Source organism: Halomonas heilongjiangensis (assembly GCF_002879645.1).
In the GTDB taxonomy this organism is placed as follows: domain Bacteria; phylum Pseudomonadota; class Gammaproteobacteria; order Pseudomonadales; family Halomonadaceae; genus Halomonas; species Halomonas heilongjiangensis.
Window position 1 is genome coordinate 1 of sequence record NZ_PNRE01000075.1, and the last position, 54142, is coordinate 54142.

Annotated in this window: 57 protein-coding genes and 1 pseudogene (1 of these 58 cut by a window edge); 30 read left to right on the forward strand and 28 right to left on the reverse strand. The window is 67.3% G+C overall.

All coding sequences use genetic code 11. The annotated features are described in order from the left end of the window. The 4 genes from C1H66_RS16520 to C1H66_RS23280 all read left to right on the forward strand — a co-directional run. Positions 1–636, forward strand: a 636-nt coding sequence (locus C1H66_RS16520; protein WP_423133104.1) for a bacteriophage T4 gp5 trimerisation domain-containing protein, incomplete at its 5' end; no start/stop codon positions are given. A 5-nt stretch (positions 637–641) separates the two neighbouring features. Next, a complete protein-coding gene (locus C1H66_RS16525; protein WP_102628978.1) occupies positions 642–1553 on the forward strand; it encodes a DUF4123 domain-containing protein in 912 nt (303 codons plus the stop codon). Between the two features lie 12 nt (positions 1554–1565). Then, positions 1566–5147: a toxin VasX gene (locus tag C1H66_RS16530; protein ID WP_102628979.1), complete on the forward strand. Its 3582-nt coding sequence runs from the start codon at positions 1566–1568 to the stop codon at positions 5145–5147. A 7-nt stretch (positions 5148–5154) separates the two neighbouring features. After that, complete coding sequence (locus tag C1H66_RS23280) at positions 5155–6276, forward strand: hypothetical protein (RefSeq protein WP_240618368.1); 1122 nt, start codon at positions 5155–5157, stop codon at positions 6274–6276. 117 nt (positions 6277–6393) lie between these two features. Here C1H66_RS23280 and C1H66_RS16540 read toward each other — a convergent pair whose 3' ends face one another. Further along, positions 6394–7773, reverse strand: a complete 1380-nt coding sequence (locus C1H66_RS16540) for an acyltransferase family protein (RefSeq protein WP_102628980.1) — start codon at positions 7771–7773, stop codon at positions 6394–6396. 131 nt (positions 7774–7904) lie between these two features. Between C1H66_RS16540 and C1H66_RS16545 the strand changes: the two genes are divergently transcribed. From C1H66_RS16545 to C1H66_RS16565, 5 genes are all read left to right on the forward strand, one after another. Then, positions 7905–8474 (forward strand): diguanylate cyclase, encoded by a 570-nt coding sequence (locus C1H66_RS16545; RefSeq protein WP_102628981.1) that lies wholly within the window; start codon positions 7905–7907, stop codon positions 8472–8474. Further along, complete coding sequence (locus C1H66_RS16550; protein WP_102628982.1) at positions 8471–9577, forward strand: beta-ketoacyl-ACP synthase III; 1107 nt, start codon at positions 8471–8473, stop codon at positions 9575–9577. The genes C1H66_RS16545 and C1H66_RS16550 overlap by 4 nt, the downstream gene beginning before the upstream one ends. A 2-nt stretch (positions 9578–9579) precedes the next feature. Further along, positions 9580–10263 (forward strand): iron-containing redox enzyme family protein, encoded by a 684-nt coding sequence (locus C1H66_RS16555; RefSeq protein WP_102628983.1) that lies wholly within the window; start codon positions 9580–9582, stop codon positions 10261–10263. Continuing rightward, entirely contained in the window at positions 10256–11098 is an 843-nt protein-coding gene (locus C1H66_RS16560; RefSeq protein WP_102628984.1) for a DUF6999 family protein, read from the forward strand. Before C1H66_RS16555 ends, C1H66_RS16560 begins: the two co-directional genes overlap by 8 nt. 91 nt (positions 11099–11189) lie before the next feature. Next, positions 11190–11819 (forward strand): glutathione S-transferase family protein, encoded by a 630-nt coding sequence (locus tag C1H66_RS16565; RefSeq protein ID WP_102628985.1) that lies wholly within the window; start codon positions 11190–11192, stop codon positions 11817–11819. A gap of 11 nt (positions 11820–11830) precedes the next feature. Here the strand turns inward: C1H66_RS16565 and trhA are convergent, their stop codons facing one another. Beyond that, the gene (gene trhA / locus C1H66_RS16570; RefSeq protein WP_102628986.1) at positions 11831–12502 is read right to left on the reverse strand and encodes a PAQR family membrane homeostasis protein TrhA; all 672 of its coding nucleotides are present in this window, start codon (positions 12500–12502) and stop codon (positions 11831–11833) included. 47 nt (positions 12503–12549) lie between these two features. Continuing rightward, positions 12550–13185, reverse strand: a complete 636-nt coding sequence (gene ribA, locus C1H66_RS16575; protein ID WP_102628987.1) for a GTP cyclohydrolase II — start codon at positions 13183–13185, stop codon at positions 12550–12552. Positions 13186–13341: 156 nt separating this feature from the next. Between ribA and hemE the strand changes: the two genes are divergently transcribed. From hemE to C1H66_RS16610, 7 genes are all read left to right on the forward strand, one after another. After that, a complete protein-coding gene (gene hemE / locus C1H66_RS16580; RefSeq protein ID WP_102628988.1) occupies positions 13342–14418 on the forward strand; it encodes a uroporphyrinogen decarboxylase in 1077 nt (358 codons plus the stop codon). Beyond that, complete coding sequence (locus C1H66_RS16585) at positions 14411–14800, forward strand: VanZ family protein (protein ID WP_102628989.1); 390 nt, start codon at positions 14411–14413, stop codon at positions 14798–14800. Before hemE ends, C1H66_RS16585 begins: the two co-directional genes overlap by 8 nt. A 156-nt stretch (positions 14801–14956) precedes the next feature. Beyond that, the gene (locus C1H66_RS16590; RefSeq protein ID WP_102628990.1) at positions 14957–15970 is read left to right on the forward strand and encodes an amino acid ABC transporter substrate-binding protein; all 1014 of its coding nucleotides are present in this window, start codon (positions 14957–14959) and stop codon (positions 15968–15970) included. Positions 15971–16149: 179 nt separating this feature from the next. Further along, on the forward strand, positions 16150–17178 hold the full coding sequence (locus C1H66_RS16595; protein WP_102628991.1) for an amino acid ABC transporter substrate-binding protein: 1029 nt from the start codon (positions 16150–16152) through the stop codon (positions 17176–17178). Positions 17179–17292: 114 nt separating this feature from the next. Continuing rightward, positions 17293–18483, forward strand: coding sequence for an amino acid ABC transporter permease (locus tag C1H66_RS16600; RefSeq protein WP_102628992.1), 1191 nt, complete (start codon positions 17293–17295; stop codon positions 18481–18483). Positions 18484–18493: 10 nt separating this feature from the next. Further along, complete coding sequence (locus C1H66_RS16605) at positions 18494–19594, forward strand: amino acid ABC transporter permease (RefSeq protein WP_102628993.1); 1101 nt, start codon at positions 18494–18496, stop codon at positions 19592–19594. Between the two features lie 82 nt (positions 19595–19676). Continuing rightward, positions 19677–20405: an amino acid ABC transporter ATP-binding protein gene (locus C1H66_RS16610; RefSeq protein WP_102628994.1), complete on the forward strand. Its 729-nt coding sequence runs from the start codon at positions 19677–19679 to the stop codon at positions 20403–20405. Positions 20406–20473: 68 nt separating this feature from the next. Here the strand turns inward: C1H66_RS16610 and C1H66_RS16615 are convergent, their stop codons facing one another. After that, positions 20474–20974: a hypothetical protein gene (locus tag C1H66_RS16615; RefSeq protein WP_102628995.1), complete on the reverse strand. Its 501-nt coding sequence runs from the start codon at positions 20972–20974 to the stop codon at positions 20474–20476. 224 nt (positions 20975–21198) lie between these two features. On the opposite strand from C1H66_RS16615, the gene C1H66_RS16620 reads away from it, so the two are divergent. Beyond that, a complete protein-coding gene (locus C1H66_RS16620) occupies positions 21199–21627 on the forward strand; it encodes a host attachment protein (RefSeq protein ID WP_102628996.1) in 429 nt (142 codons plus the stop codon). Between the two features lie 27 nt (positions 21628–21654). On the opposite strand, the gene C1H66_RS16625 is transcribed toward C1H66_RS16620, so the two are convergent. After that, on the reverse strand, positions 21655–22581 hold the full coding sequence (locus tag C1H66_RS16625; RefSeq protein WP_102628997.1) for a LysR family transcriptional regulator: 927 nt from the start codon (positions 22579–22581) through the stop codon (positions 21655–21657). A gap of 145 nt (positions 22582–22726) precedes the next feature. Between C1H66_RS16625 and C1H66_RS16630 the strand changes: the two genes are divergently transcribed. Next, positions 22727–23503 carry a ferredoxin--NADP reductase gene (locus C1H66_RS16630; protein WP_102628998.1) on the forward strand — a complete coding sequence of 259 codons (777 nt, stop codon included), beginning with the start codon at positions 22727–22729 and terminating at the stop codon, positions 23501–23503. A gap of 86 nt (positions 23504–23589) precedes the next feature. Here C1H66_RS16630 and glnK read toward each other — a convergent pair whose 3' ends face one another. The 3 genes from glnK to C1H66_RS16645 form a co-directional block, all read right to left on the reverse strand. Further along, positions 23590–23928, reverse strand: a complete 339-nt coding sequence (gene glnK, locus C1H66_RS16635) for a P-II family nitrogen regulator (RefSeq protein ID WP_102628999.1) — start codon at positions 23926–23928, stop codon at positions 23590–23592. 135 nt (positions 23929–24063) lie between these two features. Continuing rightward, positions 24064–25392, reverse strand: a complete 1329-nt coding sequence (locus tag C1H66_RS16640) for an ammonium transporter (RefSeq protein ID WP_370741229.1) — start codon at positions 25390–25392, stop codon at positions 24064–24066. 33 nt (positions 25393–25425) lie between these two features. Continuing rightward, positions 25426–25764: a P-II family nitrogen regulator gene (locus C1H66_RS16645; protein WP_102629000.1), complete on the reverse strand. Its 339-nt coding sequence runs from the start codon at positions 25762–25764 to the stop codon at positions 25426–25428. Positions 25765–26054: 290 nt separating this feature from the next. Between C1H66_RS16645 and C1H66_RS16650 the strand changes: the two genes are divergently transcribed. Further along, entirely contained in the window at positions 26055–26399 is a 345-nt protein-coding gene (locus C1H66_RS16650; RefSeq protein WP_240618370.1) for an accessory factor UbiK family protein, read from the forward strand. A 65-nt stretch (positions 26400–26464) separates the two neighbouring features. Then, positions 26465–27970: a YifB family Mg chelatase-like AAA ATPase gene (locus tag C1H66_RS16655; protein WP_102629001.1), complete on the forward strand. Its 1506-nt coding sequence runs from the start codon at positions 26465–26467 to the stop codon at positions 27968–27970. Between the two features lie 23 nt (positions 27971–27993). Here the strand turns inward: C1H66_RS16655 and C1H66_RS16660 are convergent, their stop codons facing one another. Together C1H66_RS16660 and C1H66_RS16665 are read right to left on the reverse strand one after the other, a co-directional pair. Continuing rightward, a complete protein-coding gene (locus C1H66_RS16660) occupies positions 27994–28479 on the reverse strand; it encodes a hypothetical protein (RefSeq protein ID WP_102629002.1) in 486 nt (161 codons plus the stop codon). Continuing rightward, positions 28476–29459 (reverse strand): alpha/beta hydrolase, encoded by a 984-nt coding sequence (locus C1H66_RS16665; protein ID WP_102629003.1) that lies wholly within the window; start codon positions 29457–29459, stop codon positions 28476–28478. Before C1H66_RS16665 ends, C1H66_RS16660 begins: the two co-directional genes overlap by 4 nt. Positions 29460–29703: 244 nt before the next feature. Here C1H66_RS16665 and C1H66_RS16670 point away from each other — a divergent pair, with 244 nt between their 5' ends. Continuing rightward, positions 29704–31878, forward strand: a complete 2175-nt coding sequence (locus tag C1H66_RS16670; protein ID WP_102629004.1) for a malate synthase G — start codon at positions 29704–29706, stop codon at positions 31876–31878. A gap of 110 nt (positions 31879–31988) precedes the next feature. After that, entirely contained in the window at positions 31989–32402 is a 414-nt protein-coding gene (locus tag C1H66_RS16675) for a PaaI family thioesterase (protein ID WP_102629005.1), read from the forward strand. Here the strand turns inward: C1H66_RS16675 and C1H66_RS16680 are convergent. Then, positions 32378–32770, reverse strand: a complete 393-nt coding sequence (locus C1H66_RS16680) for a DUF423 domain-containing protein (protein WP_102629006.1) — start codon at positions 32768–32770, stop codon at positions 32378–32380. The two genes, C1H66_RS16675 and C1H66_RS16680, sit on opposite strands and share 25 nt — an antisense overlap. Positions 32771–32888: 118 nt before the next feature. Between C1H66_RS16680 and thiS the strand changes: the two genes are divergently transcribed. Genes thiS through trmB form a run of 3 tightly spaced genes read left to right on the forward strand, consistent with a single transcriptional unit; the run spans position 32889 to position 34725 of the window. Further along, entirely contained in the window at positions 32889–33089 is a 201-nt protein-coding gene (gene thiS / locus C1H66_RS16685; protein WP_102629007.1) for a sulfur carrier protein ThiS, read from the forward strand. 50 nt (positions 33090–33139) lie between these two features. Then, on the forward strand, positions 33140–33937 hold the full coding sequence (locus C1H66_RS16690; RefSeq protein ID WP_102629008.1) for a thiazole synthase: 798 nt from the start codon (positions 33140–33142) through the stop codon (positions 33935–33937). A gap of 41 nt (positions 33938–33978) precedes the next feature. After that, entirely contained in the window at positions 33979–34725 is a 747-nt protein-coding gene (gene trmB / locus C1H66_RS23285) for a tRNA (guanosine(46)-N7)-methyltransferase TrmB (protein WP_102629009.1), read from the forward strand. A gap of 10 nt (positions 34726–34735) precedes the next feature. Here the strand turns inward: trmB and C1H66_RS16700 are convergent. Continuing rightward, positions 34736–35632: pseudogene (locus C1H66_RS16700) on the reverse strand (DMT family transporter); the annotation flags it as partial. 45 nt (positions 35633–35677) lie between these two features. On the opposite strand from C1H66_RS16700, the gene C1H66_RS16705 reads away from it, so the two are divergent. Continuing rightward, a complete protein-coding gene (locus C1H66_RS16705) occupies positions 35678–36589 on the forward strand; it encodes a LysR substrate-binding domain-containing protein (protein WP_102629011.1) in 912 nt (303 codons plus the stop codon). 205 nt (positions 36590–36794) lie between these two features. On the opposite strand, the gene C1H66_RS16710 is transcribed toward C1H66_RS16705, so the two are convergent. Then, positions 36795–37709, reverse strand: coding sequence for an AEC family transporter (locus tag C1H66_RS16710; protein WP_102629012.1), 915 nt, complete (start codon positions 37707–37709; stop codon positions 36795–36797). 111 nt (positions 37710–37820) lie between these two features. Between C1H66_RS16710 and C1H66_RS16715 the strand changes: the two genes are divergently transcribed. Both C1H66_RS16715 and C1H66_RS16720 read left to right on the forward strand, forming a co-directional pair. Further along, a complete protein-coding gene (locus C1H66_RS16715) occupies positions 37821–38333 on the forward strand; it encodes a hypothetical protein (protein WP_240618371.1) in 513 nt (170 codons plus the stop codon). Next, a complete protein-coding gene (locus C1H66_RS16720; protein ID WP_102629013.1) occupies positions 38330–38926 on the forward strand; it encodes an SCO family protein in 597 nt (198 codons plus the stop codon). Before C1H66_RS16715 ends, C1H66_RS16720 begins: the two co-directional genes overlap by 4 nt. Before the next feature lie 13 nt (positions 38927–38939). Here the strand turns inward: C1H66_RS16720 and C1H66_RS16725 are convergent, their stop codons facing one another. From C1H66_RS16725 to C1H66_RS16755, 7 genes are all read right to left on the reverse strand, one after another. Then, positions 38940–39989 carry an alpha/beta hydrolase family protein gene (locus tag C1H66_RS16725; RefSeq protein ID WP_102629014.1) on the reverse strand — a complete coding sequence of 350 codons (1050 nt, stop codon included), beginning with the start codon at positions 39987–39989 and terminating at the stop codon, positions 38940–38942. A gap of 9 nt (positions 39990–39998) precedes the next feature. After that, complete coding sequence (bamJ, locus tag C1H66_RS16730) at positions 39999–40685, reverse strand: BamJ family beta-barrel-assembly machinery protein (RefSeq protein ID WP_102629015.1); 687 nt, start codon at positions 40683–40685, stop codon at positions 39999–40001. 131 nt (positions 40686–40816) lie between these two features. After that, complete coding sequence (locus tag C1H66_RS16735; protein WP_102629016.1) at positions 40817–41260, reverse strand: universal stress protein; 444 nt, start codon at positions 41258–41260, stop codon at positions 40817–40819. A 39-nt stretch (positions 41261–41299) separates the two neighbouring features. Next, the gene (locus C1H66_RS16740) at positions 41300–42583 is read right to left on the reverse strand and encodes a TRAP transporter large permease (protein WP_102629017.1); all 1284 of its coding nucleotides are present in this window, start codon (positions 42581–42583) and stop codon (positions 41300–41302) included. Between the two features lie 24 nt (positions 42584–42607). Continuing rightward, positions 42608–43186, reverse strand: a complete 579-nt coding sequence (locus C1H66_RS16745; protein WP_102629018.1) for a TRAP transporter small permease — start codon at positions 43184–43186, stop codon at positions 42608–42610. Between the two features lie 182 nt (positions 43187–43368). Next, a complete protein-coding gene (locus tag C1H66_RS16750; protein ID WP_102629019.1) occupies positions 43369–44385 on the reverse strand; it encodes a TRAP transporter substrate-binding protein in 1017 nt (338 codons plus the stop codon). A gap of 90 nt (positions 44386–44475) precedes the next feature. Further along, positions 44476–45009, reverse strand: a complete 534-nt coding sequence (locus C1H66_RS16755; RefSeq protein ID WP_102629020.1) for a TIGR02444 family protein — start codon at positions 45007–45009, stop codon at positions 44476–44478. Between the two features lie 57 nt (positions 45010–45066). Here C1H66_RS16755 and C1H66_RS16760 point away from each other — a divergent pair, with 57 nt between their 5' ends. Beyond that, the gene (locus C1H66_RS16760) at positions 45067–47016 is read left to right on the forward strand and encodes an ATP-binding cassette domain-containing protein (RefSeq protein ID WP_102629021.1); all 1950 of its coding nucleotides are present in this window, start codon (positions 45067–45069) and stop codon (positions 47014–47016) included. 166 nt (positions 47017–47182) lie between these two features. Here the strand turns inward: C1H66_RS16760 and dtd are convergent, their stop codons facing one another. The 3 genes from dtd to thiD all read right to left on the reverse strand — a co-directional run bounded on the left by dtd (position 47183) and on the right by thiD (position 49443). Then, positions 47183–47620, reverse strand: coding sequence for a D-aminoacyl-tRNA deacylase (dtd, locus tag C1H66_RS16765; RefSeq protein WP_102629022.1), 438 nt, complete (start codon positions 47618–47620; stop codon positions 47183–47185). Positions 47621–47675: 55 nt separating this feature from the next. Then, complete coding sequence (locus C1H66_RS16770; RefSeq protein WP_102629023.1) at positions 47676–48521, reverse strand: universal stress protein; 846 nt, start codon at positions 48519–48521, stop codon at positions 47676–47678. 109 nt (positions 48522–48630) lie between these two features. After that, positions 48631–49443, reverse strand: a complete 813-nt coding sequence (gene thiD / locus C1H66_RS16775) for a bifunctional hydroxymethylpyrimidine kinase/phosphomethylpyrimidine kinase (protein ID WP_102629024.1) — start codon at positions 49441–49443, stop codon at positions 48631–48633. Between the two features lie 45 nt (positions 49444–49488). Between thiD and C1H66_RS16780 the strand changes: the two genes are divergently transcribed. Then, positions 49489–49920: a YqaA family protein gene (locus C1H66_RS16780; RefSeq protein ID WP_102629025.1), complete on the forward strand. Its 432-nt coding sequence runs from the start codon at positions 49489–49491 to the stop codon at positions 49918–49920. Positions 49921–49951: 31 nt separating this feature from the next. Here C1H66_RS16780 and C1H66_RS16785 read toward each other — a convergent pair whose 3' ends face one another. The 5 genes from C1H66_RS16785 to C1H66_RS16805 all read right to left on the reverse strand — a co-directional run. Continuing rightward, entirely contained in the window at positions 49952–51367 is a 1416-nt protein-coding gene (locus C1H66_RS16785; RefSeq protein WP_102629026.1) for a TRAP transporter large permease, read from the reverse strand. Continuing rightward, positions 51367–51915: a TRAP transporter small permease subunit gene (locus C1H66_RS16790; protein WP_102629027.1), complete on the reverse strand. Its 549-nt coding sequence runs from the start codon at positions 51913–51915 to the stop codon at positions 51367–51369. Before C1H66_RS16790 ends, C1H66_RS16785 begins: the two co-directional genes overlap by 1 nt. 84 nt (positions 51916–51999) lie before the next feature. Next, positions 52000–52824 carry an endonuclease/exonuclease/phosphatase family protein gene (locus tag C1H66_RS16795; protein WP_102629028.1) on the reverse strand — a complete coding sequence of 275 codons (825 nt, stop codon included), beginning with the start codon at positions 52822–52824 and terminating at the stop codon, positions 52000–52002. Position 52825: 1 nt separating this feature from the next. Further along, positions 52826–53458, reverse strand: a complete 633-nt coding sequence (locus tag C1H66_RS16800; protein WP_102629029.1) for a thiol:disulfide interchange protein DsbA/DsbL — start codon at positions 53456–53458, stop codon at positions 52826–52828. Between the two features lie 153 nt (positions 53459–53611). Continuing rightward, positions 53612–54142, reverse strand: the 3' portion of a protein-coding gene (locus C1H66_RS16805; RefSeq protein WP_102629030.1) for a c-type cytochrome. Its footprint extends 90 nt past the window's final position; the window shows 531 of its 621 coding nt (coding positions 91–621); its start codon lies off the right edge, out of view — the gene reads right to left on this strand; it ends in the stop codon at positions 53612–53614.

A 54142-nucleotide genomic window follows, 5' to 3' on the forward strand; every position in this document is an offset into this window, starting at 1 on the left:
CTGCCCGAGCACAAGACCCGCACGGTGCTGCGCACCCAGAGCCACCAGGGCGACGGCTTCAACGAACTGCGCTTCGAGGACCAGGCCGAGCGGGAACAGATCTGGCTGCACGCCCAGAAGGACCTCGAACTTCTCACCAACAACGACCGCACCGAGGAGATCGGCAACGACAGCCACCTTACCGTGCATCACGATCGCGTGAGCGAGATCCACAGCGACGACCACCTGACCGTGCATGGGCAGCGCCACACCCAGGTCGACGGCGACGACCACCTGATCGTCGACGCCACCCGCCACGAGAAGACCGGCCGCGCCCAGCTCGTCGAGGCCGGCCAGGAGATCCACCACCAGGCGGGCATGAAGGTCGTGATCGAAGCCGGCGCCGAGATCACCCTCCAGGCCGGCGGCAGCTTCATCAAGCTCGACCCCAGCGGCGTGACCATCGTCGGCGCCAGCGTCAAGATCAACTCTGGCGGCAGCCCAGGCTCCGGCTCCGGCCAGGCGGCCCAGGGGCCGGTGTTGCCGAGGGAGGTGGAGGCGGCGCCCCAGTTCACCCCGGTGCAGGCGCCACAGCACGCGGCACTGTTGCAGCAGCAGGCCTTGTGTCCAGTGTGTGAATCGGGCAACAGCGGTTGAAGACCATGATGGAACACTGGCCGTTGACGTCGGGACTATCGGGGGGTGGATGGGCCTGGCCCGTCGAGAAGCAGGTTTATCTGCTCCTCGATGGCATACGAGTGCAGGAACTGCCTCGCCGGCTCTATGAATGGTCCGAAGGCAGGCTGGTGGCAGACCTGCTCTACGCCGGCACCCCTTGGGCCGAGGTGAAAGACGTATCCCCCTGGTTGGTGCAGCTGAAAGGATTGGATGATCCGGTGCTCCAGGCTTTCCTCGCCGATGGCCTGGAGCCGGAGTGGGGCTATCTGGTCGAGAGCGGAGCCAGCCTCACCGAGGTCGCAGACCATTTGCGCAGCCTGATCCTGGTGCGCCATCCGCTCGACGTGCCCATGCTGCTTCGGCTTGCCGACCCGGCGGTCATCGCTGCTCTGTTGCAGGAGGGTAGTACGCCGGCCTTGGTGCCGTGGGGGCCCATCGAGCGCCTGGTGCTGCCGGATGCCGTGGCCGAGGCGTGGCAGAGCTGGGTGCCGGCTGAGGACGAAGCGCCCCCACTGGCGCCTACCTCGGCAGGCTATCGCCTATCCGAGGCTCAACTTCAACGGCTGCAGGCCTGCGACCTGCGCCGGCATGCCCGGCAGTTAATGGGTTTTGTCGACCAGCACTGCGCTGGCTGGCTGATGGAGACGAGCCGGCCGCAGCGTCATGTCCAACTCCTCGAGATCGTGCGTGAAGCCCGTGACATGGGCTTCACCTCGCCGCGAGAATGGGCGCTGCTATGCGCCCTGATGGCCCGTCTCGGCTTCACCACCTGGAGCGATCGCGCCACCGATACCCCCGCCTACCGCTGGCTCACGGCGAAGCATATCAGCAGCCTCGAGCGTCTCGAGGCCGCCCTGAAAGCGGCCAACACTCATCAATCCCCCGTCATGACATAGGGAGCATGTCATATGTCCGCATTCGAGCGACCCAATAATGACCGCGGTGATGGAGCACTGGCGGCGTATGAACTGCCGTGCCGCGACAGCGACGAGGGCGCCACCTGCCCGTTGATCAACGGCAAGGTTCAACTGCTGCCTCTACGCTATGGCCTGGTCGAGGAGCTGGTGCCCGGGTGCTCGACTCCCTACACCTTGAGTGCGCGGCCTCTTGGCATTCGCCTGCTGCGTAACGGCTATCTCTATGTGCTCGATGGTGAAACCAACGACCTCGCCGAATACGAGTTTCGTGACCAAGGCGATAAGATCACCGGCGGCAAGCTCGAGTACGAGACGGATCGGACCCTCTACGTCTGCTTCTCCGAAGTGCAGTGGACCGACGCCAAGCGTGCCCAGGTGCAGCAGAGCGAAGCGGATCGCGACGCCTTCATGCAGGCCGTGGATCTCTCGGGAGCCAATCCCGTTTCCGGTGGCGGGGAACACCTGATCACCACTGTCCAGGCAGAAGAGTGGGTGGCCGAATTCGCCGAAGATGCCGAGCTGGAACAACCCGAAGGCGGCCACGAGCAGGAAGGCGAGGCCTACCACTGGGAAAACGATCACTACTACCACAAGTCCCGTCTTGGAAAACTGCTCAAGCAGCACAAGGTCGAGGATCGCGACGAGTGCCTGTGCCTGGTCGTGCGCGATGATATCGGTGTCATGCGCGACCTGGCTATGTTCCAAGACAACGTAGTGGGGTGGATCGAGGAATGGACGGAGGAGAAAGGCAATAAGACCAGGCGCGATTATGTGTTAGGCAGTTATATTGAGTCGGTTCCCGAGCTCTCCCCAGAGGCGCTGGATGCTCTGGCTGAGTTGGATCAGGAGACGGAGCGCGAAGACCTATGGAACGACCTCGACGAACTAGACGATGCGGTGACCCGTCAGGAGGTCACCGATTACCTCAACCATGAGGGTCCATTGCCTGGGGTGGACGAGACCAGTCTATCCAGAGAGCAACAGGATGAATTGAGTTCGTTGGACAGCCAGGTTGCAGCTATACGGCCTAGCGTGGGCCATGGAGTCTCGTCCGACTTGGCACGTCTAAGGTTACAATCCCAGCGCCAGGCCATGCTCCACAGAGAGAGTACCCGCCGCATGCTGAGCGGGGCGGATCCCGAGTTCGTGGAGAACCACCTTGACAGCCTGATCGGGCTCCGACTGGAGCAGCGTCAACGGGTCAGAGACATGCTCCACGGTGCCAAATTAGGCCAACGAGGTATCAATGACCTGGTTCGACGGGAAGAGATGGACGCCTTCCTAGCCGAACAGCGCGTGAAACTGTCACGGTGGAACGGACTGCTAGAGCGCATTACCGCTGATCGCGCCGACATGTTGTGCAACACCCGTTTCCAAAAAGCCGCCTGGTACTTCGATCCCCAGGACGAGGCCCAGGTGAAAGCGGCCTTTTGTGCCGAATACGCGGTAACTCGTGATATAGGGCGCAGCGACGAGGCCAACGAGCGAATCTTCGCCTGGCTGCAAGCCCACCCCTACTTCGATCGACCAATGTTTTACTCCCTGTCGGTGGCCGAGGGCACGGCGCTGAGGCGCGACTATGTCAGCCTCTATGGAATCGGCCACGGGATGCTGTCGAAAATGGCCGAATGGATCGGCCAATTGGTTGCCATGGAAGAGGGAAAGCTGCCGGATGTGGATGCCTTGGGGGGAGACTCCAAGTCCGCTGCCGATGGGGTTCGCGCTAACCTGACCCCAGCCATCAGCGTGGGTATCGACCGGGCCATGACAGCGGTCTCCGAGGCATTGGAAGGTCGCGGACAGATGCCTAGTGTCGAGGCGTTGTTTCGCAGCAGCGAGATACCCAAGGTGCTGGGACCCCGTTTGATTGATGCCGCGCGTCGGGGCAACCTGACCTTCCACTTGGCCAGTGTCGAAGAGCTGGATGCCTTCAAGCGCGCCCTGAACCGTGTTTTGAGCTTGCGCGAGAACTTGCGCGCGCTCAACAACCAGATCCGCCAGTCGCAGCGGGCGAGTGGGCACAACTCTCGGCAAGTACTGGCCCTGAAGCATGAAAAGAACGGCATCCAGGTCGCGCTGAACCGCTATGAGCAGCTCCTGGCCGAGTCGCTGAGTCCGGTCGAGATGCCTTCCGAGGAAAGAGCCCAATTGATGGCAGCGGTGGAGGACCCCTCCCTGGACAGGGCCCGCGCCGGCATCACCTTGGTGCTGCCGGCCGCCCAGCAGCGTGAAGTGAGCCGATTGGTTCGCAACTTCCGCATGGGCATTTCGAGCACGGCCAACGTAATGAATGTCACTGGAGATGGCTTGAGCCTGGCAATCTTCGTGGCCCAGGCGGTGAACCTCGTGCAGGCTTTCCGAGTTTTAAACGAACTCCCCAGTCATGCCCCCTCGGAGGTGCGTAGGCAAGCCTGGTTGAATGTTTTTAATTCTGTTTTTGCGACCGGAGCGGCTGGATTTCTTACCGCACAAGGTATCGGGCATACAGTACTGGAACGTCAGGCCAGGGCCTTGGGGGAAGTCCTGGGCACCGGCACGATCAGCGCCCGTTTAGGGATGATGCATCTTGGTCTGGGCGGCACCGGCTACCTCTTTGGCTTTGCCGCTGCGGGACTGGGTCTGATAAGCAATAGCGGCAACCTTGCTGACTCGGTACGTAGTGGCCAATCACAAGCCACGCTGGGCGCGGTGACAGCCATAAGCGGGAATCTCGGTATGATGGGCGCCCATGGCCATGGTTTCCTTACTACCATAGGCACTCTCCGTGACGTGCGCAACGGCGTCACGACTTGGGCCGCCGCTGGAAAGCATCTAGGCAAGCTGTTCTGGCGTATCAATTTGTTCGGCCTTGCATTTACCGCCTTGGAGCTGGCCGGGACCTGGATGTACAACCGCTACAATCTTGGCAAGCATGACCAATGGCTACTCGACTCAACCTGGGGGAACGAGTTCGAAGGCCCCGATGGCCAGCCGCTGGAGCACTATCTGCAATCCCTCGAGAACGTGCTGCAACCTACGCATGCCATGGTAGAAGCACACTACGGCGAGACTTTTCTGCCGGCCTGGTTCGATAGCCTGACTGAGGGCATTCGTAATCCGACGAAGTATATGATTGCCCTGCATATGCCCAATGTGTCGCCGGCCCTGCTAGATGTTCTGGGTGGCGAGCCTCCGCTGCGCCTGTCGCTGAAGGTTTGGCGCCTCACACCCGCTGGTCCACGTGGACGCTGGACATCGACCCATTGGGAGGAGATCACTGAGGCGTGGGCTAATGGGCTTGTGGTTTCCACCGCCCCGCAAGAACATCCCGGCTTGGTTGTTGTTGGTGAGACGCCCCCTGAGGAGCGCGGTAAGGTGCGCTATATGGTGGGGGTACGCTACTCTCGGCCGGATGCCCAGGGCGGTCACCGTTCCGACGAGCAGTTTATTCTGATTCGTCCCCGCCATGGGCGGGGTACTGGCACCAAGCATCGCTATGTTCCGGAAAGCGGGCTTAGTCCCGGCTCCGCCCGCAGCGAATGGTTTGAAATCGATGGCCGGGTCATCGCGGCTCCAGCCACAAGAAACGATTGAGCAGCTAATGGCGAAAAAGACACAAACCGAACCGCTTCCCGAGCCGACGCCAGGCCAGCCCCACCGAGCTGGCGATATCGAGCGCATCGGTACCAGCAAGATCACTTATCTGGCACCGCTGCCACTGCCCACCGACCTGTCGCCGGTGGACTTCAGTCGAGTTGTCGGCGAGATGAACGATGCCTGGCTCGATTATGGGGTCGGTTCACCTAATGTTTTTGGCTATCAATTCGCCATTGGTGTGCCCCTGTTCTTTATCTTTTTTAGTCTTGTAATGGTTCCCTTGTTGCTGATTTCCATTATGGATTGGCAAGGGTATCAGATCCTGCTCGGAGTGGCTGTTATGGGGGGGGGGGCAGGATTCCTGATGTCGTGGTTCTCTATTCGTAGAACGCATCGAAATTATTTGAAGGCCGTGCCAATACGCTTCCACCGCCAGCGCCGCGAGGTGTGCTTTATAGTCAAGGAACAGCGCCTGGGGCATGAGGTCGAGGAGCCGGTAATCGTACCTTGGGAGTCGCTGATGGCCTGGGCCGTGGAGGGGTATGGGGCGACCCAGTACGGCACCACTCAACAGTACGGGCTGGGAATCGGCTATGCTCATCCCGAGACGGGCAAGTGGCTCAAGACGGAAGGTCGCATGGCAGGCATGGCCCTGTCCCTCGGGGAATGGGAGGTGTTGCGCGCCTATATGGAGCACGAGCTGCACAGCCTGGATGAGGTGCAGGATCCTCTGGGGCTGAGGGAACCCGGCGATCCGCCTTATCTGGGTGTGCATACCATCCGCAATGCCCAGCGTAAGCTTCACGAGAGTCTGCGTGAGAGCCCCTCTCTCTGGCGCTATTTCTATGCGGCGGGGTGGTATTTCTACCATGCGCTTACCCTTTGGACCCTGCCCGGGTATCTTGCCGAGCGGGAGCACAAGGCTATCCAACGGCAGCAGTCTCAACAGAGACTGCCTGAGGTGGAGGAGTGGTCCAAACCACTGCCCAAGGAACAGTGGGCCAAGCCCAGCGAGGAGCTGGTGCGACTGTCAGCCGAGGTGCGCAGACTGCGCGAGGAAACCCCACATCGTTCCATCGAAGAGATCTTCGCCGAGGCTTATCGTCGCCAGGGAGTCGAGGCGTAGCGCTCCCGGGTGTGGATAACCCAAGTGTCACGTTATCCACACCCATTGGCGTCGCCCCGTTTCGGTGGAGCCAACCCTTGGAGGGGGGTCGACCATGCCCGCGCCCCGTGCCTCCTGTCAGGGCTCCTGCCGGCTCGGTGGGGGCCATGACCCCCGCGCCGGTTGCGGATGGGCGCGCAGCAGCCAGGAGGCGGCGGCCACGCCGGCCAGGCCGACGATGGCGCCGGGCAGGGCACCGAGCGCCAGGCTGACGATGATGCCGCCCAGTAGTGCCGCGCCCCCGGCCAGAATCACCGGGGTGCCGGTGGCCGAGACCACGTCGCGCTTGCGGCTCATCTCGAAGGTCACCACCGCGACCATCACCGGGGCGACGGACACGATGCACAGCAGGATCCACCACAGGCGGCCGAGCCAGAAGCCCACTTCGCCCGGTATGCCGGCGTCGATGGGCAGGCCGAGGCGCTCGCCCAGCCAGGCCGCCGGCAGCTCGGCGAGCTTGTGCCAGAGGTAGAGCGGCATGCCCAGGGCGCCGAGGATCGTCACCACCCTGTCGACCCGGCGGCGCTCCAGCAGGCGCCGTACCGGGCCTTCGCAGGCGAGCACCGCGCCCACCTGCACCCACATCACGCCCACCAGGGCCAGGGTGGGCGGGAGCAGGTTGCTGGGGGCGCCGAACGCGCCATCGACCATGGCGACGGGGTAGCCGGAGGCCACCGCGGCGGCCAGCCACAGCAGCCCCAGCAGCAGCAGGGCGAGGCCGGTGCCCAGGCCGGAGAAGCGGCCGCGCTTCCAGGCGATGCCGAGCTGCTGCGGCAGCAGCCAGACGACGGCGGCGTTGAGCCAACCGATGCCGCCGCCGTTGCCGGTGACCCGTGTGCCCAGCTCCAGCAGGTCGGCGGGTGCTGCGAGGCCGGCGCGCAGGACGTCGACCGTGGCGGCGATCAGCAGCAGGCCCGCCACGGCCTTGAGCCCCCAGCGGCGATCGGCCCAGACGCTGAGCGGCAGCAGCGCCTGCACCCCCAGCAGCATCATCAGGAACCACAGATGAACGGTCAGCGAGTGGTTGAGGGGGCCGAGCAGCCGGCCCCCGGTATAGGCGGCGAGGACGACGAAGGCCACCAGCACCGCCAGGTAGGTGACGGTGGGACGAGCGAGCCCCAGCGCCCGGCCCGCCCACCAGTGCAGTTGGCGATGGCCCTGCTCCAGCCGGCGCCGGGCGCCGTCCGCGCTCACCGCGGCCGAGACGAACACGAACAGCGGGACGACCTGCAGTACCCAGGTGAGCACGCCGGCGCCCGTCCACACCAGCAGCAGGTGGTCGGTCGTGGTCATCAGGCCGTTTTCGAGCCGGGGCAGGGTGGCGATCCAGTGGCCGAACACCACCACCAGCAACGCGCCGGCGCGCAGCGCATCGGGGTAGCGGTCCCTGGCGCGCGTGTCGCTGCCGGCCCTGTCCTGGCGTGTCTGGCGGCTGGCGTTCCGGGGTGCACTGTTCATTTTCGATCGGCCCTTGCAAAAGCCCGGTGCTTGGCTAAGATGGTTTTCGAACACCGTTTCCTAACATCTTCCATGAAACCCCGGCGCCATGCAAGACCCCCCTCCATCGTGCCGAACCCGAGGAACTTCCCATGGATACCCAGGTACTGCTGATCCATGTGCTGCTGTACGTCTTCCTGCCCCTGTGGGGGCTCGCCGGCTTCGCCGACTGGTGCTGTCACCGGGCCACCCGCATCGAGGAGACGTCGGGCCTGAAGGAGTCGCTGATGCATTCGTTGATGGGCCTTCAGGTCGGTATCCCCATCATTGTCTGCCTGCTCTTCCGCATCAATGTCCTGGTCCTGCTGATCTGCCTGCTGGCCTGGGTGCTGCATGAGGCGGTGGCCCACTGGGACGTTCACTATGCGGCGCCACGCCGGCGTATCAGCATCTGGGAAATGCACGCCCACAGCTACCTGGCCAGCCTGCCGCTCTACATGCTGGCGATGATCATGGTCATCAACTGGCCGGTGGTGGTGGATCTGGTGACCTTCGCCTGGCAGGGCCAGCTGCGGCTGGTGCCCCTGGACGTGCCCCATGGCGGGGAGCGCTACCTGCCCTACTACCTGACGTTCATGGCGCTGCTGTGCGTCTTTCCCTACCTGGAAGAGAACCTGCGCTGTCTGCGCCACGCCCTGAAGCACGGGAGCCAACCCTCGTGAGCGTCTATATCACCAGCACCGGGCACTACCTGCCGGGCGACCCCGTGGACAACGAACGGATCGAGGCGGTGCTCGGCCTGGTCAACGGCAAGCCGAGCCGCCTGAAGCGCCGGATCCTGCAGTCCAACGGCATCCGGCAGCGCCACTACGCCATCGATGCCGACCACAACACCACCATCAGCAATAGCGAAATGGCGGCGCGGGCCGGTCAGGCGTGTCTCGACGAGGGTTACCTGGGCAAGTCGCGGCTCGGCATGCTGAGCGTGGCCACCAGCCAGGGCGACCTGGTGCTGCCCGGTTTCGGCAGCATGGTGCAGGCGGAGCTGGGCGTGTCCGGCGTGGAGCTGCACAGCAGCCACGGCATCTGCTCGAGCAGCATGATGGCGCTGAAGGCCGCCTTCACCGGCCTCAAGGCCGGGGAGCACGCCAACGCCCTGGTGGTCGCCAGCGAGCTGGCGTCGCGCCTGTTCAAGGCCAGCCGCTACGAGGCGGTGGCGGAGGAGGTCGATTTCAATGCCGAGTTCCTGCGCTGGATGCTGTCGGACGGCGCGGGTGCCCTGCTGCTGGAAAACGTCCCGCGCCAGCGCTGCTTTCGCATCGACTGGATTCGCGGGTTCTCCCACGCCGACGCCTATCCGGTGTGCATGAGCGTCGGCCAGGCGGCCGCCGCCGGCGAGGCCAGGAGCTGGCAGGACTTCCCCACCTACGCCGAGGCGGAGGCCGCCGGGGCCCTGCTGATCCGCCAGGACGTCCGCCTGCTCGACAACATCGTCAAGCTCGGCGTCGACGGGCTGCTGCGGCTGATCGACGAGGGGCGGGTCGCGGTGGACAGGGTCGATCACGTGCTCTGCCATTATTCATCGCACTATTTCCGCGGCAGGATCTTCGACATGTTGACCCAGGCCGGGGCGGCCATTCCCGAAGCGAAGTGGTACACCAACCTCTATACCCGGGGAAATACCGGCTGCGCCTCGCTGTTCATCATGCTCGACGAGTTCCGCCGCACCCAGCACTACCGGGCCGGCGATACCCTCCTGTGCATGGTGCCGGAGAGCGGCCGGTTCAATAACGTCTACATGCAACTGACGGTCGTGGAGGAGTAGCCATGGAAAGCAAGGTCACCACCCGGGTGGGTCAGGAGTGTCTTCAGGGCCTGATGCGCGTCTGGTTCGATTTCGAGCGCCAGCTGGGCCGGGTGCCGGTCATCCAGCGTCTGGAACGCGGCAGGTTCACCCGGGCGGACTACCGTACGCTGTTGCTGCATCTGCGCCAGCAGGTGATCGAAGGGGCACGCTGGATCACCCGCGGGGCCTCGAGTTTCGACCGCGACTTCGCCGATGTGCGCTCGATGGTCATCGGCCACGCCCGGGAGGAGCACCGCGACTACGAGATGCTGGAAGCCGACTTCGTCGCCGCGGGCGGTGAGCCGGACGAGATCCGGGAGGCGCAGCGCAATGCCGGCAGCGAGGCGTTGCACGCCTTCATGATGTACCGCGCCAGCCAGCCCAACCCCGTCGACCTGATCGGTGCCATGTGGATCATCGAGGGGCTGGGCCAGAAGATGGCCGGTGACTGGGCCCGACGGATCGACGAGGCCACCGACGGCGACGGCCGCGATACCACCTTCATGCGCTACCACGGCGAGAACGACGACGCCCACCTGGACAAGCTCTACGCGTTGATCGACCGGGTGTGCCGCACGCAGCGCGACCTGCAGTCGATCCTGCGCACCGCACGGGTGGTGGCGCGGCTCTATGCCCTGCAGCTGGAGGAGATCGACCATGGCTGATACCGGGAACAGGCCCCGCAGTCCCTTCCTGCGGGCCCTGGCAGTCGACGACTCCCTGCCCATCGAGCCCGAGGCGGTGCGGCTGTGGCTGAACGATATCGAGACCCCGACGCGCTGGTCGCTGCGCCCGCTGCTGCAGTTCCTGCTGGCGATGCTGCTGCACCTGATCTGGTTCGTGAAGCGCCTGCCGCTGCCCCAGTTCCGCGCCCATGGGCTGCTGCAGCGGCTGATCTGCGCCTTCTGCACCCACTTCGTCAGCCCGCACGCCAACCGGCTGATCCTTCGTCACTTCGCCACCGAATCCAATGTCCTCAACTTCCTCATCGACAACAGCGAGGAACTCGGGGTCGAGCCCCTGACGCTCTACCCCCGCCGTATCGACGACATGCTCGACGCCAGCTTCGTCAAGCACGACCAGGAGCTGTTCCGGGTCATCGAGGAACTGGGCCCCTGGCGGCCTCCCGCGGCGCCGCTGTCGACGCACGCCATCAGCTGGCGGCACTGGCGCCCGCTGGAGGGGGCGGTTGGCGAGGCGCCGTGCAAGCGCACCCAGGTGCTGGACTTCGAGAGCGCCCACGCGCTGTTCATGTGCCTGTTCTGCCTGCTGCTGACCCGCGAGGAGTACCGTGACGCCATCAACGGCTTCAACCTCGACCAGTCGATCGCGATCCGCATCGGCCAGTTGATCGGCGACCCGAGCCTGGCCGAGATGGCCTACAACAAGCACCCGCACTATCTGGTCGGCCCGTGGAACCTGAGCCAGCGCTTCCTGATGCACGGTTTCTTCACCGAGTACCTCTACGCGCGACTGGAGCGGTTGCGGTGTCGAGGCTAGCCGGCCGGGGAACGGTTCCCGTGCGTCCGGTACGCTGTTAGCGTATCGGAAGCGGTTTGTTGCCCCCCTTCACGTCGAAGGAGTGACCAGGATGATCACGCTGTACGGCTTTCCCTCGTCCCGCTCGCTGCGGGTGGCCTGGACCCTCGAGGAGCTGGGGCTCGAGTATGACTACCGGCATGTCGACATGCGGGCCGGCGAGGGGCGGGGCGAGGCCCACCTGGCGCGCCATCCCGACGGCAAGGTGCCGGTGCTTCGGGATGGCGAGCTGACGCTGTTCGAGTCCTCGGCGATCTGTCGCTACCTGGCCGAACGTTATGGCGAGCCGGGCGGCTTGCTGCCGGCGTCGGTCGAGGACCGGGCCCGGGTCGATCAGTGGCTGAGCTTCGTGATCGGCGAGCTCGAACAACCGCTCTGGACCCAGGGCAAGCACACGTTCGCCCTGCCGAGCGAGCGGCGGGTGCCGGCGGTGCTGCCCTCCGCGGCCTGGGAGTTCCAGAGGGCCCTGGCGGCGCTGGAGCGGCGCTTCGACGGCGAGGGCTGGCTGGTGGGGGAGCGCTTCACCGTGGCGGACCTGCTGATGGGCCATACCCTGAGCTGGGGCGTGAAGTTCAAGCACCGCCTGCCGGAGTCACTGGAGGCCTATCGCCAGCGCTGCGTGTCGCGGCCTGCGCTGGGCAGGGCCGTCGAGCGCGAGCAGCAGGCCGCCGAGCCGACCTGAGCGGTGAATCCTCAGGCCCCGAAGGGCAGTACGGCGGCATAGACCGCGAAGTAGTGGCAGGTGCTGCCGCCGAGGACGAACAGGTGCCAGATGGCGTGGTTGAAGGGGATCGCCTGGATCGCATAGAAGACCACGCCGAGGGTATAGGTGATGCCGCCGGCGACCAGCAGGGCGATGCCGGTCGACGGGAGGCTCGCCGCCAGCTCGTCGCCGGCGAAGACGACCAGCCAGCCCATCACCAGATAGATCGTCACGCGCAGCACGGCGAAGCGATGGGGCCAGAGCAGCTTGCAGGCGATGCCGCCCAGCGCCAGGGACCAGACGATGGTGAACAGGGTCCAGCCGGTGGCGCCGCGCATGTTGACCAGCAGGAAGGGGGTGTAGGTGCCGGCGATCAACAGGTAGATGGCGCAGTGGTCGAGCAGCTGGAACAGGCGCTTCAGCCGAGGGTGGCGGACGCCGTGGTAGAGGGTCGAGGAGGTATAGAGCAGCACCAGGGTGGTGCCATAGAGGCTGATGCCGACGATCTTCCAGGGGTCGATCTGGGTGGCCAGGCTGGCCAGGACGATCAGCACCGTGCCCCCGGCCAGGCTGAGGACGGCGCCGATGCCGTGGCTGATGCTGTGCAGCAACTCCTCGATGACGCTGTAGTGGTGTTCGCCTTCCGGTGCCGAGTGAGTCATGGGGGACTCCTCCATGATCCGGAGTGGCCCCGACACCGGCCATCGGTTCAGGGCTTGCGTTCGATATCCACGTCACTGGCCTGGGTGAAGTCGCCCAGCGCCATCATGTGGCCGAGCTTGCCGGCCTTGGTGGACAGATAGTGCTCGTTATGAGGATTGAGACCCGTGGTCAGCGGCACTCGTTCCGCCACGGTGACCCCGGCCTTGGTCAGGGCATCGACCTTGCGCGGGTTGTTGGTCATCAGCCGGAGGCCGCTGACGCCCAGGTGGTCGAGCATCGGGACGCAGAGGTCGTAGCGGCGCAGGTCGGCGCCGAAGCCCAGCTGCTCGTTGGCCTCGACGGTGTCGGCACCCTGGTCCTGCAGGTGGTAGGCACGGATCTTGTTGAGCAGGCCGATGCCGCGGCCCTCCTGGCGCAGGTAGAGCAGCACGCCGCGCCCTTCGTCGGCGATGCGCTTGAGCGCCTCCTGCAACTGGTAGCCGCAATCGCAGCGCATCGAGAACAGCGCGTCTCCCGTCAGGCACTCGGAGTGCACCCGTCCCAGTACCGGCTCGCCATCGGCCACGTCACCCAGCGTCAGGGCGATATGATCCTTGCCGGTGGCCTCGTCCTCGAAGCCATGCATGGTGAAGGTGGCCCAGGGGGTGGGCAGCCGGGAGGCGGCGATGAATCGGATCGTCACGGGTAACCTCGGTGTCAGACCACGGCAGTGCCGGCAGGTGGAGCGCCATTCTAGCAGGAAGGCGCGACGGGCTCACGGGTGTCGCCCCGGTCGCGATGTCCGGGGGCCGATGTTCGGGTACAATGACGCCCACATTTTCCGTGGATGACCGCCCGCATGGAACTCAACAACGATCGCTTTCTGCGCGCCCTGGCGCGTCAGCCGGTGGACCGCACCCCGGTGTGGATGATGCGTCAGGCCGGCCGTTACCTGCCGGAGTATCGCGCGACCCGCGCCGCGGCCGGCGACTTCATGGACCTCTGCCGCAACCACGAGCTCGCCTGCGAGGTCACCCTGCAGCCCCTGGAGCGCTATCCGCTGGATGCGGCGATCCTGTTCTCGGACATCCTGACCATCCCCGATGCCATGGGGCTGGGGCTCTACTTCGAAACCGGCGAGGGGCCGAAATTCCGCAAGCCGGTGCGCACCACCGCGGACGTCGAGGCGCTGGCCGTTCCCGATGCCGAGCGTGACCTGGACTACGTGATGCGGGCGGTCGCCACCATCCGTCGCGAGCTGAACGGTCGCGTGCCGCTCATCGGCTTCTCCGGCAGCCCCTGGACGCTGGCCACCTACATGGTCGAGGGCAGCTCCAGCAAGGACTTCCGCCACGTCAAGGCGATGCTCTACGACGCCCCGGACACCATGCACCGGCTGCTCGATACGCTGGCCGCCGCGGTCACCGACTACCTGAATGCCCAGATCCGTGCCGGTGCCCAGGCGGTGCAGATCTTCGACACCTGGGGCGGCGTGCTCTCCACGCCGGCCTACCTGGAGTTCTCGCTGCGCTACATGGAGCAGATCGTCGCCGGCCTGATCCGCGAGCACGAGGGCAGGCGCGTGCCGGTGATCCTGTTCACCAAGAACGGCGGCCAGTGGCTCGAGGACATGGCCACGGCCGGTGCCGACGCCCTGGGGCTGGACTGGACCACGGAGCTCTCCGAGGCGCGGGCCCGGGTCGGGCATCGTGTCGCCCTGCAGGGCAACCTGGACCCCAACGTGCTGTTCGCCCGCCCCACGGCCATCCGTGCCGAGGTGGCGCGCACCCTCGACAGCTTCGGGACGGGGCCGGGGCACGTCTTCAACCTGGGCCACGGCATCAGCCAGTTCACCGACCCGGACCGTGTCACGGCCTTCATGGAGGCCCTGCACGAGCTGAGCCCGGCCTACCATCGCCAGATCCAGCATGGCTGAGGGGTGGCGACGGCTGGCCCGGGGTGAGGATAGAAAGTGGCGCCGCCTGTGGGCGGCGCTGGCCGTTCTGGCTGCGGTCGCCATCGCGGTGGGCAGCCTGACGCCGGGCAGCGAGATGCCCGAGCGCCTGCCCTGGGACAAGGCCAACCACTTCGTCGGTTACGCCGGCCTGGCGGGGCTCATGGGGCTGGCCGGGGTGCGCCTGCCGATCGCCTTCGCCGTCGCCGTGCTCTACGGCATCGTCATCGAGTACGCCCAGATCCCGGTGCCCGGGCGCAGCGGCGGCGACTGGTACGACATCCTCGCCAACGGCCTGGGCGCGGCTTCTGCCGCCCTGGTGCTGCACGCCTTGCGCCGGGCCCTGCTGCGCGGTCACCCCTAGCCGCGCCCCGGTCCCCCCCTTCTTCCTCCCGTCGTGGCCGTGACGTGGCCGAAGTCATTTTCGCGTTTGCCGATGGAATCAGCCATGCTGCACCGAGGCGGAGCGGCATGGCCGAGGACCGCTGGTCGAACGACGCGACAACAAAAGGAACACGCGATGCGAAACGGGCTGTCATGGGGCGCGGGTGCCCTGGTGCTGGTGGGGCCGCTGCTGGTCCAGGCCGCGACCCTGGACGAGGTGCGCGAACGCGATCAGCTGCGCTGTGGGGTGAATGCCGCCCAGCCGGGTTTCTCGGCGCTGGACGACGAGGACACTTACCGGGGGCTGGACACCGATGTCTGCCGGGCCATCGCCGCGGCGGCGCTGGGCGATGCCGGGAAGGTGCAGTTCGTGCCGCTGGATTCGGTGGAACGCTTCACCGCCCTGCAGTCCGGCGAGGTGGACGTGCTGTCGCGCACCACCACCTGGACCTCCAGCCGTGACACCACCCTGGGGGTCAACTTCACCGGGGTCAGCTACTACGACGGCCAGGCCTTCATGGTGGCCAGTGACCTGGGGGTGCAGAGCGCTCTCGAGCTGGATGGGGCGGCGGTCTGTACCCAGTCGGGTACCACCAGCGAGCTCAACCTGGCCGACTACTTCCGCGTCAACGACATGGCGTACGAGCCGGTGGTGTTCGACTCGCCGGAACAGTCGATCGGCGGCTTCGAGGCGGGGCGCTGCGACGTGCTCAGCTCGGACGCCTCCCAGCTCTACGCCCAGCGTATGCAACTGGCCGACCCGGACAGCGCCGTGGTGCTGCCGGAGATCATCTCCAAGGAGCCGCTGGGCCCGGCGGTGCGCCAGGGCGACGACCAGTGGTTCAATATCGTCAAGTGGTCGCTATTCGCCATGCTCAACGCCGAGGAGATGGGGATCACCCGGGACAACGTCGACGAGATGCTCGACGCCGAGGACCCGGATATCGCCCGCCTGCTCGGCCGGGATGGCAACTACGGCGAGGGCATGGGGCTGCCGGCCGACTGGGCCTACGAGATCATCCGCCAGGTGGGCAACTATGATGAGGTGTTCGCGCGCAATGTCGGCGAAGGCTCCGATTTCAATATTGCCCGGGGCCTCAACGCCCTGTGGACCGAGGGGGGCATCCAGTATGCACCACCGGTGCGCTGATCGCTGAGCCGGGGTACTGGCGTGGTGCGCCCGATCGAGCCGGATCCCCTCCGGCTCGACCGTTGAATAAGGGTGTCGCCTGTTCTATCCCGTCGATGGAGCGAATCTTGCTAAGGTGCTGGCACATGCTCATGCATGCATCAGCGATACTCCAACTCCAACATTCGAGGGAACCCTCCATGCGCAACAACAAGAACAAGTGGCTGCTGCTGACTTCCGCGGCGGCTGTGGCTCTGGGTACGGCCTCCGTGGCGTCTGCCGCCACGCTCGACGACACCAGGAACCGCGGTGCCGTGCAGTGTGGCGTGAGCGATGGCCTGCCGGGCTTCTCGGCACCGGACGACCAGGGCGAGTGGCAGGGGCTGGACGTCGACGTCTGTCGGGCCGTGGCCGCCGCGGTGTTCGGCGACGCCGAGGCGGTGCGCTACATTTCGCTCAACGCCGTGGAGCGCTTCACCGCCCTGCAGTCCGGCGAGGTGGACGTGCTGTCGCGCAACACCACCTGGACCACCACCCGCGACACCACCCTGGGCCTGAACTTCACCGGCGTGACCTTCTACGACGGTATCGGGTTCATGATCAACCGCGAGCTGGGGGTGTCCAGCGCCAAGGAGCTGGACGGCGCGGCGATCTGCGTGCAGTCCGGCACCACCACCGAGCTCAACGTGGCCGACTACTTCCGTACCAACGGCATGGAGTTCGACCCCATCGTCTTCGATACCTCGGAGCAGACCGTGGGTGGCTACGAGGCGGGGCGCTGCGACGTCCTGACCTCCGATACCTCGCAGCTGGCCGCCCTGCGCATCCAGCTCTCCGACCCGGAACAGTCCGTGATCCTGCCCGAGATCATCTCCAAGGAGCCGCTGGGCCCGGTGGTGCGCCAGGGTGACGACCAGTGGTTCAACATCGTCAAGTGGTCGCTGTTCGCCATGATCAATGCCGAGGAGATGGGCATCACCCAGGACAACGTCGACGAGATGCTCGACGCCGACGACCCCGACATCGCCCGCCTGCTGGGCCGGGACGGCAACTACGGCGAGGGCATGGGCCTCTCCGCCGACTGGGCCTACAACATCATCAAGCAGGTCGGCAACTACGGCGAGAGCTTCGAGCGTAACGTGGGCATGGGCTCGCCGCTGGAGATCGAGCGTGGCGTCAACGCCCTGTGGACCGACGGCGGCATCCAGTACGCCCCGCCGGTCCGCTGAGTGCCGGCCCGAGGCACCGCTAGCCCGGTGCCTCGCTCCTTGCCGTGTCCCGCTCCGGCCACCCCGGGGCGGGGCCTGATACCTGCTTGACGGATCCAGGCGGAGAGTCCTTCCATGTCCGTTCGACCCCAGGCCCGTCCCGCGGGCCCCAAGCCGCCGTTCTGGCGCGACCGCGCCAAGCGCGCGCTGATCTTCCAGCTGCTGCTGGTCGCCGCCGTTGCCGCCTTCCTGCTCTATATCATCGGCAACACCCAGGCCAACCTGTCGGCCCGCGGCATCACCACCGGTTTCGGCTTCCTGAACAACACCGCCGGCTTCGGCATCGTCCAGAGCCTGATCGACTACTCCTCACAGAGCACCTACGGCCGGACCTTCGTGGTGGGCCTGCTCAATACCCTGCTGGTCTCGGCACTCGGCGTACTGGCGGCGACGATCATCGGCTTCACCGTCGGCATCGCCCGGCTCTCGCCCAACTGGCTGATCGCCCGGCTGGCCAACGGCTACATCGAGATCTTCCGTAACATCCCGCTGCTGCTGCAGATCTTCTTCTGGTACTTCGCCGTGCTGCGGGCCATGCCGGCGGCCCGTGACAGCCTCTCGATCGGCGAGGTGATCTTCCTCAACGTGCGCGGGCTCTACCTGCCCGAGCCGCTGTTCGAATCGGGCTTCGGGCTGATCCCCCTGGCCTTCGGCGTCGCCGTGGTGGCCAGCATCGCCCTGGTGATCTGGAACCGGCGTCGTCACGAGGCCACCGGCAAGCGCCTGCCGGCGGGCTGGATCTCGCTGGCGCTGATCCTCGGCCTGCCGATGCTCGTGCTGGTGGCCACCGGGGTGCCGGTGACCTGGGACGTGCCGGAACTGCGTGGCTTCAACTTCCGCGGCGGCATCACGGTGATACCGGAGTTCCTGGCCCTGTGGCTGGCGCTCTCCATCTATACGGCGTCGTTCATCGCCGAGATCGTGCGCTCGGGCATCCAGGCGATTCCCCATGGCCAGACCGAGGCGGCCCAGGCGCTCAGCCTGCCGCGGAACCTGGTGCTGCGCCTGGTGGTCGTGCCCCAGGCCATGCGGGTGATCATTCCGCCGTTGACCAGCCAGTACCTCAACCTGATCAAGAACTCTTCGCTGGCCACCGCCATCGGCTATCCGGACCTGGTCTCGGTGTTCGCCGGGACCACGCTCAACCAGACGGGGCAGGCGATCGAGGTCATCGCCATGACCATGGCGGTGTATCTCACCATCAGCCTGCTGGTGTCGATGTTCATGAACTGGTTCAACGCCCGCGTGGCGCTGGTGGAACGCTAGGAGAGGCGCCATGACGATTCAACGCGAAATGATTCCGGCACGCCCGGCGCCCGGCAGTACCATCGGCCCCATTGCCTGGCTGCGCGCCAACCTGTTCAGTGGGCCGGTGAATACGGTGTTCACCCTGCTGGGCCTCTATCTGCTCTACCTGCTGCTGGTACCGACGATCCAGTGGGCCTTCATCGACGCCGACTGGATCGGGACCAGCCGTGCCGACTGCTCCCGCGAGGGCGCCTGCTGGGTGTTCATCAATGCGCGGATCGGCCAGTTCATCTACGGCCTCTACCCGGGCAGCGAGATCTGGCGGGTCAACCTGACCTTCGCCGTCTTCGCCGCGTTGATCGCCTGGCTGGCCATCCCGCGGCTGCCGTTCAAGCGCTGGGTCGCGGTGCTGACCCTGGTGGCCTTCCCGCTGCTCGCCTACTTCCTGCTCTATGGCGGCCACTTCGGCCTGCGCGTGGTGGAGACCCACCGCTGGGGCGGGCTGACCCTGACCCTGATCCTGGCGGTGGTGGGCATGGTGGGGGCGCTGCCCATCGGCATCCTGCTGGCCCTTGGGCGGCGCTCGCAGATGCCCATCGTCAAGAGCTTCTGCGTGGTGTTCATCGAGTTCTGGCGCGGCGTGCCGCTGATCACGGTGCTGTTCATGGCCTCGGTGATGCTGCCGCTGTTCATGCCCACCGGGGTCAGCGTCGATCGGCTGATCCGTGCCTTCATCGGCATCACCCTGTTCCAGAGCGCCTACATGGCCGAGGTGATCCGCGGTGGCCTGCAGGCGATCCCCAGGGGACAGGAGGAGGCCGCGGCGGCGCTGGGCATGACCTACTGGAAGCGCATGGGGCTGATCGTGCTGCCCCAGGCGTTGAAGATGATGATCCCCGGCATCGTCAACACCTTCATCTCGCTGTTCAAGGACACCACCCTGGTGATGATCATCGGGCTCTTCGACCTGCTGGGCATCGTCCAGGCGGCGCTGTCGGACTCCCGCTGGTTGGGCTTCGCCCTGGAGGGCTATGTGTTCGCGGCGTTCATGTTCTGGATCTTCTGTTTCAGCATGTCGCGCTACAGCCAGTATCTCGAGCGGAAACTGCATACCGGCCACAAACGCTGAGCCCCGGGCCCGATCATCCGACTACAGGACAACCACGATGAGTGAACAGGCTTCAACTCCCAAGGCCGGCAGCGAGACCCCCATGGTCGAGATGCGCGGCGTCAACAAGTGGTACGGCGACTTCCATGTGCTGCGCGATATCGACCTGGAGGTCAGGCGCGGCGAGCGGATCGTCATCTGCGGGCCCTCGGGCTCCGGCAAGTCGACCCTGATCCGCTGCATCAACCACCTCGAGGAGCACCAGCAGGGCGAGATCGTGGTCGGCGGCGTGCCTCTGACCCAGGACGTCAAGCGCATCGAACAGATCCGTCGCAGCGTCGGCATGGTGTTCCAGCATTTCAACCTCTTCCCGCACCTCACGGTGCTGGAGAACTGCTGTATCTCGCCCATGTGGGTGCAGAAGAAGCCGCGCCGCGAGGCCGAAGCCGAGGCCATGAAGTACCTGGAGCGGGTACAGATCGCCGAACAGGCGAGGAAGTATCCGGGGCAGCTCTCCGGCGGCCAGCAGCAGCGGGTGGCGATCGCCCGCTCGCTGTGCATGCACCCCGAGGTCATGCTGTTCGACGAGCCCACCTCGGCGCTCGACCCGGAGATGATCAAGGAGGTGCTCGATGTCATGGTCGAGCTGGCCCGCGAGGGCATGACCATGCTCTGCGTGACCCACGAGATGGGCTTCGCCAAGACCGTGGCCGACCGGGTGATCTTCATGGATCAGGGCCAGATCATCGAGGAGAATGCCCCGGAGCCGTTCTTCAACGACCCGCAGTCCGAGCGTACCCGGCTGTTCCTCAGCCAGATCCTCGGCCACTGAGGCGGCGGCTGGAAACGATGAACCCCGGCGGCGGCCGGGGTTCGTCGTCATGGGGGCAGTCAGCGTGGCTAGAGTCGAGGCTCCCTGGACGAGGGGGCTTCGGCGACGCCGCCACCGGCCAGGTCGAGGGTCGGCTCGTTGCTGGCGCCGCGGGGGCGCAGGCGCTCGGCGGGCCGAGTCACCCTGGCGTTGCCGAGGACGCCGTCCCCGCTCTCGAGCGGGCGTGCCTCGCTGGTCCAGGCGGCCTCCTCGGCGTGAACCGCCGGGCGGCGCTCGAAGGAGCGGGTGACCACGGCGCCCGGGGCAAAGCCGGGACGCTGGCTCGCGAGGTGGTGGGGCAGCAGCCACAGCTCGGCGAGCAGGCGCAGGCCGATGGCGGCCAGCAGCCAGGTGCCGACGCCCAGCGCCAGCGTCGGCCAGGCACCGGCCCAGTCGACCGGGGCGAGCCAGGGGGTGCGGGGTGCCAGCCACAGGGCGGCGCCGGCGAGCAGGCCGAGCTGCAGCAGCAGGTGGCAGCTCAGCAGGGTGGAGCGGGCCAGGGGGCGGCGGGGAAACAGCAACTGTCGCATCGGGGGTCCTCCCGGAGGATGCACATCGTGATGATGAGTCGGGCCGGTATCCATACCGACTAGGCGAAATGCTACCCCAGTTCCCGGAACGCTGCAGTCACCACTTGCAACGACCGCTGCCGGGTTGACCAGTCGGGGCGGGCTTGCCAATGTTGAACGAGGGGCACAGCGTGGTGTCCGTAGAGCTTGGCTTCGCCTATTCAAACCAGCCTCAAGGAGTTGCTATGACAACCTATATCGTGGTGGCCGATGCAGCGCGGGCGCGGATCTTCACCCGCGATGCGCTCAAGCTGGTAGAGCATGACAGCCTGTTACACGCTGCGGGGCGGTTGCACGAGGGCGATCTGGTGACCGACCGCGGCGCGGACGTCCATGAGTCGATGTCGACGACGTCGCGCTCCTCCGGTGAGGAGAACTCCGCCTCACAGCATGAGGCGATCGTCTTTGCCAAGGAGGTGGCCGAGCGTCTCTACCGGGCCAGGGTCGACAATACCATGGAGAAGTTGATCATGGTGGCCCCACCGCGTTTCCTGGGACTGTTGCGCGACAAGCTCGATGGCCCAACCACCAAGCTGATCATCCATACCCTGTCCAAGGACCTCTCCAAGGCCAGCCTCGGCGATATCCAGGAGGCCGTCAGCGACCTGCGTTGAGGCACGGGCTGTGGATCGATGCCTCGATCACGGCACCTGGGGCAGGTCGATCTCGTCGCTGCGCCGGATGCCCTCGGTCATCTGCCGGCACAGCCGCAGGAACTCGCGCATGCCGGTGGCCAGGTACTTGTGACGGTGCCAGATGAAACTGAACTGGCGGCTCAGGTCGAGTTCCGGGGTGGGGATCGCCACCAGGCTGCCGCGCCGAAAGGCATCGCGCAGCGCCAGCTTCGATACGCAGCCGATGCCGAGCCCCGACTCCACCGCCCGCTTGATGCCCTCGGTATGCTCCAGTTCGAGCAGGATGTTGAAGCGTCCGCGCCGGTGGCGGGCGGCCTGCTCCAGGGTCAGGCGAGTGCCCGAGCCCTGTTCGCGCATGATCCAGGCCTCGCGCAGCAACCGGTCCAGTTCCACCCCGCCGGCCCCGGCCAAGGGGTGGCGGGGCGAACAGAACACCGCCAGCTCGTCCTCCACCCAGGGCTGGGTGATCACGTCGTCGTCCTCGCACTGTCCCTCGATCAGCCCCAGGTCGAGCTCATGATGACGCACGCTGTCGATGATGGCGCGGGTGTTGCGCACCGAGAGGCGCACCCGGCTCCCCGGGTGACGCTGCATGAAGTCGCTGATCAGCAGGGTCGCCAGGTAGTTGCCGATGGTCAGGGTGGCCCCCACATCCAGCGAGCCCACCCCCTGCTGGCCGCGCAGCAGTTCCTCGACCTCCTCGGCCCGATCGAGCAGGGCCACCGCCTTGGGCAGCAGCTGGAAGCCCAGGGCATTGAGCTTCAGCCGCTTGCCGATGCGATCCAGCAACTGGCAGTCGAACTGTCGCTCCAGCTCGGCCAGGGCGGTGCTTGCCGCCGACTGGGACAGGGCCAGGGCACGCGCGGCGTGGGATACGCTCTCGTGCTGGGCGACGGCGACGAAGACTTCCAGCTGACGCAGGGTGTAGCGCATGACGGGGCTCCCGAGACTCTATATCTGTAGTATAGATAAGGGTTATCCATACAATCCATTTAACAGATATCAGGCGATCTCTTAGAATTGCCGACATAGATTGCACGACGCACTTATGCGTCTATGGAATATCAAAGGAGTCGGCATGAGCAAATTCGCCCTTGAAGAGGTGCTCAGTGTTCACCACTGGAACGACACCCTGTTCAGCTTCCGTACCACCCGCGAGCGCAGCCTGCGCTTCAAGAACGGCCAGTTCGTGATGATCGGCCTCGAGGTGAACGGCAAGCCGCTGATGCGCGCCTACTCCATCGCCAGCCCCAACTACGAGGACCATCTGGAGTTCTTCAGCATCAAGGTGCCGGATGGCCCCCTGACCTCGCGGCTCCAGCATCTCAAGGTGGGTGACCAGATCATGGTCAGCCGCAAGCCCACCGGCACCCTGGTCACCGATGACCTGCTGCCGGGGCGCAATCTCTACATGCTCTCCACCGGTACCGGTCTGGCCCCCTTCATGAGCCTGATCCAGGATCCCGAGGTCTACGAGCGCTTCGAGAAGGTGGTGCTGGTGCACGGCGTGCGCAGCGTCAGCGAACTCGCCTATGCCGACTTCATCCAGAAGGCGTTGCCCGCCCACGAGTACCTGGGAGAGGAGATCGCCGAGAAGCTGGTCTACTACCCCACGGTGACCCGCGAGGAGTTCCATACCATGGGGCGCCTCACCGACCATATCCGCAGCGGCAAGCTCGCCGAGGATACCGGCCTGCCGGTACTGGATCCGCGCCAGGACCGCGCCATGATCTGTGGCAGCCCGGCGATGCTCGACGAGACCAGCGGCCTGCTCGACGAACTGGGCTTCAACATCTCGCCGCGCATGGGCGAGCCCGGCGACTACGTGATCGAGCGCGCCTTCGTCGAGAAGTAAGCTTCCCCGGCTTCGCCGGGAGCTTGAAGAAAACCGCCTCCGTGGTCTTGCCACGGAGGCGGTTCTATTTAGGCGCCTTCCAGCTGTCAGACCGCATCCTTGCCGGTTTCGCCGGTGCGGATGCGGATCACCTGCTCCAGCGGGGTGACGAAGATCTTGCCGTCGCCGATCTTCCCGGTATTGGCCACCTGGGTGATGGCGTCGATCACCTTCTCGGCCATCTCCTCATCCACGGCGACCTCGAGCTTGACCTTGGGCAGGAAGTCGACGACATACTCGGCGCCGCGATAGAGCTCGGTGTGGCCCTTCTGCCGGCCGAAGCCCTTGACCTCGGTGACGGTGATGCCCTGAACGCCGATCTCGGAAAGAGATTCCCGTACGTCGTCGAGCTTGAAGGGTTTGATGATGGCGGTCACCAGTTTCATGGTTGCTGTCCTCGTCCTGTCCGGGTGTCGATGGCCGGGGCCATCATGCTCATGGTGTCCAAGCATACACCGCGGAGGGGGTGAATAAAAAAGGCCCCCTGGGGGGCCTTGTCAAGTGCGTGAAGACGCGTGCGGTTATGGGGTATGCGGCTGGGAGCGGGCCTGTGCCACATGACCGCTGGAGCCGCGACCGAACCCCCCTCCGTTGACGTTGGCCACGCGGAACTCGGGATACGCCTCCAGGCCGCATTCGGCCAGGTCGACCCCTTCGTACTCTTCCTCTTCGCTGACCCGGATGCCCATGATGGCCTTGAGGATCAGCCACACGACCAGGCTGGCCGCGAATACCCAGATGAAGATGCCGAGGATGCCGATGATCTGGGCGCCGAAGCTGGCGTCACCGTTGGAGAGGGGCACCACCAGCACGCCCCAGATACCCACCACCCCGTGCACGGAGATGGCACCGACCGGGTCGTCGAGCTTCAGCTTGTCGAGGCTGACGATGGAGACCACCACGATGGCGCCACCCACGGCACCGATCAGCATGGCACCGAAGGCCGAGGGCGCCAGCGGCTCGGCGGTGATGGCCACCAGGCCGGCCAGGGCGCCGTTCAGGGCCATGGTCAGGTCGGCCTTGCGGAACCACAGCTTGGCCAGTATCAGGGCGGCGATGACGCCGCCGGCGGCCGCGGCATTGGTATTGACGAACACCTGGGCGACGTTGTTGGCGGAGAGCGCGTCGGACATCTTCAACTCGGAGCCGCCGTTGAAGCCGAACCAGCCCATCCACAGGATGAAGGTCCCCAGGGTGGCCAGGGGCAGGTTGGCCCCGGGGATGGCGTAGATGGTGCCGTCCTTGCCGTACTTGCCCTTGCGGGGGCCGAGGATCAGCACGCCGGCCAGGGCCGCGGCGGCACCCGCCATGTGCACGATGCCTGAGCCGGCATAGTCGGAGTAGCCGACCGCGTCGAGCCAGCCACCGCCCCAGGTCCAGTAACCGGAGATCGGGTAGATGACCGCGGTCATCACCACGGCGAAGGCGAGGAAGGCCCACAGCTTCATCCGTTCGGCCACGGCACCGGAGACGATGGACATGGCGGTGGCCACGAACACCACCTGGAAGAAGAAGTCGGAGCGCATGGAGTAGTAGGGGGCATCCTCGTCGCCGGAGAGCACCGCATCGACGCTGTTCTCACCGCCGATCAGGAAGCCCAGGCTCGGCAGGAAGCCGCCCTCACTGCTGGAGTACATGATGTAGTAGCCCACCACCAGGTACATGGTGCAGGCGATGGCGAACAGGGCGATGTTCTTGGTGAGGATCTCGGCGGTGTTCTTGGAGCGCACCAGGCCGGCCTCGAGCATCGAGAAGCCCGCGGCCATCCACATCACCAGCACGCCGCAGATCAGGAAGTAGAAGGTGTCGACCGCGTACATCAGCTCGGTCAGGTCGGTCAGCTCTGTCATGGGATGTCTCCGTGCAGGGAATCATGAGCGTCATCAGACGGCGTCGGCACCGCGCTCGCCGGTACGAATGCGGATGACGTCCTCGAGCGGGGTCACGAACACCTTGCCGTCGCCGATCTTGCCGCTGTTGGCGGCATTGCAGATGGCGTCGAGCACGCCCTCGAGACGGGCGTCGTCCACGGCGACCTCGACCTTGACCTTGGGCAGGAAGTCGACGACATACTCGGCACCGCGATAGAGCTCGGTGTGGCCCTTCTGCCGGCCGAACCCCTTGACCTCGGTGACGGTGATGCCCTGGACGCCGTTGTCGGCCAGTGCCTCGCGGACATCGTCGAGTTTGAATGGCTTGATGATGGCGGTGATGAGCTTCATCACGTGTCTCCACTACTGGGTTGGCAGCGGCTTGCCAGCCGCCGATGCATGACTGCCCTATCTCTGCGCAAACCGTGCCAGTAATGGGTAATCTTTTTATTATCAAGATGATGAATGGAAAATTTGGTGCAAAAGGAGGGGGGGGCATACGTGCTGGACCAGTGGCTGCACTGTTGTGGTGCTACTTCTCGACGTGAGTGCGCCATAACGGGGCGTGGCGGCGAATGCACGGGCATGGCGGCTTGCGTATCCTGTAGGCAGCCACCCCAAGATGACGCAGGAGAAACCCCATGGTGAGCCATGACCGGATCAGTCGCCTCGCCCAGCAGATCGGCGACCGGCTGCAGGGGGCCTCGCAGGCTCCGGAAGAGGTACAGAAGGGTATCCAGCAGGTGGTGCGGGGCGCCTTCGATCGCCTCGAGCTGGTGTCGCGTGAGGATTTCGACATCCTGATGGATGTGCTGCAACGCACCCGGGCCCGGGTCGAGGCGCTGGAGACACAGGTCGCGGCCCTGGAGGAGGCGCTGGACGCCCGTCGGGCCAGCGGGCCTGGCGGAGGGGTCAACGAGCCCGATGCCGTCGATGAGGCGGTGGTTCCCGATGAGAGTGCCGGCGAAAGCCAGGCCGAGCGCTGAGGCCAGCGGGCGAGGACGCCTTCGCTGGGCTAGCCTGAGGTCAGACGACACGCGAGGGACCGCGCATGACGCTGGCGATCATCCACACCCGGGCGGGCCTCGGCCTCGAGGCGCCCGAGGTGCAGGTCGAGGTGCACCTGGCCAATGGCCTGCCGGGGATGACCCTGGTGGGGCTGCCCGAAGCCGCGGTGAAGGAGAGCCGCGAGCGGGTGCGCAGCGCCCTGGTCAACGCCGGTTTCGACTTCCCCAATACCCGCCGTATCACCCTCAACCTGGCGCCCGCCGACCTGCCCAAGGAGGGCGGGCGCTTCGACCTGCCCATCGCCCTGGGCCTGCTGGTGGCCTCCGGCCAGGTGCCAGCGGAGGCGCTGGAGGGGATCGAGAGCGCCGGTGAGCTGGCCCTCGACGGGCGATTGCGCCCGGTCACCGGGGTGCTGCCGCTGGCCATGGCGACCCGTGCCGTCGGGCGCCGCCTGATCGTGCCGCGGGCCAACGCCGACGAGGCCGCCCTGGCCGGTGACCTCGAGGTGCTGCCCGCCGACCACCTGCTCGAGGTGGTCGCCCACCTGCTCGGCCAGTCACCCATCGCCCGCCATCGCCTGGCCCGGCCGGCCGCCATCGCGGGTCCCGGAGCCGACCTGATCGACGTGCGCGGTCAGCACCAGGCGCGCCGTGCCCTGGAGGTCGCCGCGGCCGGCGGCCACAACCTGCTGTTCGCCGGCCCGCCCGGCACCGGCAAGACCATGCTGGCGAGCCGACTGCCTGGCATCCTGCCGCCGCTCTCCGAGGACGAGGCGCTGGAGGTGGCGGCGATCCGCTCGGTCAGCGGCCTGGCGCTGCGCGAGCAGTGGGGCCAGCGCCCCTTTCGTGCCCCTCACCACACCGCCAGTGCCGTCGCGCTGGTGGGGGGTGGCTCGAAGCCGCGACCGGGCGAGATCTCCCTGGCCCACCACGGGGTGCTGTTCCTCGACGAATTCCCCGAATTTTCCCGCCACGTGCTGGAGGTGATGCGCGAGCCCATGGAGTCGGGACAGATCCATATCGCCCGGGCCAGCCATGAGCGCCGCTATCCGGCCCGTTTCCAACTGGTGGCGGCGATGAATCCCTGCCCCTGCGGCCACCTGGGGGATCCCCGCAACCGCTGCCAGTGCACCGCCGCCCAGATCCAGCGTTACCAGGCACGCCTCTCGGGGCCGTTGCTCGACCGCATCGACCTGCAGGTGGAAGTGCCGGCGCTGCCGCCGGAGCAGCTCACTTCCCGCGCGGTGGGGGAGCCGTCGGCCGTGGTGCGCGAGCGGGTGATGGCCGCGAGGGCGCGCCAGCAGGCCCGGGGGGCGCTGAATGCCCATCTGGCCGGGCGCGAGCTGGAGGCGGCCTGTGGCCTCGAGGCCGCGGATCGGGCCTGGCTGGCCGGGGTGCTGGAGCGGTTGCGGCTCTCGGCCCGGGCCTACCACCGGGTATTGCGGGTGGCCCTGACCCTCGCCGATCTGGCCGGGGCGCCCCGGCCGGAACGCGACCAGCTGATCGAGGCGATCGGCTATCGTCAGCTCGACCGGATGCTCAAGGGATAAGGGCCCGGCCCGGGGCCGGGGCGCTACAGGGCGGTGGCGTCGAAGGCGCCATGGATCTCCGTTTCCCACAGCGCCTCCTCGCTGCCCGGACGTCGCAGTGCCAGGTTCAACCGGTAGGGCAGCAGCTCCCGGTCGGAGAGCTGCAGGCGTGGGCCATCGGCCTCCAGTCGGCTGTCCAGTCGCCACTGGTTGTCCCCGCCCCCCTCGGCCATGGCGTCGCTCCAGTCGAGTACCTGGGGGCCGTCGGAGGTGCCGAGCAGGGCCCGGGTGAGGCTCTCGAGGAAGCGCTCGCGGCCGATGCTGAGGGCGTCATCCACCTCGGGCGTGGCCAGCAACAGGACCTGGTCGGCCGGCGGGCGTGGCAGCGGTGGCGCCTCGATGACGCGTTCGGCAGCGCGTTCACCGAGGCCGAACAACGCCTGGCGCAGGGTCTCGGGGCGGTCGGGCTGCGCGGCGCAGCCGGCCAGCAACAGGATCGGGAGCAGCAGGGCCAGCAGGCGCGTGTTCATCGATTCTTGGTCTCTCGTGGGGAAGTGGGCTCCAGGGCGGCGACGAAGCGGTCGAGGGCTTCGAACAGTGCCTTGCGGATCGGCTCGGCCTCGTTGACAAGGTGGTGGCGTGCCTCCGGGTGGCGAAGGATCTCGGCATTGGGAAACTTGCGTTCCAGCACTGCCAGGTTCCATTCCCAGTCCACGGTCAGGTCCTGTTCGCCCTGCAGGATCAGCGTCGGCACCGGGCTGGGCGGGAGGGCGAGCAGGCGCGGCATCCAGCGGCGCATGGCGCTGACCCACTCCATGGTCAGGCGGTCGGGCTGCAGCGGGTCCTGTTCGCGCAGGAAGACGGCGAATTCGGCGTCGGTGGAGTTGGCGCGGAACTTGCGCGGGATCGAGCTCACGAAGGGGCCGACCAGGCGATGCAGCCAGCTCGACTGGTTCCAGCCCCAGGGGCGCACCAGCGGGGCCAGCAGCGCCAGCCCCGCCCAGTGGCCATCGTCGCCGCGAGCGAGGGCATCGGTGGCCAGTATCGCCGCGCCGGTGCTCTGGCCGACCCCCAGCCAGGGGCGTGGGGCCAGGCCCTCCTCCTCGAGGTGCTGCTGCAGGCTCTGCAGGCAGCAGCCATAGTCATCGAAGTCATCGATGGAGGCGCGGGGGCCGCTGGAGAGGCCGTGACCCGGCAGGTCCCAGAGCACGACCCGCCAGCCGCGATCCAGCAGGCGCTCCAGCAGATGGCGATAGAGGCCGAGATGATCGAAGTAGCCATGGACCACGAAGGCGGTGCCGACCGGCTCCGCCGGGCTCCATACCTGGGTCCAGAGGCGGAAGTCACGGGCATCCACGTAGCCCACGTAGAGGCCCACGTGCTCGACGAGCAACGGTGCCAGGCCATAGTGGCCGAGGTAGCGCTCCAGGTCGTCGCTGCCGGGTACCAGGTCGGTCAGGTCGACCAGGGTGACGGGGCCCAGGGCCTGCAGTGGGGTAAAGTCGCTCATCGAATCCTCCGCAACGCCCGGACATGCTAGCGTCAAGGCGGTGGACGGGCCACTGATTCCACCCGGGCGGGTCGCCCGGCAGCCCATGATGTCTTATCTTTTGGTCTAGCTCGGCATGGCTTCCGAGGCTTCAGGGTTTACATATGGAATTATTTTCCACAAAATCCCGCACGCAGTCGCCCAACCCGACCCCGGCCGACCGGTGCAACCCAAGACCGGCTGCCAAAGCACGAGGAGATCCACCATGACCGAACGCGTCACTCGCCACCGCCTGCAGGTGGCCGCCGAGCTGGACCGTTTCATCAACGAGCAGGCGCTCCCGGGCACCGGCATCGACGCCGAGGCCTTCTGGTCCGGCGTCGACGCGCTGTTTCATGATCTGACACCGAAGAACCGTGAACTGCTCGCCGAGCGTGACCGCCTGCAGGAAAAACTGGACGCCTGGCATCGCGAGCACCCCGGCCCGGTGCGCGACATGGCGGCCTACCGCGCCTTCCTCCAGGAGATCGGCTATCTGGTCGAGGCGCCGGCCAAGGTCGGCATCACCACCGCCAACGTCGACCGCGAGATCGCCGTCCAGGCCGGCCCCCAGCTGGTGGTGCCGGTGAGCAATGCCCGCTACGCGCTGAATGCCGCCAATGCCCGCTGGGGCAGCCTCTACGATGCCCTCTACGGCACCGACGCCATCTCCGAGGACAACGGCGCCGAGAAGGGCGCGAGCTTCAACCCCCGGCGCGGCGAGAAGGTCATCGCCTACGCCCGTGGCGTGCTCGACCGTGCCGCGCCACTGGCCACCGGTTCCCACTGCGATGCGGTGAAGTACGCCCTGCGCGACGGCCATCTGGTGGTGACCCTCGAGGGGGGGCGCGAGACCGGCCTCAAGGATCCGGGCAAGCTGGTCGGCTTCAACGGCGATGCGGCCAAGCCCGACGCCATCCTGCTGGTCAACCATGGCCTGCACCTGGAGATCCAGATCGACGCCAGCCACCCGATCGGCAAGACCGACCCGGCCGGCGTCAAGGACCTGGTCGTCGAGGCGGCGCTGACCACCATCATGGACTGCGAGGACTCGGTGGCCGCCGTCGACGCCGAGGACAAGGTCGGCGTCTACGCCAACTGGCTGGGCCTGATGAAGGGTGACCTGGAGGAGCAGGTCGAGAAGGGCGGCAAGACCATCACCCGCCGCCTGCACGGCGACCGCCGCTGGACCAACGGCGATGGCGAGTCCGTCACCCTGCCGGGCCGCTCGCTGATGTTCGTGCGCAACGTCGGCCACCTGATGACCACCCCGGCGGTGCTCGACGCCGACGGCAACGAGCTGCCGGAAGGCATCCTCGACGGCATCGTGACCGGCCTGATCGCCCTGCACGACCTCAACAAGGGCGAGGACGAGCCGCGCAACTCCCGTTCCGGCTCCATGTACATCGTCAAGCCGAAGATGCATGGCCCCAAGGAAGTCGCCTTCGCCAGCGAGCTGTTCGGCCGCGTCGAGGACATCCTCGGGATGGCCCGCGACACCCTCAAGATGGGCATCATGGACGAGGAGCGCCGCACCACCGTCAACCTCAAGGCGTGCATCAGTGAGGCCGCCTCGCGGGTGGTGTTCATCAACACCGGCTTCCTCGACCGCACCGGCGACGAGATGCACTCCGCCATGGAAGCGGGCCCGATGATCCGCAAGGGCGACATGAAGAATGCCGCCTGGATCGCCGCCTACGAGAAGAACAACGTCCAGGTCGGCCTGGCCTGCGGCCTGCGCGGCCGCGCCCAGATCGGCAAGGGCATGTGGGCCATGCCGGACCTGATGGCGGCCATGCTGGAGCAGAAGATCGGCCATCCCAAGGCCGGTGCCAACACCGCCTGGGTGCCGTCGCCCACCGCCGCCACCCTGCACGCCCTGCACTACCATCAGGTAAACGTCACCGCCATCCAGCGCGAGCTGGAAGGCCAGGGCGAACCCGACCTGCTCGACGACCTGCTGACCGTGCCGGTGGCCGCCGAGGCCGACTGGTCCGACGAGGCGATCCAGCAGGAGCTCGACAACAACTGCCAGGGCATCCTCGGCTACGTGGTGCGCTGGGTCGAGCACGGCGTGGGCTGTTCCAAGGTGCCGGACATCCACGACGTGGGGCTGATGGAGGACCGTGCCACCCTGCGCATCTCCAGCCAGCACATCGCCAACTGGCTGCATCACGGCGTGGTCGATGCCAAGCGCGTGGAGGAGACCCTGGCGCGCATGGCCAGGGTGGTCGACGAGCAGAACGCCGGTGACCCGGCCTACACGCCGATGAGCGCCGACTTCGCCGCGTCCTCGGCCTTCCAGGCCGCCAGCGACCTGATCTTCAAGGGTCGCGAGCAGCCCGCCGGCTACACCGAGCCGCTGCTGCACCACTGGCGCGCCGTGCACAAGGCCAAGTGACGCCGCCTCGCCACGCGTGAACCAGAGCGCCCCGGGTATCTGCCCGGGGCGCTTTCGGTTATGTTGACGCGAGCGTCAATCCACCCCATCCACCGCCAAGGAGCCTGCCGATGACCGTGATGACCGCCGCCGCCATCGAGGACTTCCTCGATGAGGTCTTTCCCCAGCGCGCCGGGACCATCGAGGGCGTCGGCCACATGCGGGCCACCATGAGCCTGGCGATCGAGGACGAGCACCTGCGTCCCGGTGCCAGCGTCTCCGGCCCTACCCTGATGGGGCTGGCCGACGTCTGCCTCTATGTGGCGATCCTCGCCCAGATCGGCCCGGAGCCGATGGCCGTGACCAGCGACCTGCACTGCCGTTTCCTGCGCCGCCCGCGGGGTGACCGCGACGTCATCGCCAACGCCAGCATCGTCAAGCTGGGCAACCGCCTGGCGGTGGGGGAGGTGCAGCTCTTCTCCGCCGGCGACGAGCGGCCGGTGGCCCTGGTCACCGCCACCTATGTCTTGCCGGACGGCGACTGAGCGCGCAGCACGCAGACCGCCAGCGCCAGCCAGCCGGCGATCATCAGCACGCCGCCCAGCGGGGTGATCATCCCCAGGCCGCGTACGCCGGTCAGGACCAGGGCGTAGAGCGAGCCCGAGAAGAGCAGGATGCCGGCCGCCCAGAGCCCCAGGGCCAGGCGCTGGCCCGCCAGGGGGGTGCTGGCCCGCCAGGCCAGCACCGCCAGCAGTGCCAGGGTATGCCAGGCCTGGTAGCGCACCCCGGTCTCGAAGGCCGCCGCCAGGCGCGGGGCGAGCTGCCCTTCCAGGGCATGGGCGCCGAAGGCCCCGGCCATCACCACCAGGGCGCCCGAGAGCGCGCCTGCGAACCACCACCCCCTGTCCTGCATGGGCGAGCCTCCCGGTCTCTTGCGAATGGTTGCGAATCGCTGCCCACCGTACCCCGGCCGGCCCGACTCCGCTACAATGGTGGCCCCGCGAATCCCCCGATCACGAAGAGAGGACGCCATGCGGATTCAGCTCAATGGCGAAGCGCGCACCCTGACGCCCGACCTCACGGTCGCCGAGCTGGTCGAGTCCCTGGGACTTGCCGGCCGGCGCATCGCCGTGGAGGTCAACGAGGAGATCGTGCCGAAGAGCGAGCACGGCGAGATCCGGCTGGCCGAGGGCGACCGCGTCGAGGTCGTCCACGCCATCGGCGGCGGCTAGTCGCCGGGCCCCCGGCTGTCGGGCATTCCACGGGTATACAGGAGCAGAGCATGAGTGACTTTTTCCAGGACCAGCCGCTGAGCATCGCCGGACGCGAGTTCGCCTCCCGGCTGCTGGTCGGTACCGGCAAGTACAAGGACTTCGACGAGACGGCCGAGGCGATCGCCGCCAGCGGTGCCGAGGTGGTGACCTTCGCGGTGCGGCGCACCAACCTGGGGCAGGAGGCCGGTGAGCCCAACCTGCTCGACGCCGTCCCTCCGGAGCGTTTCACCCTGCTGCCCAATACCGCCGGCTGCTACACGGCCAAGGACGCGGTGCGCACCTGCCGGCTGGCCCGGGAGCTGCTCGACGGCCACAAGCTGGTCAAGCTCGAGGTGCTGGGCGACGACTCGACCCTCTATCCCAACGTGGTCGAGACCCTGTCGGCCGCCGAGACGCTGATCGCCGATGGCTTCGACGTCATGGTCTACACCAGCGACGACCCCATCGTCGCCCGGGAGCTCGAGCGCCTCGGCTGCTGTGCGATCATGCCGCTGGGCTCGCTGATCGGCTCCGGTCACGGCATCCAGAACCCGCACAACATCGGCCTGATCATCGAGCAGGCCGGCGTGCCGGTGCTGGTGGATGCCGGCATCGGCACCGCCTCCGACGCGGCCATGGCCATGGAACTCGGCTGCGACGGCGTGCTGATGAACTCCGCCATCGCCCATGCCCGCCAGCCGGTGCTGATGGCCAGCGCCATGAGGAAGGCGGTGGAGGCCGGCCGCGAGGCCTTCCTGGCCGGGCGCATGCCGCGCCGGCAGAGCGCCGACCCGTCCTCGCCCTTCGCCGGCCGCATCAACGGCTGAGCCACCCGCAACCCGTGCCCCAGAGAGTCCCACCCGATTCCATGAACGATCCGCAACACGACGCGCCCGCCTCGACCACCGGCCCGGAAGGGCCCGACGCCCCGCTGCACCGCCGCGGCATCAAGAGCTATGTGCTGCGCGCCGGCCGGATGACCCAGGCCCAGACCCGTGGCCTGGAGGAGGTCTGGCCGCGGCTGGGCCTGACCCTGGCCGATGGCCGTCAGGACCTCGAGGTGCTGTTCGGCCGCCGGGCGCCACGGGTGCTGGAGATCGGCTTCGGCATGGGGGCCTCGCTGGTCGAGCAGGCCGAGACCCATCCGGAGACCGACTTCATCGGGATCGAGGTGCATGCCCCCGGCGTCGGCAAGCTGCTCGACGAGGCCGACAAGCGCGGCCTGACCAACCTTCGGGTCTATCGCGAGGATGCCCTGGCGGTGCTCGAGCAGTGCCTGCCGGAGGCGAGCCTCGATACCCTGCAGCTGTTCTTTCCCGATCCCTGGCCGAAGAAGAAGCACCACAAGCGACGCATCGTCCAGCCCGCCTTCGTCGAGCTGGTGCGCACCCGGCTCAAGCCCGGTGGCACCTTCCACCTGGCCACCGACTGGCAGGCCTACGCCGAGTGGATGGCCGAGGTCATGGCCGCGGCGCCGGGCTATCGCAATGTGGCAGCCCCGGACACGGCGCCCTATGTGCCGCGACCGGCGTTTCGCCCGCTGACCAAGTTCGAGGCCCGCGGCGAGCGCCTCGGTCATGGTGTCTGGGACCTGATGTATCGACGCAGCGAATAGCCAGGCCGACACCGGCGATGGCAATGCCCATGCCGATGATGCCCTGCTCCCCCGGGTGTTCGCCGAACATGGCCGCCGCCCAGAGCAGGGTCACGGCGGGGGTCAGGTAGACCAGCGTCGAGGTCAGGGTCACCCCGAGCCGGCGCAGGCTCGCGACGAAGCACCCGTACCCCCCCAGGCTCGATAGCACGATCAGCCAGCCGAGGGCGGTGATGCTGGGCAGGTCGGCGGCGGGAAGCGCGAGGGTGCCACCGCCGGCGATCAACGCGGCCAGCGTGAAGATGCCCGTGGCGGCAAGGAGCTGGGACAGCAAGGTTGCCGAGATCGGCATCGCCGTCGCCCAGCGCACGGCCAGCAGGCTGCCCAGTGTCACCGCCACCACCGAGCCGAGCGGCAGCAGGTAGGCCCACGGCGGAGCCCCGCCGCCGCGCCCGAGGTCGTCGGCCACGTACTGCATCATCCCCAGGGTGGCGATGGCCATGCCCACCCAGCCACGGGTGGCCAGGCGCTCGCCGAGCCAGGGGCCGGCCAGCGCCGCCGCCAGCAGCGGTTGCAGGGCGGTGATCAGCGCGGTCACCCCGGCGCTGACGCCGAGCTGGATCGCCAGGATCACCCCCAGCAGGTATCCCCCCATGGTCAGGCTGCCGATGGCCATTTCGCGCAGGACGTCCCGCCGTGCCAGCCGACCGGTCCCGCGCAGCCGCCAATACAGGCCGACCAGCAGGCTGGCGAGCAGGAAGCGCCAGGCAAACAGCGCCAGCACCGGCGTGTCGGCCTCGATCGCCAGTCGTCCGCCGACGAACCCCGAGCTCCAGCACACCACGAAGCCGATGGCGACCAGCAGCGATGTGAAGGGCAGTGGCATCTCGCTGTCTCCCTCGATGAACGGGCCTTGAGCCTGAGGCATATATCGACTTCAATGAATCGATATTATCTTCATTCAGGTTTCAACATGGCTGAAGTCTCGACCGCGACGCTGGATCTCGAGCTGTTGCGCAGCTTCCAGGCCGCCGCCCAACTGGGGTCGCTGGCGGCGGCGGCGCAGCAGCGTCATCGCACCGTCAGTGCCATCAGCATGCAGATCAAGCGCCTGGAAGAGGCGCTGGGCTCGCGGCTGCTGGAGCGGGGCTCGCGCGGGGTGACGCCCACCGCGATCGGCGAGGCCCTGCTGCAGGAGTCGCGCGAGCTGTTGCGGCTGCACGACGGCATGCTGTCGCGTTTCACCGGCCGGGGGCTCGGCGGCAAGGTACGCCTGGGGCTCCCCGAAGACTATGCCCGGGAGCTGCTGGGCAGCGTGCTGCCGGAGTTCATGGCCTATCATCCCGATGTGCTGCTGGAGGTCGTCACCGCCACCAGCGGCGAGCTGGCGCGACAACTGAACCGCTCCCGGCTGACGCTGGCGGTGATGCTGGATCGGCCCCACTCGCTGCCGGGCGGCGAAACCCTGTGGCATACCACGCCGGTATGGGCCGGCCCGCGCAGAGGTGAGTTGAGCGCAAGGCCGCGCCTGCCCCTGGCGCTCCACGAGGTCGACTGCCCCTACCGGGCCCTGGCGATCGAAGCGCTGGAAGCCCTCGGCAGGCCCTGGCATGCGGTCTTCACCAGCACCAGCATTCATGCCGTCGAGAAGGCGGTGGAGATGGGCCTGGCGGTCAGTGTGCTCGATCGCGAGCGGTTGACGTCGGCCATGCGCGAGCTCGGCAGTGAGGACGGCTTGCCGCCGCTGAAGCGTTGCGAGGCGAAGCTGTTCTTCGCCCGGCAGATCGAGGTCTCCTCGCGACCGGCGGTCGAGGCCCTGGCCGCGCTGCTGCGCGAGCGCCTCCACGAGCGCGGCCCCTGGCATGCGGTGCCGCGGCCGGCCTGATCGGGCGACATGCGCTGAACAAAAAAACGCCACCCGGGTGGGTGGCGGCAAGACCGTGACTAGCAATGAGAGGGAGAAACCATGGCAGGAGACTGGCGGGCCCTGCCCTGGCCGTGGCGCCTCATCAACGCCACACCTGCAAAGGTAATCATTCTCATTTAGTTCGTCAACACAAATGCGAATATTTTTTGTTTAAGCCCTGCCGCTAGCCGAGGAGCCGCAGCCACAAGGGCAGCGTCACCATGGCCAACAGGGTCTGACCGGTGATCAGCGCCGCCATCAGTTCGGCGTCGCCCCCCAGTTGACGGGCCAGGATATAGGCCGAGGTGGCGGTGGGCAGGGCGGCAAACAGCAGGGCCACGTCGCGGCTCACCGGGTCGAGTCGCAAGACCAGGGCGAGCCCCAGCACCAGGGCCGGCATCAGCACCAGCTTGATCAGGTTGGTGGCCCAGACACCGCGGTCCAGGCGGATCAGGGCGGCGGGGCGCAGTGCCACGCCCACCGCCACCAGGCCCAGTGGCAGGGCGGCGCGCCCCAGCAGTTCCACGGTGGCACCGCTCCAGCCGGGCAGGCCGATGCCGCTGAGGTTGAGGCCGATGCCGATCAGGCAGCCGAGGATCAGCGGGTTACGTACCAGCGCGGCCAGGCTACGGCCGAGGCTGGAGGGCCCCAGGGTGCCGGCGGCGATGAAGCTGGCCACGCAGAGCACATTGACCACCGGCACCATCAGTGCCACGGCCACCGCGGCCACGGTGGCCCCGGCACCGCCATGAAGCGCCGCGGCGCCGGCCACGCCGACATAGGTGTTGAAGCGCAGGGCGCCCTGGAAGGCCGAGGTGAAGGCCGGTGGTTCGAGCCGCAGCCGGTCCCGAAGGAGCCACAACAGGGCGCCGAACAGGCTCATGGCGCCGAGCAGGGCCAGCGCCAGCCGGGCGACCGGCACCTGGCTCACGTCGGCGGTGGCCAGGGTCGAGATCAGCATGGCGGGAAACAGCAGGAAGTAGATCAGCCTTTCCAGCCGTGGCCAGAAGTCGCCACCGGGCTGGCGGGTCCAACCCAGCACGGCTCCCAGCAGGATCAGCAGGAACAGCGGCCCCAGTGCGCTTGCCACTCCCTCCATGAACGCCTCCCTCGTCGTGCCGCCCTGCGACATCCTTGCACAGTCGACTCAGGGCAAATGCTGATAAGCTTACCCGCATCCTGCCCCCTCTGGAGTGCTTCTTTCGCCGCCATGCCCCACCACCCGCCGATGGAAACCGGTGTCTCGCGTTCCCCGCTGCTGCGCCTGCTGATGCTGGTGACACTGGGGGTCATCGCCGTGGCGCTCTGGTACCTGACCAGCTACAGTCTTCGCGGTGGCGGCGAGGTGCGCTGGTTTGCCCCCGAGGCCCCTTGCGACTTGCATGTCGGCGCCTGCGCGGCGACCCTTGATCGGGGCGTCAGCCTCACGCTCGAGGCCGACGTCGCCGGGCGGATTCGGGCGCTGGAGCCCCTGCCCCTGGTCGTGACCCTCGAGGGCCTCGAGGCCGAAACGGCACGGGTCGAGTTCGTCGGCCGCGACATGGACATGGGGCTGCATCGCTTCCCGCTCACCCGCGGTGCCGACGGCGTCTTCCGCGGCGAGGGCCAGGTGGCGATCTGTACCGAGTCGGTCATGCCGTGGCGGGCGCGGGTGGTAGTGGAGACCTCCCGGGGAAGCCTGGGGAGCTGGTTCGATTTCGATGTGGAGCGACACACACCATGAAGCGACAGGGGATCTGGGTGGGGCTGGCCGTGATCGTGATGGCGACCGCCCTCGGCGGTTATGCCTGGTACCAGCAGCAGGTGGCCGGTGGCACGGGCCACGGGGCGCAGGGCGGCCCGGTGGAGCTCTCCTCGACCCATGGCGACTTCTCGCTCTCCCGGCTCGACGACGATCAGCTGGCGATCCTCTTCTTCGGGTACACCTACTGCCCCGACGTCTGTCCCATGAGCATGGCAGTGGTGCGCCAGGCGCTGGCCGAGCTCGACGACGAAAGCCGCGAGCGGGTGGTGCCGGTGTTGATCTCGGTGGACCCCGAGCGCGATACCCTGGAACGGTTGGCCGAGTACACCGGCTATTTCGGCGATGCCTTCATCGGCGCCACCGGCAGTGAGGCGCAGCTCGAGGAGATCGCCGAGCGCTACGGCGTGGTCTGGCGCCGCGTGGAGACGCCGGAATCGGCGATGGAGTACACCATCGACCACAGCTCGTCGCTCTACCTGGTCGACCGGGAGGGGCGAATCCAGAAGCGAGTGCTCTATTCGCCCGCCCCCCATGCGCTGATCTCGGCGCTGGAGAGCGAGCTGGGGGGCTGACGCCGATCGGTAGTCACGCCTCCGGGGATTGTGCCAGTCGATCGATCATGCCCATCAGGGCGCGTGTCTGGGTGCCCTCGCGGGTGTCGTGCAGCGGATCCAGCTGCCAGGTGCTTTCGGCGAACCCCCACCAGTCCCAGCAGCCCTGGGGATTGGCCAGGCTGGTATCCGCCTGGGGGTAGAGGATCACGCGACGATTGGTGGCCGCCCACTCGTTGAGCCCGCTGTGACGCACGAAGGCGTCGCCGATCTGTCCGGCGCCCATGGTGCAGCCGTGCAGCACCACGGTCAGCCCGCAGTCACCCTCCTCGCATCCCTCGGGCACGAACAGATAGCCCGCTTCGTCGAATCCCTTGCCGTCGAGGAACGGGGCCTGGGTAAAGCGCGTCAGGTGGTCGAGGGGGGCCGTTTCGGCCGGCGGGTCGAGTGCGCCATGCAGCCAGCCCAATGCCTCGCCGGCGATGTCCAGGCCACAGGCCAGCAGGTGGGTACCGCCCCCGGCGCGGCAGCCGGCAAGGATATCGACGGGGGTCTCCTCTCGGGTGGCCACGGGCCAACCGTGGCCGATAGCCTCGCTCTCGGTCAGTTGGAGCTGCTCCTCGGGGCTCTCCAGCCAGCCCTGCATCTGCTCGGCCAGGGCACGCCCCAGGGCCGGCGACACGGTATCGTCCTCGGTGCCATGCCAGATGAACACCCGCAGTCGCGCCAGTGCCTGGGGGTCGCCCACCAGGCCGCGCTCCACGTACTCCCGATGGCGGTTGGCCAGTTCGTCCAGCTCCGGGGCGCCCAGCCGCGTTGTCATGCATTGTCCGAGCGCGAGACGCAAGGCCCCCTGGGCGCAGGACCAAGGGCCGGCGCCCAGCACGGCGAGGCCGGCGAAACGCTCCGGCCAGGCCACCGCCAGCTGGGTGGCCATGTAGCCGCCGGAGGAGACGCCGACCACGCTGATGTCGTCGGCGGCGATGCCCAGTCGGGGTAGCTCGGGGAGCCGCTCGGCGGCCGCAGGGGCGACCGCCAGCCCTGCCAGAACGAGGCCGGCGGCGACAGAGACAAGGAGGTTCATGGTCGGTGGTCAGTCGGCGTCAACGCCGAGCAGCTCGACCTTGAAGATCAGCGTCTCGTGGGGGCCGATGGGGCCCTGGCCCTGGGCGCCATAGGCCAGCTCGGCGGGGATGACGATCTCCCAGGTGTCACCGACGCTCATCAGCTGCAACGCCTCCTGCCAGCCCTCGATCACCTGGCCGACCCGGAAGCTGACCGGCTCGCCGCGCTCGTAGGAGCTGTCGAAGACGGTACCGTCGATCAGGGTGCCCTCGTAGTGCACCTCGACGCTGGACTCGGGGCCAGGAGAGGCGCCGTCGCCGGATTCCAGCACCTTGTACTGCAGGCCGGACTCCGTGACCTCGACGTCCTCTTCCTCGGCGTTGGTGGCCAGGAAGGCTTCGCCGTCGGCGCGGTTGGCTTCGGCCAGCTGCTCGGCCTCGGCCTCGCGGGCGGCCATGGCCTCCTGCTGGAAGCGCATCAGGGCCTCGGCCATCTCCTCGTCGCTCATGGCCAGTTCACCGCCTTCGAAGACGTCGCGAATGGCCTGGGTGAAGGCGTCGACGTTCAGGTCCTCGACGTCCTGCTGAATGCTCTGGCCCAGGGTCACGCCCAGGCTGTAGCCCAGGCGCTCGTCGTCGGTTTCCGGTGTCGCCAGCGCCAGGGGGGCGGCGCCCAGGAGGGCGGTCAGGGAGGCGGTGGTCAGCAGTCTCTTCATCGGCAAGCCTTGTGGTCCGGGCGCCGCGGCGCCAGTGCATGGAAACCATGGGACTGTAACAGGGCCGGGCCGGTTCCGCACCAGAGACCGGCGCGGTGCGGGAAGCCGGCCCGGGAGGCGGGGGGGGGGGGTCAGACGACCAGCGTGGGGCAGTGGGCGGAGCCCGCGACCCGCTGGGCCACGCTGCCCAGCAGCATGCTCTTCTCGCCGTTGGTGCCCTGGGAGCCGATCACGATCAGGTCGCACTCGCGCTTGCGCGCGAAGCGCACGATGGTGCGCGAGGGGCGGCCGCCCTTGACGAAGGCGCGCAGCCTGGTCGGCTCGGCCCCCAGCGCCAGGGCTTCGCCCTTGGCATGCACGGCGATCTCGGTGGCGTACTCCTTGAGGGCGTCGTCGGGGATGTCCAGCTTGTCGGGCCGGACCATGGAGAGCGAGGCCTCCAGCAGGCTGTGGTGCTTGAAGACGCAGAGGATGTAGAGCTCGGCGCCGGTCAGCATCTGCAGCCCCACGGCCTTTTCCAGGGCCTTCAGCGCCCCCTTCGAGCCGTCCACCGGTATCAGTATCCGATTGAACATCGTTGCCATCTCCTGGGGTCAGTGGGTCTGGACAGTGGCTCAGCGGAAGGCCAGGTCACGCAGGAACAGCGCGATCTGCGGGAAGATGATGATGAGAGCGGCCGCCAGCACCAGCATGAAGACGAAGGGGGGCGTGCCGCGGATCACTTCCCAGTAGGGTCGCTTGAAGATGGCGATGGCGGTGAAGATGTCGCAGCCGAAGGGCGGGGTCGCCGAGCCGATCGCCACCTGCAGGGTGATCAGCACGCCCACCAGCACCGGGTCGAGTCCGGAGGCGGCGATGGCCGGGGCGAAGATCGGCGTCAGCACCAGGATCACCACAATGGGGTCGACGAACATGCAGGCGACGAAGAAGGCCACCGAGATGGCGACCAGCACGCCGATCGGCCCGGCCTCGTTGATGCCGAAGGCGGCAAGGAGCGTCTGCGGGATCTGGGCGAAGGAGATGATCCACGAGAAGCCGTTGCCGACGGCCACCAGGATGAACACCACCGCAGTGATCAGGCCGGTCGACTTGGCGATGGTGTAGATGTGGTGAAGCTTCAGCGAGCGGAAGACCACGAACTCGAGCAGCACCGCATAGAGCACGCAGGCCGCCGCGGCCTCGGTGGGGCTGAAGACGCCGCCGTAGATGCCGCCGACGATCAGCACCGGGAAGCCCAGCGGCCAGAGGGCGTCGCGCACCGCCAGGCCCCGCGTCTTCCAGCTGGAACGCGGCTCGGTGGGCACGTCCTTGACGATGGCGTAGATCACGCAGTAGACCGAGAACAGGGCCAGGATCAGCAGCCCCGGGCCGATGCCGGCGATGAACAGCTCGCCGATGGAGGTGCCGGAGATGACCCCGTAGATGATCATGCCGATGCTCGGCGGGATCAGGAAGGCGATGTCGCTGGAGTTGATGATCAGCGCCAGGGTGAAGGGGTCCTTGTAGCCGGCCTTGAGCATACGGGGCCGCAGCGGCGAGCCGACCGCCACCACCGTGGCCTGGGTCGAGCCCGAGACCGCGCCGAACAGCGTGCAGGAGGCCGCGGTACTGACCGCCAGCCCGCCCTTGATGTGGCCGACGAAGGCCATCACCATGTTGATCAGGCGGTTGGCCGACTGGCCGCGGGTCATGATGTCGGCGGCCAGGATGAACAGCGGTACGGCGATCAGCGCCGTGGGGCGAATACCGCCCATCATTTGCTGGATCAGGGTTTCCATCTGGCCGAAACCGCCGAAGGTCATGTAGAAGCCGACGAAGGCCGCGGTGGCCAGGGGGATCATCATCGGGAAGCCCAGCAGCAGCAGCACGATCATGATGGAGACGATGATGGTTGTCATGGGGGATTCCTCGCGTGCCCTGCGTCAGACTTCCGTTTCCGTGTCCTTGTAGCCATCGACCACATGGGTCGACAGGTAGACGTCACGGGAGGTGAGGTTCTTGATGGCGGTCAGCAGGTACTGGATGCCGGTGATGGTGAAGCCCACCGGAACCCAGAGGTACATGATCCACACCGGGATGCTCAGCGACGGCAGCACCCGACCGCGGCCGTAGATGGTGAGGATATAGCCGATCGAGTAGTAGCAGAGCACGAACATCACCAGGGCGGTGAACAGGCAGATGAAGATCATCAGCCAGCGGCGCCCGCCGGTGGGCAGGGCATCGTAGATCGCCGACATGCGGATGTGTCGCCCATGGCGCGCCGCATAGCCGATGCCGGCGAAGGTCACCATCACGATCAGGATGCGGTTGACTTCCTCGGAGAAGTGCAGACTCTCGCCGAACACGAAGCGGCCGATGACGTTGGCGATGGTATTGATCGCCATGAGGATAATCCCCATGGCCAGGATCACCGCCTCGATCTTGCTGATCCAGGTATCGATCGGCCCCAGGGGGCCGGGAAGCGTCGACCGGTAGTTCTTTTCGGATTCTTCTTCAGTCATGTGACCAGACTCCTGAGGGTCTTCCCCGAGAGAAGGGGTGTCGCCTTGCTCGTTCTCAAGCGTACGCAACGGGTGGCCGGACCCGTGGCCAGAGCTTCAACGCTGATTGGCCGGGGCCCAACGCCAAGGGGGCAGCCGGACGGCTGCCCCCTTGGCGTGCTTGCGGCGAGCGGCCCGGAGGCTTACTCGCCGTCAACGGCTTCCAGGTCGGCCTTGAACTGGTCGAGCAGTTCCTGGCCGCGCTCGCCGGTCATCTCGAGGAATTCTTCCTCGACCTGCGGGGCACGCTCACGGAAGGCCTGGATCTCCTCCTCGGTCAGGCGCGTCACGGTGACCTCGTCGGAAGCCTCCTGGATCTTGGCCAGGGACTCCTCGGCCAGGCCCTGGATGTGCTGGATGGTGTGGTCGTAGGCCGCATCGGCGGCATCACGCACCAGCTGCTGGTCTTCCTCGGAGAGGCCGTCGAAGAAGTCCTGGTTGGCCATCATGGCGGTGGTAAACCAGCCGTGGCCGGTGAACACCAGGTGCGGGGAGACCTCGTAGAGGCCACCCGATTCGATCCAGAAGATCGGGTTCTCCTGGCCCTGGATGATGTTGGTCTGCAGGCCACCGTAGACCTCGCCCCAGGGCAGTGGCGTCGGGCTGGCACCGAAGGCGCGGTAGGTCGCGGCGAGCAGCGGGTTGGTCATGGTGCGGATGTTCTTGCCGCGCAGATCCTCCGGGGTGCGAATCGGCTCGTCGACGGTGATGACCATCTCGCCTTCCGGGTACATCTTCAGCAGTTCGAGACCCTGCTCGGCGTAGAGCTCCGGGAACATCTCGTTGATGGCCACGCTCTCGTCGAAGAACTTGAGGACGGTTTCCTCGTCGGTCGGCAGCAGGTAGGGAATGAAGAAGATCTGCGCCTCGGGAATCAGCGCGCCGGTGAAGCCGGGGGACTGGTTGACGAACTGCAGGATGCCGGCCTGGGTCTGCTCCATGAAGTCATCCGACTCGCCGAGCTCGCCGAAACGGTAGACCTGAACCGTATGGTCGGAGTTTTCCTCGATATACTCCTTGAAGGCGACCGCAAACACGTCCTGAACGTCACCTTCGAATTCCTCATGGGCATAGCGCCACTCGGCGGAATAGGCTGCGGCGGACATGCCGAACAGCAGCGCGCCGACAGAGGCCGTGGTCAACAGCTTGGTTGCCTTCATTCTTGTGTTCCCCTCGCGGTTGGACTGGTCAAGATCGGGTGATATTGCCAGGTAACGAGCAGGTAAAAATCCTGCACGGTTAGTTTCAGGCTAGCGTGGGGCCCGGGAGGGGTCAAGCGAGCTTTCTAGCCTTTGCAGGGCAGAAAGATGCGATTTTTTCTGTAGTTGCAGGTAGTCCTCGAGATGTTTTTTCAACCCCGGACGGGCCGACGACAGTGGTGCCGGGCGACAGTCGGGGGTGAGTGCCTCCAGGCGGGCGAGCGTCTCCCGCTCGGCCTCGAGCTCGGCTCGCTGAAGCGTACGGCGCAGGTCGGCGACAGCGGGACGAGTCGCCGCCTCGGCCTTCAGGGCACGGCGCAGCCGACGCAGCGGCACGGTGATCTCCTGCTGCCAGCGGCGGATCTCGGCCAGGCCGGCGGGCTCGTCGGCCGGCTGGACGCCGTGGTGGAACAGCCAGCAGCGCCACAGCAGTTCGCAGACGTCCAGCCCGGCGTCGTCCTGCAGGTGCAGGCAGGCGGCCTCGACCCCTTCCCGGGCGTAGAGCGTCAGGGCGAAGTCCCAGAGCGGGTTGGCGATGAGCCTGGCCCGCAGAGCGGGCGGCAATTCGGTAGAATCGGGGGTCATCCATCGGCTGTCGTCGTATCGCGGCGACAGTCTCACGTCCTGTCGAGTGGAGCCAGCATGATCGCACTGCGCCAAGTTTCCCTGCAACGCGGCACCCAGCGACTGTTCGAGGAGGCCGACCTGACCCTGCATGCGGGGCACAAGGCGGGGATCGTCGGGCCCAACGGTGCCGGCAAGTCGAGCCTGTTCGGCCTGCTGCTGGGCCAACTGGCACCGGACGCCGGCCAGGTGGAGATGAGCGGCGGCCAGCGCATCGCCCACATGGCCCAGGAGGTGGAGGCGCTGGAGCGCCCCATCGTCGACTATGTGCTCGACGGCGATCACGAGCTGCGGCGTGCCGAGGCCGCCCTGGCGATGGCCCGCGAGCACGACGATGCCCATCGCGAGGCCGAGCTCCACGGCACCATCGAGGCCCTGGATGGCTACAGCGCTCCGGCCCGGGCGGCCCAGCTGCTGGTGGGGCTGGGCTTCGCCCAGGCCGATCTCGAGCGGCCGCTGGCGGACTTCTCCGGGGGGTGGCGCATGCGCGTCAACCTGGCCCGTACCCTGTTCATGCCCTCCGACCTGCTGCTGCTCGACGAGCCGACCAACCACCTGGACCTCGATGCCCTGCTGTGGCTCGAGCAGTGGCTGGTGCGCTACCCGGGCACCCTGCTGCTGATCTCCCACGACCGCGACTTCCTGGACGCGGTGTGTGACCATATCGTGCACTTCGACCGCCAGCGGCTCGCGCTCTACCGCGGCAACTACTCTACCTTCGAGCGCACCCGGGCCGAGAAGCTGGCGCTGCAGCAGGCGGAGGCGGCCAGGCAGCAGGCCCGCCGCGAGGAGATCGAACGCTTCGTGGCGCGCTTCCGGGCCAAGGCGACCAAGGCGCGCCAGGCCCAGAGCCGGTTGAAGATGCTCGAACGCATGGGCGACATCGCCGTGGCCCATGCCGACTCGCCCTTCCACTTCAGCCTGCCGGCGGCCGACAAGACCTCCCACCCGCTGCTGGTGCTTGACGAGGCGCGGCTCGGCTACCGTGACGCGGCCGGGCAGGAAAGCGTACAGCTCGACAAGGTAAGGCTGACCCTGCTGCCGGGCCAGCGCATCGGCCTGCTGGGCCCCAACGGCGCCGGCAAGTCGACCCTGATCAAGTCGCTCACCGGCGAGCTGCCGTTGCTCGCCGGCAAGCGGGTGCCCGGCGAGCACCTGGCCATCGGCTACTTCGCCCAGCATCAGCTCGAGGGGCTCGACCTCTCCTCGACGCCCTTCATGCATGTGCAGCGGTTGTCGCCGAAGGCGAGCGAGCAGGCGATCCGCAACTTCCTCGGCGGCTTCGGCTTCCAGGGCGACGATGCCTTCGCCCGGGTCGGCAGCTTCTCCGGCGGCGAGAAGGCGCGCCTGGCGCTGGCCCTGGTGGCCTGGCAGAAGCCCAACCTGTTGCTGCTCGACGAGCCGACCAACCACCTGGACCTGGAGATGCGCGAGGCGCTCACCGAGGCCCTGGCGAGCTTCGAGGGCACGGTGATCATCGTCTCCCACGACCGCCACCTGCTGCGCGCCACGGTGGACGAGTTCTGGCGGGTCGCCGACCACCGGGTCGAACCCTTCGACGGCGACCTGGAGGACTATCGCGCCTGGCTCAAGGCCCGCCTCGAGGGCGAGCGGCGCGAGGCGCGCAACGACAAGGTCGAGCGCCAGGCGGAGAGCGCGGAACCGAAGGAGGATCGCAAGGCGGCCCGGCGAGCCGCCGCCGAGCTGCGCGAGCAGCTGCGCCCGCTCAAGCGCGAGCGCGACCGGACAGAGAAGGCGATGGAGAAGGTCCTGGCCGAGCTCGCTGGCGTGGAGGAGGCGCTGGGCGAGGCCGAGCTCTACACCGACGCCTCGCGCAAGGCCGAATTGACCGAGACCCTGGCCCGCCAGGGCGAGCTCAAGTCGCGGCTGGACGATCTCGAGGCCGAATGGCTGGCGGCCGAGGAAGCGCTGGAAAGTGCCGAGCGCCAGGCGGCAAGTGCAGGATAATGAAGTGCGGGTCCTTGAGTGAGCGGCGCCGGGGATAGGCCGAAGAGGAGGTCATTCGCCATGGATGGCGAATGTAGCGCCCAGGGAGGGGTTCACAGCGCCTCCTCGTAGGCCTGTCGCCGGGCAAGCCGCGGGCTTGGTGCGCGCCGGAGCCGGCCGGGTGCTTTCAGCTTTCGAGCAGAAAGGTCACCGGCCCGTCGTTGACCAGTGCGACCTGCATGTTGGCGGCGAACTCGCCGCTCTCGACCTTCGGCCAGGCCTCGCGGGCGCGGTCGAGCAGGTAGTGGAAGAGACGGTCGCCCTCGGTGGGCGGCGCGGCGCTGGAGAAGCCGGGCCTTAGCCCCTTGCGGGTATCGGCGGCCAGGGTGAACTGGGAGACCAGCAGCAGGCCCCCCTCGACCTGCTGCAGGTTGAGGTTCATGCGGCCCTCGTCATCGCCGAACACCCGGTAGTGCAGCAGCTTGTGCAGCAGCCGGTCGGCGGCGGCCTCGTCGTCGCCCCTCTCGACCCCGACCAGGGCCAGCAGGCCCTGGCCGATGGCGCCGACCTCCCGGCCTTCTACCTCCACGCTGGCGCGCCGTACGCGCTGAATCAGGGCTTTCATCCGACGAGCTGCCTCCTGCCTGGACATCAGGCCGGGAAGGGTAGCACGACGGTGGCTACCAGGCGCGACAGAGCATGATGTCGCAGTGGGGCTCGGCCAGCAGCTGCTCGGTGATCTGGCTCTGGCGACCCAACTGGCCGCGGCTGCCCAGCGCCAGCAGGTCCGGCGGCTGGCGGCGCAGGCGGGTCATCAGCACCTCGAGGGGGTCGCCCTGCTCCAGCACCAGCTCCAGCTCCGGGACGTCGTCGAGCTCGCTCATCAGCTGCTCGGTCTCGCGCTCGAGCTGGGTGCGCAGCCGCGCCACCTCCCGGTCGCGCCAGCGAGCGTAGTCGCTGTCCGAGCCGAGCTCCCGCTCGCCGGGGATGTCCCAGGCATGCAGCAGGGTGAGGCGGGCGTCGGGGAAGCGCTTCAAGGTCTCGCGCAGGGTGTGGCGCGAGGTCAGCGAGAAGTCCACCGGGACCAGGATGTCCTGCCACTCCTGGCTCGCCAGATGGCTCACCGAGAGCACCGGACAGGGGGCGCTGCGCAGCACCCGTGCCAGGGTGGTGCCGGCGACGAGGTCCGGCTGGCCGCGCTTGCGGTGGGCGCCGAGGATGATCATGTCCACTTCGCGCTCGTGGGCCTCGCGGATGATCTCGGCATAGGCCGACCCGGCCACCGTCTGGATCAGCATCTTCGGCTCGGGCAGGGCATAGTCCTCGCGGATGTCGGTGAGGATGGCCTTCATGTCGGCGACCACCGCCTCCTCCAGATCGTGCAGCACCCGGTGCGGCAGATAGGGGTCGAGCACATGGATCACGTCGAGGCGGGCGCCATGCTCCACCGCCAGGCGGACGGCGCGGGCATAGGCGGCACGGTTCTCGGCGGAAAGATCGCAGGCGAACAGCAGGGTCTGGGTCATGACGCATCCCTCCGGTGCATGAAGGCGCCGGGCGGCGTTCCCGGCGGGTCGGACCTTCAGGATGGGTGGGGCTCGGCCGGGCTGCAAGCCGAATCGGCCGCCGCGTGTTTCACCACCAGGCGTGGAAGTGGTGCACCGGGCCGTGGCCCCGCCCCACCGCGAGGCGGTGGCTTTCGCCCAGCGCGGTGGCGAGCCAGGCCTTGGCGGCGGCCACGGCGTCGGGCAGCGCATCGCCCAGCGCCAGGCGGGTGGCGATCGCCGAGGAGAGGGTGCAGCCGGTACCGTGGAGGTTGCCGGTAGCGATGCGCGGACCCTCCAGCCAGTGAGTGGCGTCGGGCGTGATCAGCAGGTCCGGGCAGGCATCGCCGGCCAGGTGGCCGCCCTTGAGCAGCACCGCGCCGGCGCCGAGCGCGCGCAGTCCGGGGGCGAGTGCCGCCATGGCCGCTCGGTCGTGGGGTTCCACGCAGTCGAGCAGCACGGCGGCCTCCGGCAGGTTGGGCGTGACCAGGTCGGCCAGCGGCACCAGCACCTCGCGTACCGCACGGATGCCGGCGTCGTCGACCAGCACGTCGCCGCTCTTGGCGACCATCACCGGGTCGAGCACGATCCAGCGCGGGCGACGGCGCTCGAGAAGGGTGCCCAGGGTCTCGGCCACCTCGCGGCTCGCCACCATGCCGATCTTCACGGCGTCGATCTCGATGTCGGCCAGTAGTGTCTCGAGTTGTGCGGCGATAAAGTCCGCCGGTACCGGGTGCACGCCGGTGACGCCGCAGGTGTTCTGGGCGGTCAGCGCGGTGATCACGCTGGTACCATAGGCGCCCAGCGCCGAGAAGGTCTTGAGGTCGGCCTGGATGCCGGCGCCGCCGCTGGGATCCGAGCCGGCGATGGTCAGCACATTGGGGATGGGTCGAGGGAGCGTCATGGCGTCATCGTATCGCAAGGGAGTGTCGGTTGCTCGGGGGGCGGCATGCTGAGCCTGTTCGTGGTCGCCCTGGTCAGCGCCACCCTGCTGCCCGGCGGCTCCGAGGTGTGGCTGGCCCGGCTCTGGTGCCTGGGCGAGCCGGCGCCGATGCTCTGGGCGGTGGCCACCGCCGGCAACACCCTGGGCAGCCTGATCAACGTGTGGCTGGGCCGCTACGCCCGGCGCTTCCAGGATCGCCGCTGGTTTCCCGCCTCGCGGGAGGGGCTGGCCCGGGCCGAGCGCTGGTACCTCCGCTTCGGCGAGTGGAGCCTGCTGGCGTCCTGGGCGCCGGTGGTCGGCGACCCGCTCACCGTGCTGGCCGGCATCTTCCGGCTGCCCTGGTGGCGGGCCATCCTGCTGATCTCGCTGGCCAAGGGCACCCGCTACGCCGTCGTGCTCTACCTGGCACAGAGCTGGCTGGCGCCGCTCTGTCCGTGATGGGCAGCGACCGGTGGGCGGTCCTTCGCCCTCACAGGACGGAGGGCAGCCAGGTGGCCAGTCCCGGGAACAGCGCCAGGGCCAGCAACATGGCGAGCTGCAGCCCGATGAACGGGATCACCCCCTTGTAGATCGCCGAGGTCGGTACCGACTCCGGCGTCACGCCACGCAGGTAGAAGAGCGCGAAGCCGAACGGCGGCGTGAGGAAGGAGGTCTGCAGGTTCACCGCGATCATGATGCCGAGCCAGATCGGGTCGAGGCCCATGGCCAGCAGCACCGGACCGACGATCGGCACCACCACGAAGGTGATCTCGATGAAGTCGAGGATGAAGCCGAGCAGGAAGATCACCAGCATCACCACCAGGGTGGCGCCGACCACGCCGCCGGGCAGCGCCTCGAACAGCTCGATGACCAGCTCCTCGCCGCCGAAGGCGCGGAATACCAGCGAGAACAGGGTGGCGCCGATCAGGATCAGGAACACCATGCTGGTGACCTGGGTGGTGGAGTGGACCACTTCGCGCAGCATCGGCCGGCTCAGCCGGCGGTTGGCCAGGGCCAGCAGGAAGGCGCCGGCGGCACCCACCGCCGAGGCCTCGGTGGGCGTGGCGAAGCCGCCGAGGATCGAGCCCAGCACGGCGACGATCAGCAGCACCGGCGGGATCAGCCCCTTGATCAGCAGTGGCCAGAGGCTGCCGCTGTGTCCCAGGTCCTGCATCAGCGCCCGACGGTCGGCCGGCGGTGCCGTCTCGGGCTTCAGCCAGGCGATGATCATCACGTAGACGATATAGGTCGCCACCAGCAGCAGGCCGGGCACCAGGGCACCGATGAACAGGTCGCCCACCGAGAGGGTCTTGGGGCTCCACACGCCCATGGCCAACTGGGCCTGCTGGTAGGCGTTGGAGAGCACGTCGCCGAGCAGCACCAGGGCGATGGACGGAGGAATGATCTGTCCCAGGGTGCCGGTGGCGCAGATGGTGCCGGTGGCGAGCGCCGGCGAATAGCCGCGCTTGAGCATGGTCGGCAGCGACAGCAGGCCCATGGTCACCACGGTGGCGCCGACGATGCCGGTGGAGGCCGCCAGCAGCATGCCGACCAGCACCACGGCGATGCCGAGCCCGCCGCGCAGCGCGCCGAAGGCCAGGGCCATGGCATCGAGCAGGGTCTCGGCGACCCGCGACTTCTCCAGCAGCACGCCCATCAGCACGAACAGCGGCACGGCCAGCAGCGTCTGGTTGGTCATGATGCCGTAGAGCCGGTTGGGCATGGCGCTCAGGTAACGCGCCTCGAAGGGCACCGGGACGCCCATCTGCGTCAGTGCATAACCGAGGCCGGCGAAGATCAGCGCGGTGCCGGCCAGCGACAGGGCCACCGGATAGCCCAGCATCAGCACGCCGCAGACCGCGGCGAACAGCACCAGCGGCATGAGCTCGAGGAGGGAGGCAAGCACTAGAGGACCTCCTCGTGGCTGGGGGCGTGGCCCGGCAGGCGGCCGCGCAGGATCAGCACCTGACGGATCACCTGGGCGATGGCCTGGATCAGCAGCAGCGCCACCATCACCAGGATCAGGCTCTTGAGCAGGAAGACGGCGGGGAGGCCGCCATCCGGCGAGCGCTCGAGGATCGCCCAGCTGCTCTTCACGTAGCCGAGGCTCACGAGGGCGATGAACACCAGCACCGGTATCAGCAGGAAGAGGGTGCCGCCGAGGTCGATCCAGGCGCGGCCGCGGGCAGCCAGCTTGCGGTAGAAGATGTCCACCCGCACATGGCCGTCATTGCGCAGGGTCCAGGCGGCGGCCAGCATGAAGACCATGGCATGCATGTACATCACCGACTCCTGCATCACGATGCTGTGGATGCCGAAGACGTAGCGCATGACCACGATGGCGAACTGCACCACCATCATGACGATGACCAGCCAGGCGATGCCGCGCCCGATCAGGTCGGTGAAGGCGTCGAGCCGTGCGAGCAGGGCCGGTTCGCGTTTCGCGGGATTCATGGTCGCTCTCGTGATGAAGGAAAACCGGAGGCGCATCATCGCCGATTCGCTGCCGACCGTCATCCCCGTGCCATCAACGCGGGCTCAGGGGTGGGCCCGTTTCAGCGATTCGGTCATGGCCGTCAGACAGGCCGGTGGCAGGCGGACGTCCACGGCGATCGGCAGATGGTCGGAGAAGAGGTGGTCGAGCACTCGCACCTCGCCGGCTTCCAGCGAGTCGGAGAGCAGGATGTGGTCGAGTGCCCGGCGCGGCTGCCAGGAGGGGTAGCTGAGCAGCGGGCGCACCGGGTGCAGCGGCAGCGAGGCGCAGAAGCGATCGTGGGTGTGCAGCTGTTCCGGGGTGCAGTTGAGGTCGCCCATCACCACCACGTGGCGCAGCGGCTGGATGATCTCGCTCAGGTAGTCGAGCTGACGCACCCGGCCACGATGGCTCAGGGCCAGGTGGGCCACGAACAGGTGCAGGGCGTCGGCGCCCTCGCCATAGCGGGCATGGATGGCACCGCGGCCGGGCAGGGTGCCCGGCAGGCGATACTCCTCGATACACGCCGGCGCCAGGCGCGACAGCAAGCCGTTGCTGTGCTGGGCGATGCGGCCCAGGTTGCGGTTGAGCTGCTGGAAGTGGTGCGGAAAGCCGGCCCGGGTCGCCAGGTACTCCACCTGGTTGATCTGGCTCGAGCGGAAGCTGCCACCGTCGACCTCCTGGAGGCCGACGATGTCGAAGCGACCGATCACCTCGCTCATCATGTCCAGGCGCCGCATGCGCTTGGGGTGTGGCAGCAGGTGCTGCCAACTGCGGGTCAGGTAGTGATGGTAGGCGGAGGTCTGGATGCCCACCTGCAGGTTGAAGGTGAGCAGCTTCAAATGGCCGCCGTCGAGCAGCGGCGTCCTGGCGTCGGCCAGATGTGGCATGTCAGTCCGTACGCTCCTCACGCACCTTCTCCACCAGGGCGTCGGCGATCTGCGGCATGTTGTCGAGGCTGCCGGCGCTGCTGGGGGTCACTAGGTAGCGGCCATCGATGATCAGGGCGGGAACGCCCATCAGGCGCATGGCGCGCATGCGGGCATGGGCCTGGTTGACCTGGCTCTTGACGCCGAAGGATGCCAGGGCCTCGCGCGCCTCCTCCTCGCTGACCCCGTAATCGCTGAAGAAGGCGGCGATGTCGTCGGCCTCGGTGAGCCGGCGGCCACCCTCGTGGATGGCGTGGAAGAAATCATCGTGTACCGCGTCGAGAATGCCCAGCTCCTGGGCGGCATAGAAGGCCATGGCATGCTGGTTCCAGTCGCCGCCCATGGTGGCAGGCAGGCGCTTGAAGACGACGTCCTCGGGCTGCTCGGCGACCCAGGCGTTGAGCGGATCCTCGAGGTTGTAACAGTGCGGGCAGCCGTACCAGAAGGCCTCGGTGACCTCGATCTGGCCGTCGTCGACGCGGGTCTCGACCGCCTCGGGGAGCACCTCGTAGTGCTGGCCTTCCACCAGGGGGGCGGCCGAGGCCAGGGTCGACAGGCCGAGGCCTGCCAGGGCAACCATCAGGGTCTTGAACATCGGGGGTATCTCTCCTTGGGTGAGCCGGTGCCGCTGCCGGGCACGTTCGCTGGCTTTGAGCCCGAATCGCTACCGGGGTTCCCGACGAGGTGCGCCGCCGGAGACGACAAGGGCGGCCACGAGCCGCCCTTGCGTGAGGACATGCCGGTGGCCTCAGTGCAGGCCGAGCACGTAGTTGGCCACGGCTTCCATGTCGGCATCGCTCATCTTGGCGGCGATGTCGCGCATGATGTTGGCGGGGTCGTTGGCACGCTCGCCGGTGGCGAAGGCCTGCAGGGTGGCGACGGTGTAGTCGGCGAACTGGCCGGAGAGGGCCGGATAGCCGGCGCTGCCGATGCCCTCGCCGGTCGGGGTATGGCAGGCGGAGCAGGCCGGGATGCCCTTGGACATGTCACCGGCGCGATAGAGCTCCTCGCCGCGGGCGACCAGCTCCTCGTCCGGGTCGGCCTGGCCGAGGCTGGCGTCCTGCTCGGCGTAGAACTTGGCCACGTCCCAGGCGTCCTCGTCGGAGAAGTCGTCGACCTGCCCGGCCATCTGCGCCACCTCCCGGTTGCCGTCGCGGATGTCCATGATCTGCTTGGCCAGGTAGGAGGCCTGCTGGCCGGCCAGGTGCGGGAAGGAGGGGGCGGCGCTGATGCCCTCCTGGCCGTGACAGGCGGCGCAGGATTGGGCCTTCTCGCGGCC

Excerpts from the sequence above, each read along its gene's own strand:
- C1H66_RS16600 (WP_102628992.1), top strand. The coding sequence starts at position 17,293 with ATGTCCGTTCGACCCCAGGCCCGTCCCGCGGGCCCCAAGCCGCCGTTC.
- hemE (WP_102628988.1), top strand. The coding sequence starts at position 13,342 with ATGGAACTCAACAACGATCGCTTTCTGCGCGCCCTGGCGCGTCAGCCG.
- C1H66_RS16585 (WP_102628989.1), top strand. The coding sequence starts at position 14,411 with ATGGCTGAGGGGTGGCGACGGCTGGCCCGGGGTGAGGATAGAAAGTGG.
- C1H66_RS16650 (WP_240618370.1), top strand. The coding sequence starts at position 26,055 with ATGGTGAGCCATGACCGGATCAGTCGCCTCGCCCAGCAGATCGGCGAC.
- C1H66_RS16800 (WP_102629029.1), bottom strand. The coding sequence starts at position 53,458 with ATGTTCAAGACCCTGATGGTTGCCCTGGCAGGCCTCGGCCTGTCGACC.
- C1H66_RS16675 (WP_102629005.1), top strand. The coding sequence starts at position 31,989 with ATGACCGTGATGACCGCCGCCGCCATCGAGGACTTCCTCGATGAGGTC.
- C1H66_RS16640 (WP_370741229.1), bottom strand. The coding sequence starts at position 25,392 with ATGACAGAGCTGACCGACCTGACCGAGCTGATGTACGCGGTCGACACC.
- trmB (WP_102629009.1), top strand. The coding sequence starts at position 33,979 with ATGAACGATCCGCAACACGACGCGCCCGCCTCGACCACCGGCCCGGAA.
- bamJ (WP_102629015.1), bottom strand. The coding sequence starts at position 40,685 with ATGAAGAGACTGCTGACCACCGCCTCCCTGACCGCCCTCCTGGGCGCC.
- C1H66_RS16525 (WP_102628978.1), top strand. The coding sequence starts at position 642 with ATGATGGAACACTGGCCGTTGACGTCGGGACTATCGGGGGGTGGATGG.
- C1H66_RS16735 (WP_102629016.1), bottom strand. The coding sequence starts at position 41,260 with ATGTTCAATCGGATACTGATACCGGTGGACGGCTCGAAGGGGGCGCTG.
- C1H66_RS16680 (WP_102629006.1), bottom strand. The coding sequence starts at position 32,770 with ATGCAGGACAGGGGGTGGTGGTTCGCAGGCGCGCTCTCGGGCGCCCTG.
- C1H66_RS16755 (WP_102629020.1), bottom strand. The coding sequence starts at position 45,009 with ATGACCCCCGATTCTACCGAATTGCCGCCCGCTCTGCGGGCCAGGCTC.
- C1H66_RS16790 (WP_102629027.1), bottom strand. The coding sequence starts at position 51,915 with ATGAATCCCGCGAAACGCGAACCGGCCCTGCTCGCACGGCTCGACGCC.
- C1H66_RS16555 (WP_102628983.1), top strand. The coding sequence starts at position 9,580 with ATGGAAAGCAAGGTCACCACCCGGGTGGGTCAGGAGTGTCTTCAGGGC.
- C1H66_RS16705 (WP_102629011.1), top strand. The coding sequence starts at position 35,678 with ATGGCTGAAGTCTCGACCGCGACGCTGGATCTCGAGCTGTTGCGCAGC.
- C1H66_RS16715 (WP_240618371.1), top strand. The coding sequence starts at position 37,821 with ATGCCCCACCACCCGCCGATGGAAACCGGTGTCTCGCGTTCCCCGCTG.
- C1H66_RS16720 (WP_102629013.1), top strand. The coding sequence starts at position 38,330 with ATGAAGCGACAGGGGATCTGGGTGGGGCTGGCCGTGATCGTGATGGCG.
- dtd (WP_102629022.1), bottom strand. The coding sequence starts at position 47,620 with ATGAAAGCCCTGATTCAGCGCGTACGGCGCGCCAGCGTGGAGGTAGAA.
- C1H66_RS16530 (WP_102628979.1), top strand. The coding sequence starts at position 1,566 with ATGTCCGCATTCGAGCGACCCAATAATGACCGCGGTGATGGAGCACTG.
- glnK (WP_102628999.1), bottom strand. The coding sequence starts at position 23,928 with ATGAAACTGGTGACCGCCATCATCAAACCCTTCAAGCTCGACGACGTA.
- C1H66_RS16590 (WP_102628990.1), top strand. The coding sequence starts at position 14,957 with ATGCGAAACGGGCTGTCATGGGGCGCGGGTGCCCTGGTGCTGGTGGGG.
- thiS (WP_102629007.1), top strand. The coding sequence starts at position 32,889 with ATGCGGATTCAGCTCAATGGCGAAGCGCGCACCCTGACGCCCGACCTC.
- C1H66_RS16725 (WP_102629014.1), bottom strand. The coding sequence starts at position 39,989 with ATGAACCTCCTTGTCTCTGTCGCCGCCGGCCTCGTTCTGGCAGGGCTG.
- C1H66_RS16780 (WP_102629025.1), top strand. The coding sequence starts at position 49,489 with ATGCTGAGCCTGTTCGTGGTCGCCCTGGTCAGCGCCACCCTGCTGCCC.
- C1H66_RS16610 (WP_102628994.1), top strand. The coding sequence starts at position 19,677 with ATGGTCGAGATGCGCGGCGTCAACAAGTGGTACGGCGACTTCCATGTG.
- trhA (WP_102628986.1), bottom strand. The coding sequence starts at position 12,502 with ATGACTCACTCGGCACCGGAAGGCGAACACCACTACAGCGTCATCGAG.
- C1H66_RS16710 (WP_102629012.1), bottom strand. The coding sequence starts at position 37,709 with ATGGAGGGAGTGGCAAGCGCACTGGGGCCGCTGTTCCTGCTGATCCTG.
- C1H66_RS16540 (WP_102628980.1), bottom strand. The coding sequence starts at position 7,773 with ATGAACAGTGCACCCCGGAACGCCAGCCGCCAGACACGCCAGGACAGG.
- C1H66_RS16670 (WP_102629004.1), top strand. The coding sequence starts at position 29,704 with ATGACCGAACGCGTCACTCGCCACCGCCTGCAGGTGGCCGCCGAGCTG.
- thiD (WP_102629024.1), bottom strand. The coding sequence starts at position 49,443 with ATGACGCTCCCTCGACCCATCCCCAATGTGCTGACCATCGCCGGCTCG.
- C1H66_RS16690 (WP_102629008.1), top strand. The coding sequence starts at position 33,140 with ATGAGTGACTTTTTCCAGGACCAGCCGCTGAGCATCGCCGGACGCGAG.
- C1H66_RS16615 (WP_102628995.1), bottom strand. The coding sequence starts at position 20,974 with ATGCGACAGTTGCTGTTTCCCCGCCGCCCCCTGGCCCGCTCCACCCTG.
- C1H66_RS23280 (WP_240618368.1), top strand. The coding sequence starts at position 5,155 with ATGGCGAAAAAGACACAAACCGAACCGCTTCCCGAGCCGACGCCAGGC.
- C1H66_RS16560 (WP_102628984.1), top strand. The coding sequence starts at position 10,256 with ATGGCTGATACCGGGAACAGGCCCCGCAGTCCCTTCCTGCGGGCCCTG.
- C1H66_RS16665 (WP_102629003.1), bottom strand. The coding sequence starts at position 29,459 with ATGAGCGACTTTACCCCACTGCAGGCCCTGGGCCCCGTCACCCTGGTC.
- C1H66_RS16620 (WP_102628996.1), top strand. The coding sequence starts at position 21,199 with ATGACAACCTATATCGTGGTGGCCGATGCAGCGCGGGCGCGGATCTTC.
- C1H66_RS16770 (WP_102629023.1), bottom strand. The coding sequence starts at position 48,521 with ATGACCCAGACCCTGCTGTTCGCCTGCGATCTTTCCGCCGAGAACCGT.
- C1H66_RS16750 (WP_102629019.1), bottom strand. The coding sequence starts at position 44,385 with ATGAAGGCAACCAAGCTGTTGACCACGGCCTCTGTCGGCGCGCTGCTG.
- C1H66_RS16630 (WP_102628998.1), top strand. The coding sequence starts at position 22,727 with ATGAGCAAATTCGCCCTTGAAGAGGTGCTCAGTGTTCACCACTGGAAC.
- C1H66_RS16545 (WP_102628981.1), top strand. The coding sequence starts at position 7,905 with ATGGATACCCAGGTACTGCTGATCCATGTGCTGCTGTACGTCTTCCTG.
- C1H66_RS16625 (WP_102628997.1), bottom strand. The coding sequence starts at position 22,581 with ATGCGCTACACCCTGCGTCAGCTGGAAGTCTTCGTCGCCGTCGCCCAG.
- C1H66_RS16565 (WP_102628985.1), top strand. The coding sequence starts at position 11,190 with ATGATCACGCTGTACGGCTTTCCCTCGTCCCGCTCGCTGCGGGTGGCC.
- C1H66_RS16660 (WP_102629002.1), bottom strand. The coding sequence starts at position 28,479 with ATGAACACGCGCCTGCTGGCCCTGCTGCTCCCGATCCTGTTGCTGGCC.
- C1H66_RS16655 (WP_102629001.1), top strand. The coding sequence starts at position 26,465 with ATGACGCTGGCGATCATCCACACCCGGGCGGGCCTCGGCCTCGAGGCG.
- C1H66_RS16795 (WP_102629028.1), bottom strand. The coding sequence starts at position 52,824 with ATGCCACATCTGGCCGACGCCAGGACGCCGCTGCTCGACGGCGGCCAT.
- C1H66_RS16595 (WP_102628991.1), top strand. The coding sequence starts at position 16,150 with ATGCGCAACAACAAGAACAAGTGGCTGCTGCTGACTTCCGCGGCGGCT.
- C1H66_RS16645 (WP_102629000.1), bottom strand. The coding sequence starts at position 25,764 with ATGAAGCTCATCACCGCCATCATCAAGCCATTCAAACTCGACGATGTC.
- C1H66_RS16740 (WP_102629017.1), bottom strand. The coding sequence starts at position 42,583 with ATGACAACCATCATCGTCTCCATCATGATCGTGCTGCTGCTGCTGGGC.
- C1H66_RS16760 (WP_102629021.1), top strand. The coding sequence starts at position 45,067 with ATGATCGCACTGCGCCAAGTTTCCCTGCAACGCGGCACCCAGCGACTG.
- C1H66_RS16605 (WP_102628993.1), top strand. The coding sequence starts at position 18,494 with ATGACGATTCAACGCGAAATGATTCCGGCACGCCCGGCGCCCGGCAGT.
- C1H66_RS16745 (WP_102629018.1), bottom strand. The coding sequence starts at position 43,186 with ATGACTGAAGAAGAATCCGAAAAGAACTACCGGTCGACGCTTCCCGGC.